Source organism: Frankia sp. ACN1ag (assembly GCF_001414035.1).
GTDB lineage: Bacteria > Actinomycetota > Actinomycetes > Frankiales > Frankiaceae > Frankia > Frankia torreyi.
In genome coordinates, this window is the sequence record NZ_LJPA01000030.1 from 57,672 (window position 1) to 106,639 (window position 48,968).

Genomic DNA, 48,968 nt, shown 5'->3' on the forward strand with positions numbered 1-48,968 from the left:
GGGGGACCGGCACATCTTCGCCGGGCCTGCGGACAGNGGTCTCTACCTCGTCGGGGTCTCCCCGCAGCGGCACGAGCGGGCGATGTTCCGCCGGGATCTGGCCGGTTCCGTCATGGACCACGTCAATAGCTGCGAACCCGTCGCGGACATCCTGCGGGACGCCAGGCGATCCACGAAGATCTACGGGATCATGCGTTTCGAGGGCTACTTCCGGGAGGCGTCCGGGCCCGGCTGGGTGCTCGTCGGCGACTCCGGGCACTTCAAGGACCCTGCGGCCGGTCGTNGCATCGGCGACGCGTTCCACCAGGTGGAGACGCTGACCTCGATGATCATGACTGGGTTGGCGGCGTCGCCGGACGAGCTCGATCGGACCATGGCCGCCTTCGTGCGGTGGCGTGACCGACAGTACAGTTCCTACTACTGGATGGCGGCCGACCTGGGTAGGGTCGGCCGGTTGCCGATCGTGCTGCCCGCGATCACCCGGCGGCTCCACGAGGCCGGCCACATCGACAGCCTGCTCGCGATGTTCGCCCACCGTGTCTCGCCGACAGACCTGCTCACCCCGGGACGGATGCTCGGCGGCGTCGCCGCCGTGCTGGCCGCCTCCGGTAGTCCCCGCGGCCCGGCGGCGCGTCAGATCGCCGAGCTGCTGGTCGCGCAGGCCCGCCGCCGCCGGATGACCAGCCGGCCCGTGTTCGCGGAGTCGGCGGACGGCAGGTTGCCTGCCGGCGCCGCCGACCACCGCCCGGATTCCCCGCGCGTCTCGAACGAAGGCTGATCCCATGACCATCTCTGATCTCGACGCCGGCCGCGCCGCCGCGTCGCGCCTGACCTTCGACCAAACGGTGCCGCGCGCGATCGCACATCGACAGGCGGTCGGCGAGGTGTTCGTCACCGACTCCCGTCAGGTGGCCGACGACTTCCTCTGCGCGATCCAGCTACCTCGCGGCCATTGCCTCTGGTCCGACCGCGAGCGGGGCCTGCATGATCCGTTCGCCGCGGCCGAGGGCGCCCGACAGAGCGCGTTCGTCGTGCTGCACCGCTATCTGGAAATCCCGGTGGGGTTGCCCTTCAGCATGCAGCGCTTCTCGTTCGACGTGGTGGACCTGGCGGCCTTCCGGGACGACGAGCGGTCCCCGCTGGACGCGGTGCTGCACTACCGGGTGGTGAATCCGCGCATGCGCGGGGGCGAGCTCGGCAGCCTCACCCTGGCGGGCGATCTGACGGTCGGCGGCACCCTGGCGATGACCGTGGGCGGGGACGTCGTGTTCATGTCCCGCGATGACTATGAGGCGCTGCGGGCATTTCAGCGGGCCCGCAAGCCGATCGAGCCCGGTCGTTTCCCGGCCCGCTCCGCCCCGCTGGACCCCGAGGAGGTCGGCCGACGCGACGGGCGGAACGTGGTGATCGGTGCGCCGGCGGACCCCGCCGGGCACCCGGTGGTGATCGACCGGAGCCATCCGGCGTTCTTCGACCACGACTACGACCACGTGCCCGGGCCGTTCCTCGTGGAGGGGTTCCGGCAGGCCGCGATCGTGGCAGCGCACCGCGCGGGCCTCGTCGCGTCGCCCTCGACGGCGATGACGGGACTTCAGGTCGACTTCGCCGACTTCGGCGAGTTCGAGGCGCCGCTGTTCGTATCAGCGAGGCCGGGTGCACCCACGGCCGACGGCTCGGTGCCGGTCGAGGTGGCGTTGACGGAGTTCGGGCAGCGGATCGCNCACGGCCGGGTCGATCTGCGGCCTCACCCCGGCGTGGGGGGCCGGTGATCGTGGTCGCGCCCGTAACCGGCGCTGAGGTTCGGGTGGCTCCGGCGTGTCGGTGCCGGGTTGAGCTGGCCGCTTGACCCGCACGAGGGTGGCCGGCATCCTGCATATGTCGTACTGGACATGTTGAACAGGACACCTGGGCTGGCGGTGCGGCGCTGCGCCCGGTTGAAGAGGGGACACCATGGATCTCGGCCTGCGCGGGAAGCGCGCCCTCATCACCGGCGCGTCGAGGGGCATCGGCGCGGCCACCGCGGCGGTGTTGGCGCAGGAGGGCTGCGACTTGCGGTTGGCCGCGCGCGGCGAGGAAGACCTGGCCAAGCTGGCGGCGGCGGTGAGCGCCGACCATGGGGTGGACGTGGCGGTCCACCCGGTCGATCTACGTGACTCCGGGGACGTTGCCCGGCTTGCCGCAGCCGCGGTGGACGTGGACATCCTCGTCAACAACGCCGGCGACATCCCGGGCGGCGCACTCGCGGACGTCGACGAGGCGGTCTGGCGGCATGGCTGGGACCTGAAGGTGTTCGGCTACGTCAACCTGACGCGGCTGGTGTACGACCAGATGAAGGAGCGCGGCGGCGGAGTCATCGTGAACGACATCGGTGCTTCGGGCGAGCGGCATGACCCCGACTTCATCGCTNGCAGCACAGCGAACGCCGCCCTCGTGGCGTTCACTCGTGCGTTGGGCGGCCGCAGCCCACGGGACAACATCCGGGTGGTCGGCATCAACCCTGGACCGGTCGCCACGGAGCGAATTCAGGCGCTCACGAAGGCGATCGCGCGCAGTCGCTTCGGTGACGAGTCCCGCGCCGCTGAGCTTGCGGCCGACTTTCCGTTCGGGCGGGCCGCGACCACCCGCGAGGTCGCCGATGCGATCGCCTTCCTCGCCTCGGTGCGCTCCGGCTACACCAGCGGGACGGTCCTCACCATCGATGGAGGGCTCTGCGCCCGCTGACGCTCGCCTTCCGGTCGACCGCCGGCCGCGCCTGCCATCGATGCGATGCTGTCGGCCAGCCGGTCGAGTATCCCGGCGGTGTGCGTGAGCTGCACGACGACGCTGAGGCGTAGATCGTCGGCGATGTGGAGCCGGACGTATTGAGCGGTGAACAATCCGATCTGCGGGTGTCGCCAGGTGAGCACGCCGGAGCGGAACGTCTCCAGTCGGCGGGTCTCCCACGCGCGGCGAAATTCGGTGCTTGCGGACTCGAGACGAACGATGAGCTGCTGGAATTCGGGGTCGTCGGTGGCCTCTGCACTCTCGGAGCGCAGAATCGCAGCAAGCCGTGCCACCTCGTTCCGCCAGCTCGGTATCATGCGGTGAAAGGCCGGGTCGGTACACATCAGCCAGACGATATTGAGGTTCTCCGGCGGAACGACGTTGAGGTGGGGCAGCAGTGCCGCCAGCCCCCTATTCCACGACAGGAGGTCCAGTCGCCGATTGACGATGTATGACGGACTCGGTTCAAGCTGATGCAGTAGCTGGTTGTGCGCGGGCGGAACCTCCAACGGTGAGGGCGGACTGATGAGCGGCTGCTCGCCGGCGAGCTTGAAAAGGTGAGCGGTCTCGATCGGGGACAGCTCCAGGGCGCGGGCGATCGAGTCGAGTACCTGCCGCGACGGTCGCACCGGACGCCCCTGCTCGAGCCAGGTGTACCAGGTTGTGCTCATCCCGGCCCGGTTGGCGACCTCCTCGCGGCGTAGGCCGGGGGTTCGACGGCGCCCGCGGGTCGCAATACCCACCTGCTGTGGACTCCTGTTTTCGCGGCGATCCCGCAGGAACTCCCCAAGCTCTCGGCTGGCTATACGGCTCATGACCTCACCCTTGGCATCTTCTGGTAGCTCACGGCGCATCCGGTCGAGTGTATATCTCACAACTGTGCCAAGGGTACCCCTGTCGGCTTGAAGACGGCGCATTTCGTCGCGTTGATCCGCAATATCAGGGGCTCGGCAGTGTTGCTCGTGGTCGGCCGCCCGAAGCCGGATGGATCAACCTGCAGGATCCCGGAAAATTACGGGATCCTTACCTGGAGAAAATCATCGCCAAGGATTTCTCCCCCGAATCATGGGTGTCGGTGACGACAGCGCTCGGTGATTAATTTGTCGACGCAATTAACGTGTCGCGCGGGGGACCGGGAGCCGGTTGACCCGCCCCATCCAGACAAGCCGAACGGCGGGCCCGCGGCGACCGTGGCACTCACACGCGGGCCGCCGGGCCCGTCACCCATTCCCGATCGTCGAGGGTCGTGGATCCTCGACCGGAGCGTGGGCCCACCAGCGGACGCGGTCGAGCCCGTCCGACCCGCCGGCCGGCTCCAGGGCCTGGGAGGCGCGGTCGGTCGACTGGCCGCCGAGTGGCCGGATGGCCGAGTAGGACGGGTGGCCGAGTAGGACGGGTGGGGGGTGGGCGCCGCGGCCGGCGGGCGCTGCCGTCGTCAAGGGCGAAGCAGCGCCTCTTCCGTGGCCGAGAAGTAGTTCGCCACGTAGGGACGGACGGACTCGGCGGCGAGACGTTTGTCCTCGACGGCCGGGTCGATCGGGCCGACGAGGGTGTCGCTCGCCTCGTCGTGGCGGAAGGTCCGGTAGCCGTGGCGGTCGAGCGCGTCGAAGACCTCCGACGGAGTGCCGCCCTCCCCGACGAGCGGGTCCTCGCTGATCTCGAAGCACACGACGCCGATGCGCCGCTGCGCCAGCAGCCCGGCCGCGCCGGCGAAGACCTGGCGCTCGAAGCCTTCGACGTCGACCTTGCACAGCGCCACCCGCTCGATCCCCTCCCGCTCGGCGAACCCGTCGAGGGTCACCGCCGGGACCTCGACCACCTCACTCGGCCGGATCGCCCTGCCGTCGTAGGTGAACATCGGGTGGCTGCCGAGCGAGTTCCACCCGGACGCGGGGTCGGGGAACACGTTCATCGTCGCCGTGCCCGGGGTGTCGGTGACGGCGGCGCGCACGACCGTGACGTCCGCGGACCGGTTGAGCGCGAGGGTCTGGACGAGCCGGTCGGCGGTCGCGGGCACCGCCTCGAAGGCGTACACCCGGCCGCTCGCGCCGGTGTGCCGCCGGGCGTGCACGCTGTAGACGCCGATGTTGGCGCCCACGTCGAACACCACGTCGCCAGCGCCGAGCAGCCGGTNCATCAGGGCGAACGCCGGCCGGTCCCCCGGGCGGCGCATGAGCGAGCGCAGGTGGGCCCGTTCGTCGGCGGGGACCAGCAGGGTGATGCCGTACTCGTCCTCGACGACGACCGCCCCGCGCCGCGCCGCCTCCAGGGAGACCCGGGCCTGCCATAACGCGTCCTTCGCCGCGACGACGCCGCCCCGCAGCCGCTTGTTCTGCCGCAGCGTCGCCTTGGCCCTCCCGGCAATGCGGTTCGCCAGCTCCGTGCCCGACACTGTCCACCCCCGTACATCGGCGCCACCCATGCGAATCGCTGCCACCCACGCGAATCGCTGCCACCCACGTGAATCGGCGTCACCCGCGCGAATCGACAAAAGCTCGTCGCGGTCACGTGGACGGGCGACGGAATCAAGGACACGGGCAGACTAGGGCGGACGGGCCGATACGTCCCGCGTTATCGCAACTGTGATTCAGATCACAGGCATTCCGGAGAGCTCATTCCGGTGAATGGTCTGGCTTGCTGTTGTGCAAAATTCGACCGTTGCGAGAGAGAGCAGAAATGCCCCGGCATCGGCGATGGGCCCGGGTCGGGGGAGCGCTGTGGTCAGCGGGGCAACGCCGTGGTCAGCGGGGCAGCGTCGTGGTCAGCGGGGCAGCGTCGTGGTCAGCGGGGGAGTCCGGCGGCGGCGAGGACGTGCTCGGCGTAGCCGTCGACGGCGCGCTCGGCGCCGTCGGTGTCGTCGAGGTGGAAGGTCGCCGTGAAGTGGCTGGCACCGAGGTCGGCGAGCTCGACGAGGTGGTCGAGGTGCGCGCGGTGGTCGAGCTCGTCGCGGCCCGCGGCGGAGCTGTCGCTGGTGGTCGCCCACAGGCCGACCTCGGCCGGGTCCCGCCCGGCGACGACCGTGTCGGCGCGCAGCGTCCGCGCGGCCCGGCGCAGGTCATCGACGGTCGGGATCGACACCGACCGGATCGTGCGGGCGCCGAGATCGTCGATGGACAGTGGGGCCCACCCCTGCCCCCAGGCGGCCGCCCGGCGTCGGGCACGGGCGCTGTTGCCGGCGATCCACAGCGGCGGGTGCGGCAACTGCACGGGGGCGGGTGCGAGAACCTGGTCGAGGCCGTCGAAGTGCCGGCCCCGCGCCGAGACGCTGCCCGCCGTCCACGCCCCGCGCAGCACGGCGAGCGCCTCGTCGAACAGCTCGTTGCGCTCGTCGAAGTCCGCGCCGAGGGCCAGGAACTCCGAGCGCAGGTAGCCGACGGCGACCCCGAGGTCGAGCCGGCCGTCGGACAGGGCGTCGGTGGTCGCCACCGACTTGGCCAGCGCGAACGGGTTGCGGTGCGGGACGACGACGGCGAACGTCATCAGCCGCACCCGTTCGGTGACGGCGGCCAGGTAGGCCATCAGCCCGAACGGCTCGTAGGCGTCGTGGCCGCCGGCCTCGTACCACTTGCGGGAGGGGGCGAGGTGATCATTGACGGCGATGGCGTCGTAGCCCGCCTCCTCGATGCGCCGCGCGATCCGCGCGAGCCGGCGGGCCGAGAAGGCCCCGGGCCGGCATCCCGCGTCGAGCACTAACTCCGCGACGTACTTCATGGCGCTGACCTCCGCTGGCGGTCGCCGGTCCCCCCGCCCGGCGCGGGGGCTCCAGCGCGACCCGTCGCCGGCCCCGCGCCGCCGCGCCGCCGCGCGCCCGTCGGATGCCGAGCCCCGGACGTTTGACGTGTTGACGTGTTGACGTCACGAGCCTTCATGGCTCGTGGAATGTGGTCAAGTACATACCGATCTGCGTGCCGACCTGCGGCGGAGATCCCCTCTCCGCCGCAGGATCTGCGGGGACGTGAGCTGGGTACAGCGTTGTTGTGTATCGGGTCGTGCGCAGAGCGTGGTCGCGGGTGGGGGCCGTGATCGTGGTGCTCGTCGCCCTCATCGCCTTCGTCGGGCACGGCGGGCGGTCCAGCGTGCCGCCGGCCAGGGGCCAGCCGCCGGCCGCCACGGGGGCGCTGTCCGTGGTGCCGGACGTCGTGGCCGACGTCGAGCCCTCCGTCGTCACCGTCCTGGTGGGCGATGGGCTGGGCAGCGGGATCGTCTACCGCTCCGACGGCGTGATCGTCACCAACCAACACGTCGTGGCCTCGGCCGCCGGCGGAGCGGTCGAGGTCGCGTTCGCGGACGGGCGCCGCGTGCCGGGCCGGGTGCAGGCCGCGGACGCCGTCAGCGATCTCGCCGTGGTGAAGGTCGAGCGCACCGGGCTGCCGGCGGCGAAGTTCCGCAAGCAGCAGCCCCGGCTCGGTGAGCTCGCGATCGCCATCGGCAGCCCGCTCGGCCTGGAGAACAGCGTCACCGCCGGGATCATCTCGGGTGTCAACCGCACTCTCCCCGGCGTCGACGGCCAAGGGGGCCAAGGGGGCCAAGGGGGCCAGGGGGGCCAAGGGGGATCCGGCGGCCAGGGCGGGTCCGGCGAGCAGGGCGGGTCCGGCGAGCAGGGCGCGGCGGCCGGCCCGCGGGTCGACCTCATCCAGACCGACGCGGCGATCTCGCCGGGGAACTCCGGCGGCCCGCTGCTGGACGCCGAGGGACGGGTCGTCGGCGTCACCGAGGCGTATGTGCCGCCGCAGAGCGGCGCGGTCTCGCTCGGGTTCGCGATCCCGTCGGCGACCGTCGTCGACGCCGTCGACCAGCTCCTGCGCACCGGTACCGTGCGGCACGCGTTCATCGGGATCCAGTCCGTCACGCTCACCCCGCAGATCGCCGACCAGCTCGGCCTTTCCGTCCGCAGCGGTGCGCTGGTGATCGGGGTGGTCGACGGCGGTCCCGCGGCCCGGGCCGGCATCCAGCCCGGTGACGTCATCCGTTCGTTCGACGGCCGGGCGGTCACCTCCGTCGAGGACTTCTCGGCCGAGCTGCGCAGCGTCGATCCGGGGCAGACGGTCACCCTGACCGTCAATCGCGACGGCAAGAACGTGAAGCTCAGGGCAACCGTCACCGACCGTCCGACGTGATGTGCCCATCGACGACCGCCGGACCGGGAACCGTGTACCCGTGCGTTGCCGGCCTGCGATAACGCCTCGACGTGTTTACGCATATTTCGACCGGCGGCCACCTTGCCGTTGGGGCGCTTCGCAGGTGGCGGGCCTACGTTCAGCGCCATGCCAGTGAGTCCTCCCAACGAAGTGGTCGCTTCCGGCGTTCCGGCGAACATCGCCCAGGACATGACCATCGCGGAGCAGCACGAGTGGCTCCAGACCTTTCTGCGCCGCCGGCCGGTGAGCCGCCGCGGCATGCTGCTCGGCGGATTGGCCGGCGCGGGCGCCGCGACGCTGGGCACCACCCCGTTCGGCCGGGCCGCCTACGCCGCCACCGCGGCGGACAGCCCGCTGCTGATCGGCGGGCGGCACACCGCGTTCGGCGTGGACCCGGCGCGTCAGCTCCGCCTGGCCGCGCAGCTGACGCGCAACCCCGGCCGCGGCCGGATCCTCGTCGACATCGGCCCGACCCCCCACCTCGGCGGCACGGTGGAGGCCGAGGTCCGGCCGCTGCTGTCCCAGGTGCCGCAGGTCGACGGGTCGATCCTGAGCGTCGAGCAGTTCTACGTGCACGCGGCGTTCGACCGCCTCGCCCCGGGCCGGGAGTACTACTACCGGTTCCGCATTCCCGGCGGCGCGACGACCCCCGTGCAGGCGGTGCGCACCGGGCACGCGAAGGGCCGCCACGGCGGGCCGTTCCGGTTCACGATGATGGGCGACCACGGGTCGAACACCACCCCGCCGGGTGACCCGAAGGGCGTCTTCGACGACGACTACTACAAGCCGGACAACGAGCCGACCGTCGCGCACGCCTCCGCCATCACCGCGGCGATCGCCCGCCAGGACCCGGCGTTCCACCTGCTCGCCGGCGACATCTGCTACGCCGACCCGTCCGGCGCGGGCAAGCCGCCGAAGCGGACCACCACCGGCCAGCCGCCGGCGGGCTTCGACAACTACGACCCGACGGTCTGGGACGTCTACCTGGCCGACATCGAGGTCTCCAGCGCCCGCAGCCCGTGGATGTTCGCCACCGGCAACCACGACATGGAGGCGCTGTACTCGCCGCACGGCTACGGCGGCCACGCCGCCCGCCTGGACCTGCCCGGCGACGGGCCCAAGGGCTGCCCGAGCGTGTACTCGTTCGTCTACGGCAACGTCGCGGTGCTCTCGCTGGACGCCAACGACGTCAGCTTCGAGATCAAGACGAACACCGGCTACTCCGGCGGCGCGCAGACGTCCTGGGTGGAGCGGACGCTCCAGGGCTACCGCAACGACCCCGACATCGACTTCATCGTCTGCTTCTTCCACCACTGCGCCTACTCGACGACGTCGCAGCACGCCAGCGACGGCGGGGTCCGCGGCGCGTGGGCGCCCCTGTTCGACAAGTACCAGGTCGACCTGGTGCTCCAGGGGCACAACCACCTCTTCGAGCGTTCCGACCCGATCCGCGGCAACGCCCCGACCCGCGAGGCGCCCGACGGGTCGACCGTCGAGCCGGCCAAGGACGGCACCATCTACATCACCGCGGGCAGCGCCGGCCGTCCGCGTTACCAGTTCCAGACCGGTGAGGTGGAGAACTACCGCGGCAAGCCGGCCCCGGCGGGATCGAACATCGTGCCGAACAGCTACGTCTGGTCGCCCGACGGCACGAAGACCCCCGAGGCCATCTCCTGGTCGCGGACCCGTTTCGACAACTACGCGTTCGTCGCCGTCGACTCGGCGCCGGGGCTGCCCGGCGGCGCGTCCACGCTGACCGTGCGCGGCGTCGACGAGCATGGCACCGAGTTCGACCGCGTCGTCCTGAAGCGCCCCGTCCCCCGTCACCGCTGACGGCGGCGGATGCACGGCGTGCGGCGGGTGGACCTGGCACCCTCCCGCCGCACGCCCGATTCCGGACCGCGAGGCGTCGCGGGTGGACGCCGGTGAGACCCTGTTCGGGTGGCTTCGGGGAGTGACGGGCCGGACGCGGAGGTTCGGACCGTCTTTGTCGGCTATGCGNCGGCCGACGAGGCGTGGGCGGAGTGGATCGCCTGGCAGCTTCGGGCCGCCGGCTGGCAGGTCGATGTGCAGGCCTGGCATTCGGTGCCGGGCACGAACGTCGTGGCGTGGATGGACGACTGCCTGGCCCGCGCCGACCATGTGCTGCTCGTCCTGTCCGCGGCGTTCCTGCGTTCCACCTGGGCGGGCGCCGAGTGGCAGGCCCGTTACGAGCCGGGGGAGCGGGTTGTCGTTCCGGTCCGGGTCGAGGCGTGCGAGCCGCCGGGGCTGCTGCGTCCGCTGGTCCGCGTCGACCTGTTCGACGTCGACGAGCAGGATGCCCGCCGGGCGCTGCTGCGTGGCCTGCGTGGCGCCCGCGACGGCCATCTCGTCCCGGCCGAGCAGCCGCCGTTCCCGCCGGCCGTCGGCGGCACGGGCACCCCGCCGCCCGACTTTCCCGGGCTGGACCCGCCGGCGGCGTTCCTGACCTGGGTGCGCGACGCCTGCGCCGACCGTTACCCGGGGGCGTCGGTGCGGCCGATGGCTGCTGTCACGGCGCGGATCGGGCGGCGTACCGTCCCGCTCGTCCATCTCGAGGTCGAGGGGGAGCGCGACGGCGAACGTGGCGTGTGGCCGGTCGGGCTGTGCCCCGGCCGGCCGGATCGGGACATGGTGGACGCGTTCCACCGGCTCGTCCACCTCCGGTACGAGGCACGCGACACCTACCTCGAGTCGGACCTGGTCTACGGCGCGGGATTCGCCGAACCGGAGCTGCGCCGGTGGGCCAGGCGGACGAGGGGAATCCGGCTGCGGAGCCTGGCGGAGTTCGAGGGCCGTTGGGATCCGCGCGGCTACCTGATGCGCCAGTCGCGGCGGCTGGCGGCGGATCCGAGCTATCCGCCCGAGCTGTACGTGCCGCAACGCTACGTCCTGCTCGACGACGCCCCCGCGGACCGCCCCGCCGCCGACGTGTTCACCGCGATGGTCGACTGGCTGGATGTGGAGTCGGCGCGGCTGCTGCTCGTCCTCGGCGAGTTCGGCCACGGCAAGAGTTTCCTGCTGCGTGAGCTGGCCAGGCGGCTGCCCGCGGAGCTGCCGAAGGTCGTGCCGATGCTCGTCGAGCTGCGCGCGCTGGAGAAGAGCCATCACGTCGACGACCTGCTGGCGCTGCACCTGTCGAAGGTCGGCGAGCCGGACGCGAAGGTCCCCGCGGTGCGGCGCATGCTGGACCGCGGCCGGGTGGTGCTGCTCTTCGACGGCTTCGACGAGCTCGCCCAGCGGGTCACGTTCGACCGCGCCGCCGAGCATCTGCGGATGATCCTCGACGCGGTGTCCGGCCGGGCGAAGGTGGTGCTGACCAGCCGCACCCAGCACTTCGCCTCCGACGACCAGTGGCGCACCGCGTTCGGGGAACGGGTCAGCCAGCTCGCCGGCAGCCGGCTGATCCGCCTCGCCGACTTCGACGAGCCCCAGATCCGCGAGTTCCTCATCCGCCTGTTCACCCTCGCCGACGCCACCGCCGCGGACAACGTCGCTGCCCAGGCCGTCCGCCGCCGGCAGGCCGAGCGGCGAGCCGACGCGCGGCTGCGCCTCATCCACGACATCCGCGACCTGCTTGGGCTCTCGGCGAACCCGCGGATGTTGTCCTTCATCGCCGAACTGCCGGAGGCGGATCTGCTCGCCGCCCGATCGGCGGACGGGACGATCAGCTCCGCCGACCTGTACGCCGCCCTGATCGAACGGTGGCTGCGCTTCGAGGCCGCCCGCCGCCGGCCGACCCCCGGGTCGCACCAGAGCCTGAACGAAACCCAGCTCCGCACCGCCGTCGACGCCCTCGCCGTCGCGCTGTGGGACAGCGGCGGGGACGCCATCGCTCTCGGCGAGCTCACCGAGACGGTGCAGGACGCGCTGACCGATCTGAGTGCGGCCCGGCTCAGCGTCGCCGAGGCGGCGTTCGCCGTCGGCTCCGGCAGCCTGCTGCGCCGCGGCGACGACGACCGCTTCTGTTTCGCGCACCGTTCGGTGATGGAGTACCTGGTCGCCGTGGCCGCCGCCGCCCAGCTCGCCGCCGGCGGCGACGATGCCGGGGCGTTGCTGGAGCGCCGCGAGATGTCCGAGCTGATGGTCGACTTTCTCGCCGGCTCAGCCGACCGCGCCCTCCTGCAGGCCTGGGCCCGCGCCGCGCTGACCAGGTACGACCAATTGCTGGAGGAGGGGGAGCACTTTGGGATCGACTGGGAGAGACCTATCGTGCGCCGCGCCATGCATCCCGTCCAGGCGGGCAGAGACAACGCTCTCGCGCTCAGCCGGCGGCTCGGCTTCCGGCTCGGCACCCTCCAGCTCGTCGACCAGGACCTGCGCCGCCGTGACCTGTCCGGAGAGGATCTCCGCTACGCCGACCTCACCCGGGCGAACCTGTCCGGGCTGCGCCTGCACGACGTCGACCTGACCGGCGCGGACCTCACCGACGCCGACCTGCGCGACGCCTGGCTCGTCCGCCCGCGGCTGACCGCGGCGCGCCTGGCCGGCAGTCGCTGGGATCGCGCGGTCCTGATCGACCCCGTCCTCGACGAGGACGCCCGCGACGCCGACGAGCTGGCGCCAGCCGTTCTGTCCGGCCGCGACCGCCCGCGACCCGTGCTGCGGCCCGTCGGCGCCGTCGGCACGACCGCCGTGTTCTCCCCGGACGAGAGCCTGCTTGCGGTGGCCACCGGACCGGCGGTGCTGATCTTCGACGTGGCCGACCTCGGGGTGCTGTCCGTCCTGCAGCACCCGGCCCGGGTACGGTCGATGGCCTTCACCGCTGCCGACCGGCTGGTCACCGTCGGTGCCGATGGCGAGGTGCGGACCTGGGACGTTCCGACCGGCACGGCGGGCGCTCACTGGACGATGGAATCGGCCGCGCACCGGGCGGTGACGCTCGCTGCCGACGGCTCCCTGCTGGCCGCGGCCGGCGCCGATCACCGGTTGCGGGTCTGGGAGGTGGCCACGGGGCGTCGATGGGCGGAGTGGGCGATCGCGCCAGGCATGGCCGAGGGGCTGGCGTTCGCTCTGTCCGGCGCGCTGCTCGTGTCGCGCGACGCCGACGGTTGGACGCGGATCTGGCAGGTCGCGTCGGGCCGGCTGGCCGCAGAACTGTTCGCCCACGCGGGCAGCGACCACGCCGGTGCCGTCCTCGACGGTGGGAGACGGATGGCCACCGCCTGGCTCGACGGCTGGCTGCGCCTGTGGGACACCGCCGCGGACCGGATGGTCGCCGAACAGCAGGTCGAACCGGCCGGCTGCACCGCGGTGGCCTTCTCGACAGACGGAATGCTGGCCACTGTCGGCTCCGGCACGGTGCGGCTGTGGCCGCCGCCGATGCGTCGTCGCCCGACGGGCGGCACCTCGAAACCGCTCGTCGAAAGAGCGGTGACGGAATGGGAGGCAGCGCCGGACAGCCGGCCGGTGTTCTCGCCGTCCGGCACCCTGCTGGCCGTGGTCAACGACCTCGGGTACCTGGGGGTGCATCACGTCCTGTCCGGACAGCGGCGCGCGGTCTCCCATGACCATGTCGCCACCGCCCACGACTACAGCGCCCACTTCTCCGCCACCGGCACCATGATCGTCACATCGAGGAATCTCGGGGGCACCGGCCGCGAGCTCGCGGCACACCACCTCGGCACGGGCCAGATGATCATTCCCCATCCCCTCGGCACCTTCGGCCGCGACGTGGCCGGTGGCCCGCACAGCGATCCGGCGAAGACGGACGCTCTGGCCTCGTGGCGGCCAGACCTGGGCCCCAGGGCCCCACTCGCCGTCCTGTCCGAAGATGGCCGCACTGTCGCGGTCGCGGACAACAGGTACAAGCACTGGGTGAGGATTCTGCGGATCCTGCCACCGGGCTGGGCACGTCGCCCCCTGCCGCGCGGCCTTCCACTGCCGGACGTGCTTGCCGCTGCGGGCATGGGGCACGTGGTGGCCTTCTTCCCGAACAGGGAGGTCCTCGCCCTCGGCGGTCTGCGGCCCCTCTCCCTGGTCAGATCGACGTCAATCGAGTACGTCCTCGGCTCTGAGGGCGCGGTGCCCACCCTCGGTGGCGGGGCGGTCCGGTCGTTGGCCTTCGCACCGTCGGACGAACAGGTCGCCTGCCTCGAAGACAACCTTCTGCGCCTGTGGCAGATGGAGGAGCAACACTGGCGCTCCGGTCCGATGGTCATCGGCGACCCTGCCGCGGCGAGCTTCTCGCGGACGGGATGGCTGGTGGCCGCGGGCGGTGACGGCGTCGGCGTGTGGGTGGCGGAGACGGCCGAGGCGCTGACGATCGAACCCCTGCCCGAAGGGTCGATGGCGGCACTCGCCTTCTCCCCGGACGGACGGTTGCTTGCCGCCGGGGGGCAGCGCAACGGCCAGGGGCGGCTGTGGATCTGGGACGTCTCGTCGGGCCGGCTCGCCGCCGAACTCGTGTGTGCATGCGGGCCGGTGATCGACGTCGTCTTCGCCGCGGACGGTCGCACGATCGCCGTCGCCGGCGCCGATCGCACGATCCGCTACTGGGATGCGGGATCCTGGGCTCCCGTGGCGACCGCCGTGCTGTTTGACGGCGGCGGTCACGCGATCCTGTTGCCGGACGGCTCCTACCAGGTGGTGGGCCGGCCCGAGGGCGCGCTGTGGTGGACGGCGAAGCGGCGCCGCTTCGGACCGGGCGAACTCGACGGACTCGTCCCGGACGACCTGCGCCTCGATCCGGATCAGCCGCTCGCGGCCCTCGCCGGCTTCGGCACCCCCGCGGTGGAGGACGAGCCCGCCGCCGAACCGCCTCGGCGCCGCCGGTTCGGCCGGCGGCGCCCCTGAGATCGGCGCGTCCGACCGAGATCGGCGCGTCCGACCGAGACCGGCGTCGGTGTGGCGGTGGGAGACGGCGGCCGCGCCGGCCGGACGGTGAGCGGCAGCCGACGGCGTGGTTCATCCAGGGCAACGGATCCGGCACCGACGGGTGTCACCGCGGCCATCCCGGATCCGACTGCGCGCCTGGACGACCTGGTCAGCCACTGTCTGCCGATTTCTGTCGGACCCCCTGCCTAGCCTGCTCGCCAGATGGAGTCGGGAGCTGACGATTTCGGTGGGAGTGGCGGATGGTGGACGAGGAGCAGAGCCTGCGGCGTTCGGCGCCGGGGGCGCAGGCTGAGCCCGACCGGGCGGGTTCCGACCGGGTGGGTCCTGGCCGGGCGGGTCCCGCCTGGCCGGACGGCCCGCTGGGCGGCGTGAGCGGCGAGGTGGCGCAGGCACTCGCCGAGGTCGTGGCCGAGGTGCTGCCGCAGCTCGCCGCCCGGGTGCCGGCCGCGCCCGCGGCGGTGGTCGGCCGCCTCGGCGCGGCTGCGCCTTTCCTTGGAGCGGCCCGTCCCCGGTCGGCCCCACCAGGGCAGATGCAGTCCTTTGCCGCGCGCCGCCAGGGGCACGGCGGTTCCGCGGTGGTGGCGGCCCTGCGCGCGCTGGGCGTGCCGGTCGCCGAGCGGCTGCTCGGCGCGCTGGAGCTCGCGGTGGACGATCTGCGGCTGGCCCCCGTGCCCGGTCTACCCGAGCTTCGGCTGCCGCGGCAGGTCATCTTCGCGGAGCGTGCCGGGACGGGCGATCCCGACGGCGCGGCGGTGCGCGCGGTGCAACGCCTTGACCAGGCGTTGCCGGAGGCCTCGGCCATGGTCTCGACGCTGCTCACCGTCCTCGCGCGACATCCCATGATCGTGCCCCTGCTCGCCGACGCCGATATCGAGCCTGCGGAGACGGAGACGGAGACGGAGGCGGCGATCGCGGCGGGCCACGGCGCGATGCACCTCGCGCTCGGTGTCGCCGTCGCCGCGGCGGTCCTGCCGACGGCCGCCCTGGCGCCGCTCATCGCCGGGCCCCCGGTGATCGTCGGCACCGGGCTCGGCGCCGCCGCGGTCTACCTCGCGAGCGCGCCGATGCCGCCCGGCTACGGCGAGGCCCTGCTGGCCAAGCGTCGGTCGGAGTACCGCCTCCCGCGTTCCTGCGCCGGGTCGGTGCACGTGCGCGGCCACCGGTTCGGCCTGGTCGAGGGCCCCTTCCCGGCGGGCGTCGACACGGACGCGGACGCGGCATTCTCGGCCAACGGCCTGGTCACCGTGGTCCCCGGCGGGGCGGTGATCCGGACCGGCCAGGCCGAGGGCACCGTCCGGATCCGGCTACGCGTCCTGGCCGAGCCGCCGCCGGACCCCGACTCGCCGCGTCCCGGGGGCTGGAACCTGCGGGACTGGGACGAGGTCGTCGAGGTGAGCTGGCACGCGGACGTCGGGTCCGCGTCGGTGGTCAGCTCGGACGGCACCCCTGCCGCGGAGGCCCTGCGGGAGCAGACGCCGCCATGGTCCGGCGACTACCGGCTGCGCGTGGCCGCGCGCGGCCGGGACGACGCCAACCGCGGCGAGTCCTACGAGCTGTGGGTCTGGCCCGCGCCACCCGCGCCAGAACTCGTCCGCCGGCGCACCGACCAGCTCGGTCACCGGTTGCGCCGCGAGCCGGAGCCGCCCGCTCCGCCCGAGGGCCACCTGCGGTGGGTGTACTCCAGCATGCTGGCGGAGGCGGCCACCATCACCGTCGTGTCCGGCGCCGACCGCGACGACGTGGTGCGCGCCTTCGGCGCCGATCCGCGCCACCGACGATCGCTGGTCTCCCTGATCGACCTGCCCGACCGCGCCGGCTGGATAGCGGTCCTCGCCGTGCCCGAGGCCGGCGTGGTCGTGGTCGCCGAGGACAACTGGTTCGCCGGCAGTGACCCGGCGACCATGCGCGCGCTGTCCCGGCTCGGCCCCGCGGCGAGCATGTTCTGGAACATCAACGCGGTCACCCGGCTGACCCTGGCTCGTGACGGCGACATCGTCGCGGCGGGCGAGCTGACCGAGGACTATCCGGCCGGGCCCGAGGCGGCGTCCTACCTGGCCGGCATCGACCTGACGAGCTGGCGGAACCGGATCGCCAAGGGCCTGCTCGTCGTCGAACGGTTCACCGGATATGGGCTGCGGCCCGGCGACCTGGACCGGCTCTGGACCGAAGACCTCGCCCACCGCATCAGCGACAGATGACGGCATCAGCGACAGATGACGGTCGCCTTTAGCGACGACAGTTTGTCGGGAAGATGAAAATCGGCGGATTCGCCGGGCCTTTTCAGGTAAATGTCTGCTCGCGGGTGACCATGGGAGACACTTGTATCGGTCCGCGCTCGCGGGAGGCGCCGGGCCGAGATGCCGACGGGGGAAGCGTGAGGCATGATGCGCGGGTTCGGCGTTTCCGCCGGCTGGTTTTCGGTGACATTTCTTCGCGTCATCGTGCTGGCCGCGGCGTGCGCTGTCGTCCTGATGGCGGCGCCGGACGGTTCGCGGGCGTCCGCTGCCCTCAGCGTCACCGGTGCGGTGGACAGCGGCGCCGGTGCGGCAGCCCATCCGGTGGGTCTCACCGCCGCGGGCCCCGGTGCGTCCACGACGGCGTCGCGCTGTCCGCCCGGGTCGAGCCTCGTCCGCTCGACCGGCAGGTGCAGCGCGGCACCGACCGTGGCCTGCGCGGGCGGCTCGCGGACCGCGGGCGGGTGCACGGCCGCGGCGACGCTGTCCTGCCCGGCCGGCTGGACCTCGACCGCCGGCCGGTGCTCGACCGCCGCCGAGCTCACCTGCCCGTCGGGCGCGACCCGGCGCGCCGGCGGATGCCAGACGCCACCCGAGCGGACCTGTCCGCGGGGCTGGGACCGATCCGGCGAGAGCTGCCTCGTGGCGGCCACGGTGACCTGCCCCGAGGGCTGGAACCGGCGCGGAGACGGCACCGGAGAATGCACGCACGACCCGACGTGGACGTGTCCCACCGGCGCGAGTAGGGACGGCACGACCTGCACCCGCGAGCCGGACTACACCTGCCGCGACGGCGACAGCCGGTCCGGCGCGACCTGCCTTCGCTCCCAGACGACCTGCCCACCCGCACCGCCGCAGGCGAATCCGCGCCTGAGCACCTCTGGGCCGCGCAGCCTCACCGGGATCGCGGAAGACGGCGGGACGCGCGACGGCGTCGGGACGCGCGACGGCGTCGGGACGCGCGACGGTGGCGGGACGTCCGACGGAAGTTGCGTCGTTGCGCCGACCTACGCGGCGACGGCCACCTGTCCGGGGACGGGCAGCCCGCCCACCTCGGCGGGCTGCGTGACCCGGGCGGCGTCGAGCTGCCCGGACGGCGTGCGCCCCGACTCCTCGGACCGCTGCGTGACTCCGCCGACGCTGGGCTGTCCGGCCGGTTACGACCGGGCCGACATCGACGACCTCGACCGGTGCGTCATCCCGGTCCAGATCCGCTGCGCCGGCCGTGACGCACCGGCCGGCACCACGTCCTGCGTCGTCGGCGACGCGACCCCGTCCTGCCCGCGGGGGACCGTCGAGCCGCCGGATCGCTGCGCCGTGTCGCCGTCGTGGTCCTGCCCCGATGGCAGCCCCTCCAGGTCAGGGGGCCGTTGCCCGGCCGGGCGGACGGCACGCTGCCCCGCCGGGACCGCGCTGGACGGCGAGCTGTGCACCGGGTCGGCCTGCCCCGCGCGCACGGCCTGGACGATCGGCGGCGTCTGTGTAGAAACGGTGTCCGCCTGCCCCACCGGCACCAACCGGACCGCGGCGGGGCTCTGCGCGCCGGTCACGGCGCGGTGCCCCGCCGGCCTCGTCCGCACGGTCTCCGGGGCGTGCGCCCGGGTTCCGACACGCTGCCCGGACGGGACGACTCGGGGGCAGGACGGACTGTGCGCCCTGCCCAGCCCGCGACCGGTGAAGAACGTCCCGCCGGCCGTCGTCTCGGTGCAGGATCCGCCCGCCGACGGTGGCCTCCCCGTGACCGGGCCGGCGATCCTGGGCGTGGCCAGCAGCTTGGTCGTACTGGCGATCGTGGCGCCCCGGGTGCGACGGCGGCTGAGCGGGCGCGCGCAACCGGTCCCAGTCGGTCACCCACCGGTCCGTCCAACGCGGGCCGACAGGGTGCCAGTCGACCGGGTGCTGGCCGACAGGGTGCCGGTCGGTAGGGCGCCGGACCCGCCGCGCCCGTCGGCACGCCCCGCGGCACCGTCGTCCCCGCGGCGGCCGCCACCGATCAGGCCGTCGACCCCGCCCAGCCCGCTTCCCCCTTATCCCGCGGTGCGTCTCGTGGTGCGTCGGACCGACGGTCATCCGCCGCCGAGCCGTAGCGGGAACCCGCCGGTACGGGTGCGGACGCGCGCCCTGACGCCGGCCGCGGTCGGCGGCGTGCCGCCACATCTGTGGGTGCGGCCGGCGTCGGCGCCGCCGGTCGCGGTGCGCCGGATCCTCCCCGCGGCACCGCCTGCACCGGTGCGGCTTGTGATCGGCGGCTCCCTCGACTCGGTGCGGGTCCGACCGCCCGCCGCGGCCGACGGCGCGCCGGTGGCATCGCCCCGCCTGCGCTGGTCCGTCGCGGCTGCACCCCGTGTCGTCGTGAGCGCGGACGAGGGCGGCCCGGGTGGGCCGGCCGGCCCCGCCGTCTGCCTGCGAACCCACGACCTTGCCCCCGTTCGCTCCGGGCGATGGACGATCGCCGGCGCGCGGGGCGACGACGGGTCCCCGGAGCGAGACGAGGTTCCGCCGCGCAGCGGGAGATCTGAGCGGGCGCAGGTACAGGCCTCCGCCGGGACTCGGGAAGGAGAGCGGCCGTGAACGCGAACCCCGGGGATCCGGACACGACCCAGCCACTGCCCGTCATCCGCGGCCCCGCGGACCCGGTTCCGGAGCCACCCGCGCCCCGCCGGACGCCGCCCACCGGCGAGAACCCCGGTGCGCGCCCACCCGGCGCCGATGGTCCGGCCGCCCGGCCGGACGGCCGGCGCTCACCGCCGGATCGGAGCGTGCCGCCGGATTGGAGCGTGCCGCCGGATCGGAGCGTGCCGCCGGATCGAAGAGTGCCGGCGGATCGGGGTGAGCCGCCGGAACGAGATGGCGCCGCCGGGTCGGACCAGCCGACCGGGCGCCCGGCCGACCAGGCCGGCGAGCCGGGGCAGGCGGACCAGCGGCCCGACGACCAGGCCGCCCCGCCGGAGCCGCCGGCCACGTCCGACGGGGAGCCCGTGCCATTCGATCTGCTCCAGGCGGGCGGGATGCTGTTCGCGGCCGGGCAAAGCGTCGCGAGGCTGGGTCGCCAGTTGGCGACCGAGCTCAGCGAGGTCAGCAATTCCCTTCGGGCGGCGCAGATCTCGCCGGATGTGATCCTTCGCGTTGCCGGCGAGCTCGCCGCCGAGATTCTCCGGTTCCTGCGCATCGACCTGGTTGGCGTGATCATCGACGCGTGGGCGGAGTGGCCGGTGATCCGGGAGGCGGCGCACCGCTCCGCCGCGTCCCCGCAGGCGACCGAGACGCTCATCCTGGGCTCCCACACCTCGACCGTGGAGTATGGCCGCGAGGCCGACATCCTCGCCGGCGAGCTGTTGTTGTCGAGGACGAGAATCCGGCTGATCGTCGAGTTCGCGCTGGCAGAGGTGAGCATCGCCCTGCGCGCGGGCCGGTTGACGAGAGCGCACCCCGGGTCCGGTCGGGTCAGCCTCACGCTGCTCGTGGCCGAGCGCACGATCCGGCAGGTCGAACGCGATCTGCCGCTGCCCGCGTCGATCCCGCTGGGCAACGGGATACCGATCCCCGGCCTCTCCCGGACCACGGAACCTGACGCCGGTCGCGGTGGCACCGCCGCACGACGCGACGACGCGAACCCGGATCCCTCGGCGCCCGTGAGGCCTCGTCCCGATCCGAACGGCCCACCCGGCGACCTCGCCGACGACGAGCCGGCCGGGCCGGCTGGGCCGGACGAGCCGGACGAGCCGCCGGTGGGCTGACCCCGCCCGACGCCACCCGGCTCGGATCCCAGGCGCCCGCTGCATCGGTGGCATGCATCGGGCGGCGCGCCGCCGACCGTCGGGTCATGCGGGCGGGGGCGGGTCGGGAGGTGCCGCACCGCGGCGGGGGGTCGGCCGCGGTGCGGCACGGCGAACGAACAGGGCCTCGCCGCCGGGTGCGGCGGGGCCCCGCTCCGGCCGTCCGATGGTGCTGTGGACGGCCGCGGCGTGGGTCAGGAGGTGTAGATCAGGATGCTGAGGACCCAGCCGACGGTCGTGGCCGCGATGGCGACGAAGGTCGCGAGCTTGCCTCGGCGGCTGCCCTTGCCCCAGGCCACGGCGCCGCAGGCGATGGCGGCGAAACCGACGAACGGTACGAACAGCGCCACCGCCGAGAAAACGAAGGCGAGAATCCACAGCGCCCGCGTCCCGGACGATTCCGGGCGCGGCCCGACCGGCTGCTGGTAGCCGTACTGCATCTGCGCCTGGTTATTGTCCGGGTATGGAAGATAGCCGGTCTGGTCGCTTTCCCAGGTGCCGTATCCGCCGTACTGCGGCGAGTTCTGGGGCGGGTACGGCTCACGGTAGGGCTGGCCGTAGGGCCGGTCGGCAGGCGGATTGACGGGAAGCTGCTCGGTACCGGCATCGTGCACCGTGTTGGGCCTCGTCACGGGAACTCCTCTTCTCCTTCGGTCGTCGGCCGGTACTGTCGTGACCTTGCTGTACCCCGCAATCCCGTTCCCTCACACGGAGATTCCCGAGAAATATCCACGGTTCGACGGCGTGTTCGGTCGTGCGCTCACCGGTCGGGCAGCAGGCGCAGGGCGAGGCGGGGGCAGGCGTCGACGGCTCGGCGGGCGTGGCCGGCGAGCCGCAGGGGGATCGTGACGTGCCGGGTGGTCCGGGCGCCGGGGGCGCGGGCCAGGGGGTAGCCGTCGGGATCGCGGGTGAGCAGTTCCGGGAGCAGCTCGGCGCACCAGCCGCGGGCGTCGCAGGCCGTCCAGTCGATCCACAGCCGGGCCGGGCCGACCGCGGGTCCGCCGCCGCCCGCCGTGGAGTCCGGGTGGCCGGTCGGGTCGCCGGTCGGGTCGCCGTTCGGGGCGCCGGCCGGGGCGGTCCGTCGCCGTTGCGGTATGCCGGGCATGCTGTCTCCTCCTGTGCCTGCCTGAGTGGCTGCCTGAGTCGTGCCTGCCTGTGCGTGTGCGTCGGGTGGCCGGCGGGGTCGTCCGCGGTCAGGTCAGGTGGGCCGAGCCGAGGCAGTGGCCCTGGGCGTGCGCGCGGATGTCGGCGGCGAACGTGCGCAGCGCGCTGTGCACGAGGCGGGCCACGCCGTCGGGATGGTGGCAGGCGCCGCGGCCCGCGACCAGAGCGGCCAGGCGCAGCGACCGGCTCGCCGCCTGGGCCGGGTTCTCCCCGTCCGGCGCCGTGTCCCGGCCGGCGACCCCGGCCATGCCGGCGACCGACCGGGCGAGCTGCGGCAGCCCGCTGACGCACGGGCCGCACTGGCCGGCGTTCTGCGCGGCCAGGTAGCCGACGATGCGGGCGGTCTCGGCCAGCCCGCAGGCCCGGGCGGGCAGCACGGAGACGATCCCCGGTCCCGGCGTGGCGCCCCAGGACGCCAGTCCCTCCCGCGACATCGGCACCGCGGGCGCCACGCCGCCGGGCAGCCAGGTGCCGGCGAATCCGCCGATCCGCAGGGCGCCGACCGGTTCGACGGCGCCGCCGCGGGACCCGACGAGATCGCCAAGGGGGGTTCCGTACGGCACCTCGACGACTCCCGGCGCGGCGACGGCTCCCGTCACCGTGACCAGGAGCGTGCCGGGCTCGTCGGCGGTCCCGACGGAGCGGAACCAGGCGGCGCCCCAGCGCGCGATCGTCGCCAGGTGGGCGAGGGTCTCGACGTTGTGCACCAGCGTCGGACGCCCGTGCAGGCCGGTGTCGGCCAGCGGTCGCCAGTGCGCGCGGGGTCGGGCCGCGGCCCCGTCGAGCGCCGCGACGACCGCGGACGCCTCCCCGGCGAGGAACGTCGCCGGCGCCTCGCGGACCTCGATCCCGCAGCGGTCCCAGCCGGCGGCCCGCCGTTCGGCCACCGCCTGCCGCACGGCTACCGCGGCGGCGCTGCCGGCCTTGACGTAGACGAACGCCTCCCCGGCGCCGACCGCCTCGGCGGCGAGCTGCACGCCGTCGAGGACGAGGTGCGGCGCGGCGGCGAGCAGGGTCGCGTCCTTCGCGCTCTCGGGCTCACCCTCGGCGGCGTTGGCGACGACGACGGGCGTGCCGCCCGCCCGTGGCCGTCCGGTGCCCCCGCCCGTGCCCCCCCGGCGCCGCCCGGGGCGGTCCGCGCCGGGCGGGCACGCGGCCTGCGCGGCGGCGGCCAGCTTCTGCCAGGTCGGGAAGGCCGCGCCGCCCCGTCCGGTCAGCCCCGCGTCGTGGATCTCGCGCAGCAGCGGCCCGCCGGGGCCGCGCCAGGGCAGCGGCCCGCACCGGCGGTGGTGGCCGAGCAGGTCGGGGGCGGCGAGGGCCAGCAGCCGCTGGGCGGCGTGCCCGCCGACGCCGACCGTATCCGGCAGGTTCATGGCGCGGACGGTGCCCGGCAGGTCCGCGGCGCCGGGCATGCCCGGCGGGTTTGTGGTGCCGGCGGTGCCCGGCGGGTTCGTGGTGCCGGCGGTGCCGGCCACGCTCGGTGCGTCCCCGACGCCGCGGACCGGGTGGACGCCGGCCGGCCAGGGCTCAACAGTGTGCTCGACGGTCATCGCGGGTCCCATCGGTCGGCGGCTGCCGCGGGGCTGTCCCCAGCGGCGCCGCGCATGGTCTGGACGGGCGGGATCGCCGCGGCGGCCGTCGCGGGCCGGTCGAGGTGGCCGCCGACGGCGGAGACGGGGCCGTGCGCGGGGACGGGGCCGTGCGCGGGGACGGTGCGCAGGGCCCGCAGGGGGGAGTCATCGACCCCGCCCGGCCGGGGCTCGGTCGGGGCTAACGGCCGGGATCGGTGGAACGCGGCGAATCCCACCGACAGGCGCCAGCTCAGCGCCCCGGCGACGGCGAGCACGCAGCATACGGCCACCGCCCACAGCCACGGCGTGCCCGTGTCGCTGCCGGCGCCGAGGCCGTGCGCCACGGCCACCGGCCAGGCGCCGTAGGCGGCCCAGTGCACCGCGCGCCAGATCCGGGCGCCGACGCGCCGGCGCAGCAGGCTGGTCAGCGCCACCGCCGCCAGCAGGTCGAGGGCCACCGTCCCCAGGCCGACCCACAGCGGGCGGTACCCCGCGCCGAAGGGGAGGACCACGTCGGGCAGGGCAAGCTGCGCGTACGGGTCGAGCAGCAGGGTCACGACGTGGAGGGCGACGAACACGACGGCGAGCAGGCCCGCGCTGCGGTGCACGGCGGCGACCGCGAAGCCCGGCAGGCCCGCCAGACCCCGGCCCGAACGGGCCACCACGCCGAGGACGACCGTGAGCGTGAGCAGCAGCAGCGCCACGGTGCCGCTGCCCCGGGCGGTGTACCAGAGCGTGTCGGTGGTCATCGGGTGGCCCCGGCGTCCCGCGGGCCGGGCATCCCCGATCGCGCTTCCGTCGAGTCTCGCTCGACGGTCTCCTCCATCCCGGGCGCGACCGCGGATCGCACCGCCTGTTCCGCCTCGGGCGCGACCGCCTCGGGCGCGACCGCCGCCGGCGCCGACCGTTGCGTCGGGGACGGCCAGCCGGCCACGGTGACCACCGTGCCGTCCGCGTCGACCAGTCGGGCGGCGAGCCCCTCGCGGCGCAGCGCATCGGGCGCCGCCGGGCCGCGCACGATCGCCGCCGTGCTCGCCGTGTTCGCCGCCAGGCAGCTCGCGGCGGCCACGGTGACGGTTCGCCACACCGCCGGCGCCGGCTGGCAGGTCCGCGGGTCCAGCACATGGTGCAGCAGCTGGTGCCCGCGCCGCCAGCGGCGCCCGAGCGTGCTCGACGTCGCGAGCGCGGTCCCGGGCGGCAGGCCGACCGTGCACGCCGGCTCGCCCGGCTGGTCCAGCACCCGGACCCGCCAGCCGCCCGGTGGCGGCGGCCCCGCGGTGGCGATGTCCCCGCCCAGGCTGACCAGGACTCCGGTGCCCAGCCGGTCGGCGACCAGCGCGGCGCAGCGGTCGGCGGTGTGCGCCTTCGCCGTTGCGCCGAGGTCGAGCTGGACGTCCGCGGGCAGGGTCAGCAACCGCCCGGTCAGGCGGACCCGCTGCCAGCCCGGCGCCGGTCGGCGCACCACCCGCACGGGCGGGCCGCCGGCGGCAAGCTGGGCGATGTCCCGGTCGTAGCCGAGGTCGGCGAGCGGGCCGCCGAGGGTGGGGTCGACGGCTCCGCCGGTCTGGCGGGCGGCGGCCAGCGCCACGCCGATCAGCTCGGCGAGCAGGGGACTGACCTGCTGGGGCGCCCCGTCGGCGGCGTCGAGCTGGACGATCTCCGCGTCGGCGCGGAAGCGGCTGGCCACGGCGTCGACGGCCGCGAGCTGGTCGGCGACGAGCCGCCGCGCGGCGTCGAGGCGGTCCGGGTCGGTCACCACGACCTGCGCGGTGGTGCTCCAGACCGGCCAGGCGGCCGAGGCCGGCTCGGATCGGTCGGAGTTCGGTACCGCGGCGGGGCGGGGTCTCGTGGTTGCGGCCATCTCAGGAGCCACCCGTGGTGGCGTGCGCCTGGCCGTCGGTGCTCCACGGCGAGGTCCCGCTCGAGGACGAGGTGCCGGAGCTCGTGCTGTCCGAGGCGCTGCCCGAGGAGCTTGTGCTGCCCGAGGAGCTTGTGCTGTCCGAGGAGCTTGTGCTGTCCGAGGAACCGGTGCTGCCCGAGGAACCGGTGCTACCCGAAGAGTCGGTACTGCCCGAGGCGGTGCCGGTACTGCCCGAAGTGCTGCCTGTGTCGGAGGTGGTGCCGCTCGTCGCGGTGGCGGAGGTGTCGTCGTCCGTGGCGGCGGTGTGCTCGTGGGCGAGGACGCCGAAACCGATGACGCCGGCGGCCGCGACGGCGACCAGCCCGGTCGTGACGGGACCTACCCGTCGGATCCCCTGTTCGCGTGTGGCCATCGTCTCCCTCTCACCGGCCGCGCTCCGTGGGAGGAACGCCGATTGGTGATGAGAGTGCGAGCCGAGCCTGTGGGGTTGCTGTGCGCCGCCTGAGCGCAGGCCCAGGGTTCGGTGTCGGGCAGCGGTCAGGTCCAGAAGGCGGGCGGCAGGGCCTCGATCTCGCGGGCGGCCTGCTCGAAGTCGGCGGCGATGGGCCGTAGCGCGTCGATACCCAGCCGGTCGATGACCGCGGCGTTGAGCCGGGCCCGGGCGGCGACGGCGGGGCCGAACGCGGCCCGGTCGCCGTCGTAGTCGTAGGCGTCCAGCAGCAGGCGCAGCCGCCGGGGCCGGTCGTCGAAGGCGGTGAAGCCCTGCGCTTCGACGACGGCGCGGGCGTGCAGGGGCACCCAGGTCAGCGCGGTGAAGGCGAGGTCGAGCTCGCGGGACGACGGCCCGGCGGTGTCCCAGTCGACGAACCCGACAAGCCGGTTGGCAGCGGCGTCCCACACCGCGTTGAACGGCGAGGCGTCGTGGTGGCCGACGACCAGGCCCGGCTGCCACGGCCGCCCGGACAGCCAGACGGCGCCGGTCGGCGGCACGTAGCCGGCGGTGAGGTCGTGCAGCCGGCGCAGCCACGCCCCGACCTGGCCCAGCGCCTCGTCGGAGAACGCCCATGCCGGCCACGGCCGCCGCTCGCCGATCGTGTCGCCGGCAAGCCAGGACAGCACCTCCCGACCCCGCTCATCGAAGCCGAGCACCCGCGGCGCACCGCTGAACCCGACCGCGTCGAGATGGCGCAGCAGCCCGTGCACCGCCGGGGTCCAGGGATTGGCCGGGCGGTGCACGGTGTCGCCGATGCGGACGCCCCCGACATGCCGGCCGCCGGGCAGGCGCTGCTCGGTCAGGGGCTGCTCATCCATGCTTCGGATTTCTAGGGGTGATGGAACCGGCATCGCAACAGGTTTTCGGCCGGGCAGCCATGGGCTCGGCCGCTCACCCAGCCTCGGCAGGCATGGCCGCCGGGGCGGCGACCATGTCGCGGCGCCAGCGGCGGGGGCTCCAGACGTCCTGGTCCTCGCCCCAGCACTCCTGGCCGTCGAGGTCCCAGCGGGTCATGCTGCACCACGCGAGCATGCTCGGGTACGGGGTGAAGACCATCCGGCTGACCACCGTGCCCGTCGCGGACAGCACCCGGCCCAGCTCGTCGCCGCCGGTGATCCGTACGGTCGCCGGCCGGCCCTCGCCGTCGCGTTCCACCCGGCGCTCGCCGGTGACCAGCGGGGACCACACGCCGTCCCGCATGAGGTAACCCGTCCACACCCGGTCCGTGCCGTGGCGGTCCGGGCCGGTGAGGGCGAGGAACGCCTCGGTCGCCGACGCCGTGCCGTAGGCGTAGCCGACGCGCCGCTGCCGCTGGTCGCGCCGCGGCCCCCACGCCCGGTCGCGGATCGCGAGGCAGTCGACGGCGACCCGTTCGCCGTGCAGCACCATCTCCCCGGTGACCCGTCCGGGCTGGTCGAGATGACCGCCCTGGGCGAACAGGTCGGACTCGCCACCGGAGACCAGCGGCCGCATGAGGGCCTCGTAGCGCAGGTCGAGGGTGAGCTCGTCGCTGCGGTAGCCAATGTCGTACGTGTGGCCGGGGCGGACGGCGCGCAGGGTGATGCCGTCGGCGAGCCGGGCGTTGCGCAGGTCCGGCAGCTCCGGCAGCGGGATGTGCTGCTGCCAGTGGCGCACGGGAAGCTCCCAGGGCAGGTGGGCGCTGGCGTCGTAGACGGTCACCCCGCCGAACTGGACGCCGAGATTGGGNCGGAACACCGGGTACACGTAGCCCAGCAGGTGACGTTCGGGCACCATCCAGGTGAACCAGACGGTCTCCGTCCACAACGGCTCGTCGGGCGGGAACGGGTGCAGCCCGTCGTCCGCCTCCGTCAGCCCCCAGCCGGCCGTGTCCGGCAGGTCGGTGCTGGCCGAGTCGGTGCTGGCCGAGTCGGTGTCGGCGGGGCTGGTGCCGGCCGGGTCGGCGGCGGCGGTCATCGCGGTGCCGCCGCGGCCGTGTCGGCGCCGGGGAGGTAACGCTCGCGGAGCTGGGCCTTGGCGACCTTGCCGACCGGGTTGCGGGGCAGCTCGTCGACCAGTTCCACCTGCTCCGGCCACTTCTGCTTCATCAGACCCGCCCGGGCGCACCAGCCGGTGAGGTCCGCGAGGCTGGGCGGGGCGTCCGCGGCCGCGGGGACGATGACGGCGCACACCCGCTCCCCGGTCCGCCCGTCGGGCAGCCCGATGACCGACACGTCGGTGACGCCCGGATGGGTCGCCAGCACCTGCTCCACCTCCACGGCCGAGACGTTCTCCATGTTCCGGATGATCACGTCCTTGATCCGTCCGGTGACGGTCAGGTAGCCGGCCGCGTCGAGGCGGCCGAGGTCGCCGGTGCGCAGCCACCCGTCGGGTGTCATCGCCGCGGCGGTCAGCTCCGGGTCGAGATAGCCGAGCATCAGGTGGTCGCCGCGGAGCTGGATCTCGCCGTCCGAGCCGGCCGGCGCGGCGCCGCCGTCGGCTGCCGTCACCCGCAGCCGCGCCGTGGGCGCGGCGATCCCCTCGGTGGTGGCCCGCTGCGCGGGGGAGTCGCCGAGCCGGCCCATGCACACGATCGGCGCCTCGGTCAGTCCGTAGGTGGGGACGATACCGGCGCCGAACGCGGCCACCATCCGCGCGTCCAGGTCGGGGGGTCGGCCGGTACCGCCGCCGGGGAAGGCACGCACCGATGGGAACAGCCGCCGGCCGGCCGGCAGCGCACGCTGGGCGGCGAGGTAGGCGAGGAAGAACGGCGGGCCGGCCCCGGCGATGGTGACGTCGAAGTCCTGCAGGGCGCTGATCGCCTCGTCGGTGAACCGGGCGACGCACAACGTCTCGAAGCCGACCAGCATCGCCGCGACCTGCCAGGCCGGGCCGCCCACGTGGCAGAGGGGGAAGACCGCGCCGTACCGGTCGTCCGGGCGTAACCCGAGCCGCTCGACCAGGGTGCGTCCGGCCGCCAGCACCGCGCGGTCGGCATGCACCACGCCCTTCGGCACCGACGTCGTCCCCGAGGTGTAGAAGTACCACCGGCCCGCGACCCCCGTCGGCGGGGCCAGCGGACCGCCCCGCGCGGGGCTGTCCTTCCCCCAGGCCAGGACGTCGATCGGCGCGCCGTCGCGGGCCACGGCGGCGGCCACCCGCCGGGCGGCGGCCGTACGCGCCGGGTCGGCGCCGTCGACGATGAGCAGCGCCGGGCGGGCCTGACGCAGGATGAAGTCGAGCTCACGGTCGCCGTAGACGGGCAGCAGGGGATTCTGCGTCGCCCCGAGCCGGCATAGCGCCAGCAGCAGGACGATCGCCTCGACGCTGGTCGGAAGCTGCCAGGACACGACGGTGGCGGGCCGGACGCCGCGGGCGGCGAGGTCCGCGGCGAGGGCCGTCACCCGGTCGCCGAGCTCGCCCCAGGACACCGGCTCGCCACCCACGTCGCGCACCGCCGGCGCCCGCGGGCTGGTCCGGACCCGTCGGTCGAACACGCTCGACAGACTGACTCCGTCGGACCCGCCCACGCCGTCGGAGCCGCCCACGCCGTCGGACCCGCCCACGCCGTCGGACCCGCCCACTCCGTCGGACCCGCCCACTCCGTCGAACTCGTCCATGGCCACCTCGCCGGCTCCGATCTCGTACCGAGAGACGCTTTCACGGAACTGACATAGCGTCAATTATGGTCCGGGCGCCGGGCCAGGCTGAGATGGATGATCTGGGCCTGGGACCGGAGGAGCTCCTCGAGTGGCGCCCCGTCGCGGGCGAACCCCTCGCGGCGGGCCGCCGACATCACCAGCATCATCACCAGCGACCCGGCGAGACCCACGGGATGACCGTCGACGACGGCGACCGACAGCACGTGGGTGAGCCTCTTCATGGCGTCCAGCAGGACCCGGAACACCCGCGGGTCCTCGTCGCGGGAGGCGAGCACGATCGTCTCGAGCAGGCCGCGCCGGTCGCTCCAGAAGTCGTGGAACGCCCGGACGAACCGCTCGCACGGCTCGGGCGCGGCGTCCGCGCGCACCAGCACCGCGGCCAGCGCCGTGACCTGCTCGAACTGCTCCATGTGCCGCTCGGCCACCTCGGCGACGGCGCTGGGGAGGTCGGGGAAGTAGTGGTAGAAGGTCCCCGGCGACGTGTGCACCGCCCGCGCGACGTCCGCGACGGCGATCGTCAGGTACGGCGCGGCCAGGCAGCGCCGCTCCACCTCGTCGAGCAGCCGCAGGCGGGTGCGCCGCCCCTTCGGCCCGGGGCCGGGCCCGGGCCCGCCGCCGCCCGCCGGTCGCCGCGACAGCCGGGCCACGTCGCTCAGGCCGGACGGCTCGCTCGGTTCGGCTGCGGTCATCTCGCCTCCCAAAAAATTGAGCACCTGTCAGTTCTCGCTAGTATCGACTCGTCGCCGAGGCTGAGAGGACCGCCGTGACCCCCATCTCGAGCTGGGCCCAACGGACCGACGAGATCGCCGCCGCCCTCGGCGTCGACGCGGTCCGCCTGGTGCCCGTGCCCGCGGGGGCCTCCCGCGAGGCCTACCGCGTCGAGAGCCCCGCCGGTGCCGGCATCGCCTTCCTGCGCGCCGACCCGGTGGCCGGCGGGGTGATGGACGGCAGCGAGATGACCCTGGCCCGCGAGGCCGAGGTGCTCCGGCGCGTGCGCGCCCACGGGCTGCCCGTGCCCGCCGTGCTCGCGACCCTGACGGACCCCGCCGGCACCCTGCTGGAGCTCGTCCCCGGCACCAGCAGACCCGACCCGGCGGCGGTCGAGCAGGCCGCGCCGCAGTACATGGCGCTGCTCGCCCGGCTGCACCGGATCGATCCGCCCGACCTCGGCGTGCCAGCCTCGTCGATCACCGCGGCGCTGCGCTCGGATCTCGACTGGTGGCGCGACCGAGCCGCCACGACGGGCACTCTGGACCGGCCGCTGATCCGGCTGGCGTTGCGGATCCTCGCCGATGGCCTGCCGGACGACCCGACACCGGCGCGGCCGGTGCACGGCGACGCCGGCCCCGGCAACGTCATGATCCATGAGGGGAGGGTGGTCGCCCTGCTGGACTGGGAGCTGTTCCACGCCGGCGACCCGCACGAGGACCTCGCCTGGATCTGGATGCGCGGCGCGCACACCGACTTCGGCGAGTTCACCACCCGCGTCGCCGAGTACGCCGCCGCCGCCGGCGTCGCGGTCGATCCGGGCCGGCTCGACTGGCAGGCCGCGTTCGTGATGACCAAGTCGGTGATCAGCCTGTGGGCCGGGATCATCGCCGCGCCGCCGGGGGCGGACGTGCTCGGCCCGCTCATCGCCGCGCTCGCCTACGACGCGCTGCTGGGAGCCGTGCTCGTCCGGCTGCGCGGCGGCGCGCTGCGGCTGCTCGCAACGCCGGCGATCCCGGCGATCCCGGCGACTTCGGCGGAGACCGGGCTCGTCGACCAGCTCGCCGCCCGCCTCGGCGAGGCGGACCGCGCCGGCGCCGCCATCCTCGATCATCTGCGCCGCCATCTCGCCCTCGAACAGTGGCGGACCAGCCACCTGGCCGCGGACGTCGCCACCCGACTACCCGCCGACCCCGCCGACCCGGGTGATCCGGGTGATCCGGGTGATCCGGGTGATCCGGGCGGGCCCGCGGGCCTCGCCGCCCGCGTCGACGACGCCGATCCCACGACGCTCACCGCGCTCGCGACGGTCCTCGGCGCGGCGGCGGATCGAGCCGCCCGCAGCCAGCCGCGTGCCGAACGGCTGATCCGGCGCGCGCAGCGCAACGGACTCGGAGCCTGACCCGCCGCGCGCGGTCCCCGGGTGATCCACTTCTGTTACGCTACTCGCGTAGCGAAATGGAGGGGGCGCATGGGCGGGGGCAGGCCTCGGGACACCGGGGTGGAAGAGCGTGTCGTGGCGGTCGCGAGGGAGATGCTGCGCGAGGGCGGATACGCCAGGTTCGCGGTGGACCAGGTCNCTGACCGTGCCGGGGTGGCCAAGACGACCGTCTACCGGCGATGGCCCTCGCGTGACCACCTGGTGGTCGCGGCAGTGGCCACCTTTCTGGACGACGTGGCGATCGAGGAAACCGGGGATCTTCGAGCCGACCTGGTCCGGATCGCCGCCGCGATCGCCGCCGGCCTGGGTCAGCCCGGAATACGACTGCTCGTGTCGGAGCTGATCGCCGCAGGTGCTCGTCAGCCCGACCTGGCCGCGTCGGTGTATCAGCTGTGGGCCCGGCGGCGAGCGGCGAGCCTCGATCTGTTCGCCGCGGCCGTCGGCCAGGGTGAACAGGCTGACGACGTGGATCCGGGGCTGATCCTCGATCAGATCATCGGCGCCGTCTACTATCGAGCCCTGATCACGGGCGACCCGGTTGATGACGACTACCTGAAGCGTCTCGTGTCCGCGGCCCTGGCCGGGGCCGGGGTCTCATCCGGGGGTCTCGCATGAGCCTGCTGAGTGTCCACGTGCGCGCTGAGATCGACATCGCGGCCACCCCGGCGGAGGTGTGGCAGGTCACATCACCGATGGGGACAGCTACCCGCAGTGGCATCCGCTTGTGCTCCACGCGAGTGGGCGGCTTGCGGTCGGTGCTCGACAGCGGGAGGTCGTACGCACGGCCACCGGCCGGCAGATGACCTTCCGGCCCGTGCTGACGACCGTCACTCCCGAACGCGAACTGACCCGGCGGGGACGGCTGCTGGCGCCGGGCGTCTTCACCGGCGAGCACAGCTATCTGATCGAACCGCTCGATTCCACCCGGGTCCGGGTCACCCAGTCCGAGCGTCTGACCGGCGTGCTCGTTCCGCTGCTGCGCCGCCGGCTCGCCACCGAGACGCAACACCAGTTTCGCGTCGCGCTCGAGGGCCTGGCCCGACAGATCAACACCCGCCGCTCGGCCCCACCACGGCCAGCCGACCAGCGACTGGCCGGGACCTCCGGTCGAAGGAGGCCGCACACCAACGACTCCAGCAGTCCACGGTAGGCACCGTCTGGCTGCGACGACGGGCACAGCCGGAGCGCGGCAGAAGGCGGCGGGCGTGTGGATGACGGTCGGACCCGGGTGGCACGGTACGGCAGGTGTCCGGTGGGTTCGTTGTGGAGAGGAACTGATCCGTGCGATCTCTCCTCGGCCTGGGCGGCCGTCTCGTGGCGGCGGCGGGGCTGCTCGTGCTCATCCTCGCCGGCACCGGTGCGCTCCTCGTCCACGGGCCCGGCCAGGTGCGCGGCTGGGACACCGACGCCGAGCGCTGGCTCGCCGACCACCGCACCGGCGGCCTGGTCCGCCTCACCGCGGACGCGACCTACCTCGCCGACACCTGGACGGTCATCGCCGCGACGGCGGTGCTGGCGGCGGCCGTCGGGTGGTGGACGCGGCGCTGGTGGCTGCCGGCGGGGATCATCCTGCTCACCGCAGGGGAGACGGCCGTCTACGAGGCGTCCAACGCCCTCGTGGGCCGGCCGCGCCCCGCGGTGCCCCGGCTCGACCCGGGGGATCCGCTGGCCAGCTTCCCGTCCGGGCACACCGCCGCCGCGGTGTGCCTGTACGGCGGACTGGCCCTCGTGCTGCGGCGGCTCGCCGCGGACGGCCGGTTCGGGCGGCTACCGGCCGGCTCCGGTGCCGGCCAGGGCGGAGGAGTGGGCGGGGGGCAGCCGTCGTCGGCTCGGCCGTGGTGGGTCAGGGCCGTGCTGGTCGCGTCGGTGGTCGTCGCGGTCGCCGTGCCGGTGCTCGTCGGGTTCTGCCGGACCTATCGCGGCATGCACCATCCCAGCGACGTGCTCGGCGGCGCCTTCCTCGGCGCGTGCTGGCTCGCGGCCGTCAATCGGGTGGTGCTGGGGCGGCGCGGCGCGCACGACCCTCGGCGCGGCGGTGGATCGAGCTGCCCGCCGCCGGCCGCGCGCCGAGTGCCTGATCCGGCGCGCACGGCGCAGCCGTCTCGCTGACCGGTGCGTGGCCGGTCAACGGAGGATGTTGACGGCGCGGGCAAGGACGAGGGCGACGACGATGATCGAGATTGTCGACTGGGCCATCATCATGAGCTTGGCCCAGCGGGTCATCGGCATCGTGTCCGTCGGGCTGAAGGCGGTGCTGTTCGTGAACGCGACGAACAGGTAGTCGACGAACGTCGGCTCCCAGCGGGGATCGGCGTTCGCCGGATCGCTCATCTGGGGGAACAGCAGGTCGGGGTACTGCCGTTCGCTCTGCGCCCGGGCGAACGGCCCGCCGCGGTCGAACTCCCAGTACCAGAGGGCGAAGGCGATGATGTTCGTCAGGTAGATCGCCGCGCCGGTGCTCAGCAGGACCGCCGGGTCCTCACCGGCCGTGCCGCGGACCAGGCGGTGGGCGAGCAGGGCCGCGCTCACCCCGTTCGCGGTGGTGACCGACGCGGCCAGCAGCAGGCTCGCCGCCCGCTCCACCGGATGCTTGCGGGTCAGCCGCACCGGGTTGACCGCGGTCAGCCCCGCCAGCAGCGCGATCTCCAGGCCGGGCAGCAGCCAGCGCGGGGTGAGCGTCAGCCGGGACGGCAGCGCCCACTGCAACGCGATCGCCACCACCGTGGCGAGCAGCACCGGCAGCCGCCGCTCGCCGTCGGTAGGCCGCAGCCACGCCGGGACGAGATGCTCCGGCAGCCTGCGGACCTCGCCGACCGCCAGCCCGGTGGCCCGGGCGAACTGCCGCAGATGGATCGGCGAGAGCCGGTCCCACGCACTGGTGTGCGGGTGCGCCGGCTCCTCGGGACCGTCCGGGCCGCCCGTCCCGGTCAACCGGACTTGCCTGCCGTCGTTTCCGCGGCGAGGGCCAGCTCGACGGCGGCCTCGACGTGCAGCCGGGTCGTCGGGAAGACCGGCACCGAACTGTCCTGGCGGCGAACCAGCAGCTCGATTTCGGTGCAGCCGAGAATGACGCCCTCGGCGCCCGCGGCTGCCAGCCGTTCGATGACCGCCACGTACTGCCGGCGCGACTGCTCCCGCACGACGCCACGGCACAACTCGTCGAAGATGACGCGGTGCACGAGCGCGCGGTCGACGGCGGGTGGCACGAGGACGCGCAGCCCGGCGGCGGTGAGCCGGTCGCGGTAGAAGGCCTGTTCCATCGTGAACGCCGTGCCCAGCAGGCCCACGGTGCGCAGCCCCGCGGTGGTCACCGCCGCCGCCGTGGCGTCCGCGAGGTGTAGCAGCGGGACGTCGATGGCCGCCTGGACCTGGTCGGCGACCTTGTGCATCGTGTTGGTGCACAGCAGCACCAGATCGGCGCCGGCCGCGACCAGCGACCGCGCGGCGGCGGCGAGGACGACGCCGGCCTCGTCCCACCGGCCGGCGGTCTGCATGGCCTCGATGTCGGCGAAGTCGACGGAGAACAGCACGCACCGGGCCGAATGCAGATCACCGAGCCGCGCCCGGACCAGCTCGTTGGCGAGCCGGTAGTACTCGGCGCTGCTCTCCCAGCTCATCCCGCCCAGCATTCCGATCGTCAGCATCGCGCCGCCGGGTCTCCCTCCCCGGCCGCGGGCGTCCCGGCAGGGCCGGGGGCGGTGCCGAAGGCGTGCAGGAAGGTGTCGACCGCGGCGCGGGCGACGGCGTGCTGCTCGGCGGCGGAGATGACTCTGGTGCCGTACCGGCAGCGGGCCTCCAGCGAGCCGGTGAGCAGGGCGGCGAGCTGCTCGGCCGCGGCGGCCGGATCGCCCGCGCGCAGGTGGCCGGCCAGGGCGAGGCGGGCCAGGCGGTCGGCGAGTGCCTCGGTGACCGGGTCCGATGCCCGGCCGGTGATGATGTCGAGCAGGTCGGGGAACTGGCTGATCTCCGCGTAGAGCAGGCGCCGCAGCGCCCAGCCGCGCTCGTCGCAGTAGCACGCGACGAGCTGGCTGCCGACGTCCTCCAGCGTCGCGCGCAGGTCGCCGTCGTGGTCGCGTAGCCGGTCGACGGCCGCGAGGTTCTTCGCCATCGCGCGGTCCGCCTCGGCGGCGATCGCCGCGCGCAGCAGTGTCTGCTTGTCCCCGAAGTGGTTGTAGATCGTGTGCTTGGCGACGCGTGCCTCGGCGGCGATCGCGTCCAGCGTGGCCTGCGCGTACCCCTCGCGGGCGAAGACCACGAACGCGGTGGCGAGGATCGCCTCGCGCTTGTCGATCCGGCCGCGCGCACTCGGCCGGGCGGGCGAACCGGTGGTGGTGGTGGTGGCCGATCCGGCAGCCGCGGCGGGCGTCCTCCCACTCATCACCACACCGTATCCCAGCACCCACCATTCTCTGCACCGGCTGGTGCAGTAAAGCCACCCGTCCGGTTCCTTGGAACGTGATGGCCTGTTACAGTGCACCGACCAGTGCAGATTTAGGGACTCGCGAGGTGAGAGATGGCGCAGGTGCTGGACGAGGGCCGATTCGATCCCGCGTTGCGGCGGCTGATCGCCGTCGTGCTCCTCGGCGGGATCATGGGAATCCTCGACGGCTCCATGGTGGCCGTCGGAGTGGACACCCTGGCCGCACGCTTCGACGCCGCGCTCAGCACGATCGGCTGGGTCTCCACCGGCTACCTGCTGGCGCTCACCGTCGCCATCCCCGTCACCACCTGGGCCGTCGACCGGTTCGGCGCCCGCCGGCTGTGGCTGGCCGGCCTCGTCGCCTTCCTGGTCGCCTCGGTCGCCTCGGGGCTGGCCTGGAACGTGAGCAGCCTGATCGTCTTCCGGGTCCTGCAGGGGCTCGCCGCCGGCATCCTCGACCCGCTCGTGCTCACGCTGCTGGCCCGCGCCGCCGGCCCCCACCGGGCGGGTCGGGTGATGGGGCTGATGGGCATGGTCCTCTCGGCCGGCCCGGTTCTCGGTCTCATCGTCGGCGGGGCCGTCCTGGCGCACTTCTCCTGGCGGTGGATGTTCCTGATCAACCTGCCGATCGGGGTCGCCGCGCTGATCGGCGCGCTGCGGGTCATCCCCCGCGACGCGCCGACGGGCGACGCGCCGACGGGCGGCGTATCGACGGGCGGCGTGCCGCGCACACGGCTTGACGTGCTCGGGGTGGCGCTGGTGGGCCCGGGCTTCGCCGCGGCGGTGCTGGCGCTGTCCCAGGCCGCGGACCGCACGACCTTCGTCGCCTGGCAGGTGCTGCTCCCGCTGGCCGCCGCCGTCGCCCTGCTCGCCGGCTACGCCGGGCACGCCCTGCGCCCGGCCGCCGCGCGGCGCACGCCGCCGCTGATCGACGTCCGGCTGTTCACCAGCGGCGGCTTCGCGGCCAGTGTGGCGATCATGATGTTGGTCGGGCTGGCGATGTTCGCGAACCTGTTCGTGCTGCCGCTGTACTACCAGCAGCAGCACGGGCACGGCCCACTCGCCTCCGGGCTGCTCGTCGCGCCGTTCGCGGTCGCCGCCATCATCGCCATGCCGCAGTCCGGTCGGCTGTCCGACCGGCTCGGCGCCCGGCGGCTGGTCCGCGTCGGGGCGCTCGTCGCCGCCGTCGGCGAGTTCGCGTTCACCCGGGTGGGCGCGCACACCGCGGAGGTCTGGCCGGCGCTGGCCGCGTTCGTCGTCGGGTTGGGGCTGAGCTTCGTCGGCGCCCCGACGATGGGCTCGCTGTATCGCACGCTGCCGCCGGCCTCGGTGCCGCAGGGCAGCTCGGTGCTCTACATCCTCAACCAGCTCGGTGCCGCGATCGGCATCGCCGTGGTCACCCTCATCCTGGCCACGGTGGGTGACGGCGGCGGTGTCGACGGGTTCCACGGGGTCTACTGGTTCGCGCTGGGCACCATCGTGATCATTCTGGCTGCCAGCCTGCTCCTGCCGGGCCGCCCGGAGCCGGCGGCGCAGCCGGCCGCCCAGTCGGACCGGACGGCGGAGGTCCCCGTGTCGTGAACGACGGGGTCGGGCCGGAAGGCGGTTGCCCCGGCTCGACCCCGTCGCGTGTCCTGCTCGGTGACCGGTTCCGGTCAGGACTTCTCGGACAGCTCCTTCGAGATTGCGTTCGGGCCGCTGTACTGCCGGTCCGGAATCTTCTCCAGGGTGCGGACGAGGGATTCGTCCGCACCGTTCTCCCTTGCCTTCTTCACGATCGCCGAACGATCGGCCGGGTAGTCGACGCCCTTGAGGAACTTCTGCGCTTCGGTTGCTGTGGTCATGCAGCCATGATGGCCCGCCGCCCGGCCGTTGAAACCTCGCCCGCGTAATGCCAGGGAATGTGACGTCGACGTTTCGGGAGCCGCTGAAGGTAGCTGGCGGAGTCAGCCGTAGAAGAATTCTTCCACCATGTTGTCAGGAAGGCGGGCGAGAGTCTCCAGCAAACTTTTGCTGCCTTTCGCCCCTGGCAGGAACCTCTCGGCGTCCACGTTGATGCACAGCAGTGCGATCAGGCCGAATACTCGGTGGTAAATCGGGATGGTCGCGCTTCTCAGTCTGCGGCCGTCCGGCAGGCGCACCTGGTAGACGGCTGCCTCGGCGCCCGGCGGGTTCACGATCCGGCTCAGTGCCACGTTGCTTACCGGCGAACCCACCTGTCGTCCGGTGAACCCGTTCTGGACGGCGCAGACCGAATGAAGGGGATCCCGCGTGTCGTGCAGGACGAACTCGATCGGTAGGTGGGCGAACATCGCACCGACGAGGTTGGTCAGGTTGATCAGCGGTTCGATGAGGTTTCGTCGCTGGGCCTGGGGACCGTCCATGTACCTCATTTCCGTCCGAAACTCCGCCTTGACCCGCTGCACCAGTGCGTAGGTGTCCGGGGAGAGCTCCACGTCCGGCCGGTTCTGCGCCACCAGGTAGTCGAGTTCCACGGCGGCGCGGACGTTCCGCTCGGCGATGACCCGCTGGCAGGCACGCCGCAGATGTTCGAGATCAAGCTCGACGGCGCGCTTGTCCCGCAACCGCACCGGATACTCCACCATCCTGGCCAGCGGCGTGCCCGTCAACAGGGCTTCGGGGCTGAGTAGCCGGCTGGATGTTTCCCCGGGCTGTTCTGGGTCGGTGCCGGTCGAGCCGGGGAACGGCGGCCTTGCCGTGGGCTTGGTCCGACCCGTCTGCGCGTCCACGATCCATTGCAGCAGCAGACGGCTGGCTTCCGCCTCGTCCGCCACGTCGAACAGGTCGAAGGCCTTGATGTCGCCGAGCAGCCCGGGGAGGCGGCAGTCCTCGACCCTGACCGGCAGCAGCTTGCGGGCGAACCCGTGGTCGTGCTGGTAGGCGAGTTCCCACGCTCGCTGCTCGTAGGCCGACGCGAGGTAGGTCTCCGACACCAGTGCAATCGTGCGCTCCGACGCGGTCATGTCACGTCGCAGTGAAGCCGCCCACTCCGTTCCGGGCGTGAAATTCCACTCCTGCAGCAGCAGCCGGTATTTCTCATCCTCGAGCTGCCAGGCGACCCACTTCGCCCAGTCGTGGTCCTTGGCGTGATAGGAGACGAAGAAGTCGTACTCGGCCTGCCTCCCGGTGCCCTCCGGCTCCGGACCAGCCGGCCCCCGCGGGTTCGTGTCGTCCATAATTGTCAGCATGCCACCCGGTGCCCGGGCCGGATTCTACGGCCCCGGCCCGGCCGCCGCCGAAGGTGGGCGACGCAGCGCGGGTTCGGCCCGGGTGAAGCGAATATCCCGCGAGAAGCCTGCCGACCGGCAATCCATTGCCCGGTCCGCGCTGCCGGCCGGACAGCTCAGCCAGTACCGGTGGCGTCATGCGTTCCACGGCGACCAGCCCGTCCACGGCGGTCAGGACGTCCACGGCGGTCAGGACGTCCGCCGAGGTGAGGGCCAGCAGGCCGGCTCCGGGCGTCGGGGCGGACGGGACCGGCATCTGGTCGAGGGACGAGGGGCGTCNCCCCGGCGTCGCGCACGGCCGCTACGGCCGCGATGACCGACCCGACTTCGGTTTATCCATGGATTCGCCCGGATATGTGGATGCCATGGCAGTCGGGTCGGAACCTCCAGTCGGGATATTTCTCGACCGGTTCGTCCTCCCGCCAGGTCCGGACGCTCCGGGTCGGGCGCGCCAGCGGCTGACGGCGGACCTGACCGGCCGGGGCGTCCCCGTGGAGGTGACCGAGACCGTCGTGCTGCTCGCCAGCGAACTGGTCACCAACGCCGTGCTGCACGGCCACGGTGAACCGGAACTGGAGATCCGGACCACCGATCACCTGGTCTGGGTGGGCGTCCGGGACCCGGACCGCCACCCGCCGCGGGTGCGCCACGTCGACGCCGACTCGCTCGGCGGCCGTGGCCTGCACCTCGTCGACGCGCTGGCCGAGGACTGGGGCGCGGCCGCCGTCCCCGGCGACGGCAAGACCGTGTGGTTCCTTCTCCGCCGCTGACCCCGGCCGCTACGGCGCCACGGTCGGCACCTGCGCAGGGGTCGGCACCCGCGGGGAGGGCGGTGCCTGCGTCGTGGTCGGGCGCGGGATCGTGAGGCACGCGAGCGCGGCGAGGACGACCGCCGAGACGGTGATGATCCAGCCCAGGTCGTAGGCGTCCGTGAGCGAGCCGAGGTCGTCGGCCGCCGCGCCGCCGAGCGCCGCGACGAGCAGGGCGGTCCCGATGACGGTGCCGATCTGACGGGCCATGGTCACCACCGCGGAGCCGGTGGAGACGCTCGCCGGGGGCAGTGCGGTGACGGCCGCGCTGATCAGCGTCGGCAGGATCAGCCCGACGCCGACGCCGGTGAGCAGCATCCCGGGCAGCATCGCGCCGACGTAGTCCGGCTGCGGCGCCATCCGCAGGATCCACCAGCCGATCCCGGCCGCGAACACCAGGCAGCCGGCGGCGGCCACCCGTCCCGACCCGAGGCGGGCCACCAGCGGCCCGGCGGCGAGGGCGAGCCCCGGCACCATCAGCGGTCCGGGGGCGATGGCAAGCCCGGTCCGCAGCGCCGACCAGTGCCAGACGTCCTGGCACCACAGCACGCCCGACAGCAGCATCGCCGCGAACGCGACGCTGAACACGAACGCGGCCACCGCGGCGGCGCTGAAGGTCCGCACGCGCAGCAGCGGCAGCGGCAGGACCGGCGCGGGATGACGCGCCGAGCGGTGCAGGAACCCGGCCAGCAGCAGCACGCTGGCGAGCAGCGATCCGACCACCCGCGCGGAGCCCCAGCCCCAGTCCGGCCCGCGCACCAGCCCCAGCGCCAGCGCCGCGATCCCGACCGTCAGCAGGACCGCCCCCGCCGGATCGGACCGCCCCACGCCGGGGCGCCGCGGCGGGTGGGGCAGCACCCGCGGTCCGGCGACGAGGACGGCGAGCCCGACCGGCAGGTTGACCAGGAACACCCACCGCCAGTCCAGTTCGGTCAGCAACCCGCCGGCGACGGGTCCAAGAGCGGCCGCCAGCCCGCTCACCGCCGTCCAGGCCCGCACCGCCGCCCCCCGCCGCTCGGGCGGCGCCGCCGCGAGCAGCAGGCCGAGGGAGGACGGGGTCATCACGGCGGCGCCCGCCGCCTGCAGCACCCGGGCGGCGACGAGGAACCACACCGTGGGGGCGGCGGCGCACAGTGCGGAGGCGACGACGAAGATCGCGGTGCCCCAGAGGTAGGCGCGGCGCGGGCTGGTCCGGTCCGCGAGGTTCCCGGCCGGCACGAGCAACGCGGCGAAGACGACGGCGTACCCGTTCAGCACCCACGACAGCGACGACAGCGACGATCCGTCGAAGTGCCGGCCCATGTCCGGCAGAGCGACGTTGACGACGAACAGGTCGAGGTTCGACATGGCGACCCCGGCCGCCACCACCGCGAACACCCGCCCGAACCGCCCACCGGGCGCGCCGCCTGGCGCGATGCCGCCTGGCGCGATGCCGCCTGGCGCGATTCCACCCAGCGCGATGCCGCCTGGCGCGATTCCACCCAGCGCGATGCCGCCCGCGTCACTGCTCGTCGGGCTGCTGCCCCTGGATGGGNGGTTCCCGACGGAGGTGATCGTCGGTGGTCGCCCGGATCGCAGCGCCGACTTGGGGCTGTCGTCCATGTTCGCTCATCTCTCGCACCGTGAGTTCGAAAATCCAACTAACGTGGTCGAGGGGGAGCCTAGCCGCAGTGGGTTGGAGAATCCAACGATGACTGCCGGGCTGCCGGGCTGCCGGGCTGCCGGGCGGGGCGGCGGGGCGGGTGCACGCCGCCGGGGCCGGTGGGTGACGTCCCTTGGTGGTGCCTCGGCTCCGGCGGCGCGAACGGCGCCGTCACCAGACGACGGGCAGGGTCTCCGGTCGGCCGATCGGTGCCTTGAGCTCGTAGCGCAGCTCGGTGGGCGCCACCGCGAGCCGCAGCCCGGGGACCTTCTCGATCAGCGCGGTGAGCACCTCGGTCAGCTCGACCCGGGCCAGGTGCGCGCCGATGCAGTGGTGCACCCCGGCGCCGAAGGTCAGGTTCGGCACCGGCTCCCGGGTGAGATCGAGGCGGTCGGGGTCGGTGAACACCGCGGGGTCACGGCTCATCGCCGCCAGCGGGACCACGACCACCTCTCCGGCGCGGACGACGAAGCCGCCCAGATCGATGTCCTCGGTCGCCACCCGGGGGAAGGTCATCGACAGCGGGTGGTAGCGCAGGAGCTCCTCGATGGCGTTCGGCATGCCGCTCGGGTCGGTGACGAGGGCCTCCCAGTGCGACCGCTGGGTGAGCAGCGTCGTGATGACGTTCGAAATGACGCCGCCGGTGGTCTCGAATCCGCCGATGAGCAGTGTCATGGCGAGCGAGTGCAGCTCGGTCTCGGTGAGTGTGCCGTCGTTGTCGGCAGCGGCGATGAGAACATCGAGCAGACCCTCCGGGCTGTCGGCATTGCCGGCGGTGGCCTTACGCGCACGCACCAGCTCACCCATGTACCTGTACAGCGCGGAGAGCCCGACTGCGGCGCCCTTCGGGTCGAGATGGAACCGGAACAGCGACTCGCTCCAGGTCCGGACGTTGTCCCGGTCGAGATCGGGGACGCCGAGAAGCTGGCAGATCACCTCGATCGGCAGATGGAAGGCGAGCGTGCGGATGTCACCCGGCGCCTCCTGGGCCGTCATCGCGTCGATCCGGGCCCGGGCCGTCGCCGCGATCCAGGGCCGCATCCGCTCGATCCGCCGGTGCGCGAAACCGGCGTTGACCATGCGCCGGATCCGGGTGTGCTCCGGCGGGTCGAGCCAGAGCATGGAGTTCGGATCGGGCATCTGGCCCGCGGTCAGGGGCGGGGAGAAGTCCAGCGTCCTGGTGCGGGAGAAACGGGAGTCGGCAAGCATCGCCCGGGCCGGCGCATAGCGGACGATCAGCCAGATGGGGAGCTGGCCCGGACCGAACCGCACACGGATCGCGGGAGCTTCCCGCGCATATTCCGCCAGGCGTCCCGAGGAATGCGGCGAGAACGTGTCGTCAAAGGGAAACGAGGGGATTTCCTGGTCGTTCTGCACGACGTCGGTAACCGACATGGGGAGTGGACTTCCTTTCGCTGCCAGGGCAGGGGGGGAGCAGCGGGCCGATCGTTGCATGTCGATTGGTCGCACGTAGTGAAGACGGTCGAAAAAACGGGTGCGAAGCGACGCCGGGACAGCTTGTCGCCAACATGTTCTGCACACATCCTGCTGCTGGCAGGAGAAGGTCACCCGTCGCGGCGCCGGATTGTCGGGCGTTAGGATCCGCCGCCATCAGGGCCCCGCCGCCGTCGCCGCCGTGCGCCACCACCGTCCGCCACCGCTACCGCGGATGCTGTCGCCACGGCCGCCTCGTGACCGGTTTCCCCGGACGTGTTGTGATCCCCCGGACACGTTGCCGGCACCCCACCGGAGTGCCCATCTGGCCGGTCCAGATCCGGTTCACGTTGACGCCGTGCATGTCCGTGGGCCAGATTGGCCCCGCATACGAATCCGACATTAGACCCAAATGGGCCATTACCGGTCCCTGCCGAGGAGTGTGCCGTGACGCTACTGGTCCGCTGGTGCCAGCGGTACCGATGGCTGGTCGTCGCGGTGTGGCTGACAGCGCTGATCGCCGCGACGAACGTCGCCCAGGAGAAGGGCGCCCGGTTCAGCCAGGATCTCGGCGTCACCGGCGCCGAATCGCAGCAGGCGATGGACCTGGTGGCCGACATCATGCCCGACCGGAAACTGCCGGATCTGGAGATGATCGTCGTGCGGGCCCGGGCGGGTGACGTGCAGGCGCCCGAGGTGCGGGCGCGGGTCGCCACGATGATCGCGCAGCTCGGCAAGCTCCCCGGCGTCACCGGTGTGTTCGACCCCTACAGCCCGCTCGGCGCCGTGCCGCTCGGCGGCAGCCCCCTGAGCGCGGACGGGCATACGGCGATCGTCTCCGTGCTCATGAAGGACGCGCCGACCACGCCCGACCTCCCCGTGATGCGCCGGCTGATCGCCACCGCCCGCGACTACGACGGGCCCGACCTGCAGGTCGAGGTCACCGGGCCCGCCACCACCGTCGTCGTGCAGGGGACGATCTCACCCTGGCCGATCGCGCTCGGCATCGGCGTGGCGCTGCTCATCCTCTGCCTGGCGGTGCGCTCGCCGGCCGCCGTCGCCGTGTGCGCCGTCACCGCGGGGGCGGCGACCGCGGCGGCGCTGGACGGCGTCACCCTGCTGTCCCGCCGGGCCAACGTCATGCAGCTCGCACCGCTGCTGGCGCTGGTGCTCGGCTTCGGGCTGAGCCTCGGCTCCGCCCTCGTCGTCGTCCACCGCTGCCAGACCGACCTGCGGCGGGGACGCGGCCCCGACGACGCGGTGCGCGCGGCGATGCGCCATTCCGGCCGGGCGACCCTCGCGGGCAGCCTCGGGCTCGCCGTGGTCATGCTCGGCACCAGCGCGCTGCGCCTCAGCGTGTTCGACGGCCTCGCCCTGGCCGGGTTCACCGCCGCCGCCGTGAGCATCCTCGTCGTCGCCACGCTGCTGCCCGCGATGCTGTCGATCTCCGGGCGTGGCCTGCTGGTCTGGGCCGAGCGGACCCACCTGAGCGTCACCGGAACCGGCCTGCCGGTGCGGCCGGGCCTGCGGTCCTGGTGGGCGAGGACCGTCGGGCGCCACCCCCAGGTGCTGGCCGGGGCGGCGGTCGTGCTGCTCACCATCCTGGCGCTGCCGGTGGTGGGCTTGCGCCTCGGCGGCACCGACAACGGCGTCGACCCGACGTCGACGACGAGCCGGCGCGCCTACGACCTGGTCAGCGACGAGTACTTCCCCGGCCTCAACGGGCAGCTCATCGTCATGGCCACGGGGGTGTCCGCCGACCAGCCGACCGCCGTGCCCCACCTGCTGACGGCCCTCGAGGGCACCCGCGGGGTGAAGCGGGCCTTCGTCGTCCTGCAGAACGCCCAGGCGGCGAGCGCCCTGATCCAGGTGTTCCCGAACGACCCGCCCCGCTCGGCGGCGGCCAGCGACCTCGTCCACCGGCTGCGCGACTCCACCGTGCCGGCGGCGATCGCGGGCACCTCCCTGGAGGTGTACATCGGCGGCCAGACGGCGATCTTCGAGGACATGTCGGACCGCTTCGCCCGGGTCCTGCCCGCCTTCCTGATCCTGGAGCTGGGCGTGCTCGGGGTCGCGGTCCTGCTCGGCCTGCGTTCGGTNCGCCACAGCCTGGCGATCACGGCGGCCAGCATGCTCGCCCTCGCGGCGACCCTGGGCGTCATCACCTCGGTCTTCTGCAACGGATGGCTGGCCTCCGGGCTCGGCGTGCGCACCGGCCCGATCGAGCCATTCATCCTCGGCCTCATCCTCATCATCGTGTTCGGGCTGTCGATCGGGATGCACCTGACGCTGCTGAGCCGGCTGCGCGGCTCCGCCGATGCCCCGGATCCCCAGGCGGCGATCAGCAGCCGGCACGCGGACGTCGGCGGTGTCGTCATCACGATCAGCATGATCATGGTCGCGGTGTTCGTGGCGCTCACGACGCAGCAGGTGCGGATGATGAAGCTGCTCGGTATCGGACTGTCCGTCGGGGTGATCCTCGACGCGCTCGTGCTGCGGCTGGTGCTGCTGCCCGCGCTCATCCACCTGGTCGGGCTGGACCATCGCCGCGGCGACCCGCCGCGGCCCGCGCCGCCCGCCGCGCCGCGCCGCGGCTCGCGCCGCCGGCTGCTGCCGCTCGGCGCGCCGATGTCGACCAAGCGCACCGGCCTGGTCCGCCTGTACATCGCGGCCGGCGCCGGCCACCCCGATCGGGGCACGGCCGCGGGCGGTGGATCGACCGCCCCGGGCGGCGGCCTACCGCCGTTCCCCCGGCCCCGCACACCCGTGCGCGGTGTCCGGGGTGCGCACCGGCCGGCTCACCCGCCGGCCGCGACGCAGGCGTCGCGCAGCACGGGGGTGGGGGAGCCGAGCAGGAAGCCCTGCCCGTAGCGGATCCCGGTCTCGCGGGTGGTGCGCAGCTCGCCGGTCGTCTCGATGCCCTCGGCGATCACGGCGCCGCCGATCTCCTCGGCGACGTGCACCAGCCCCGTCGCGACCGCGCGGCGCGCCGGATCGACGTCGATGCCCTGGGTCAGGCTGCAGTCCATCTTGATGATCTCCGGGCGGAGCCGGACGAGCTGCTCCAGCCCGGCGTAGCCGGCGCCGACGTCGTCGGCGGCGAGACGGACCCCGAGTCGGCGCAGCCGGTCCAGGGCGCGGGTGACCTCGGGGGCGTCGGCGATCCGCTCGTGCTCGGTGATCTCCACCAGGAGGCGCTCCGCGTCGGTCCCAGTGACCATTTCCACCAGGCCGGCGGACAGGGTGGTCGCGCAGACGTTGACGGCGAGGCCGATGCGCGCGGGGATCTGGGGGAGCGCGCCCAGCGCGCGGCGCACCGCGGCGAGCTCCAGCTCGACGGTCAGCCCGACCGCGCCGGCCGCCGCGAACCACTGCGTCGTGCTGCGGGAGGCGTCCGGAAACCGGGACAATGCCTCCACTCCGATGATCCGGGCCTGTTCCAGGTCGAACACCGGCTGGAACGCGAGCGCCGGGCCGCCCTGGTCGATCAGGCGGCTGACGTCCAGCCACACCTGGCTGCGCGCCTGCCACATCCGCTGCAGGTCGGTCACGGAGTCGCGCAGGATCTCGGCGAGCATCTGCAGGAAGCGGGCGTCCCGCTCGCGCAGCTCGTGGTGGGGCCGGTGGGCGATGCAGCCCAGCAGACCGTAGAGCGCGTCATCGCCGTCCATGACCGGCACGGCGGCATAGGAGCGGATGTCCAGCTCGCGCGCGACGGGCGAGTTGGCGGTGCGGGGGTCGGCGAGGGTGTCGGGGATGAGCGCCGGCAGCCGGCCGCTGAGGACCTCGGCATACAGGCCGGTCTGTCGCCGCACGGTGGACCCCTGGGTGATGTGGAAGGATCCGCCGTCGCCGTTGAGGACCTGGACGACGAGCACGTCGCCCTCGATCCGGCCGAGCCACGCCGCGTCCATGTCGAGATGCCGGCGTAGCACGCCGAGCAGCTCCACCACCGCCGGCGAGGGCGTGGGGACCTCGGCCGTCGGCCCGAGCAGCGTGGCCGCGCGCACCGTCATCCGCATCACCTCCCCGCGAGGTGTCTGTGCCCGCGGACGCGTCCGCGCACACGCGCGCCAACCGCCGCCCTGCCTCCGCGAGCCGGACAAACGTGCAGGTCAGGGGCTTGTCTGTGGTCTGCATCAGATCGGAGCAAATTCGGTGCTTTATGCACGCGGGAGCGGGAAGGGCCCAGAGCGAGGGCAGCAACGCCGCGGAACCAACCAGGTGGAGTGACCACGTGAGCATGTTCGACAGCTTGTTGCACGGACTTGACGACCAGGAGCAGGACCGGACGCGGGAACTGATCGCCGACAGTGTCGCCACCGATCGCGCCGACGCGCTCGCCGGCAAGGCGCCGGACCGGCTCGTCGACTCCGGCAGCCGTCGCCGCCGTTCGCGGGCCGAGACCCAGCGCCGGTAGCGGCCCAGCCGTCGGCAGGTGGCTTGCCGTCGGCGGGTGTGGCCGGCCGTCGGCAGGTGGCTAGCTGTCGGCCCTGGCGCGTACTTCCGGCCGCCGCAGCGGTGGCACCGTCGAAGGCGGTTGACGGCGGGCCGGAAGCGCGTCGAGCAGCCGCTGCACCGAGGCGGCGACCTCGGCGACGGCGGCCTCGAAGGCGGCGTCCGCCGTGGTCGGCGGCCGGCGCAGGCCGCTGATCTTCCGGACGAACTGGCGGGCGGCGGCCTGCACCTCGTCGGCGGTCGCCGGCGGCTCGAGTCCCCGCAGCTCGGTGATGTTGCGACACATACCGCAACGGTAACGACCGGACGCCCACAGCCACCTCCGGGCCATCGGGTCGTGGCTCCGGGCCATCGGGTCGTGGTCTTCCCCGAAAATCACATACCCCGGGCGGCTGGATTGGGGGAAAATAAGGAGGGGTGCAGTGTCGTGCCCATGCAAGATGCGGGGCATGGCGGTACTCACCGTGGAGGGGAGCCGAGCGCTCATGGCGGACGGGTATTACGGCGAGTCGTCGGGTGGCAACCGGGGGGCGGGCCGGCGCGGCGAACGGTTCGCCCAGGCGCGCCGGCTGGCCGGCCAGGCGCGCCAGGACCGCACCACCTCGTGGTATATCCCGCTGGTGATCACGGTGATCGCCGCCGGGGCGTCGTTCGACGCCTTTGGCCGCGCCGTCGGGTTCCTCTACGCCCTCGCGCTGACGCTCGCCTTCGTGGCGCTGACCTGGACGACGATCCGGCTCATGCCGTCGGTGTCCGACGAGCTCAATGTCTCCCGCGTCAGCGGCCCCCGCAAGCTGTACGCGGTCGTGAACACCCCGGTGCGCACCCGCGGCTTCTTCGTGCTCGCCGCCGCCCTGCCCATCGTCATCGCCCTGATCAAGGCGGTCGGCTTCTTCGTGCTCGGCGGCATCCTGCTCGTCGGCGTCGTGGTCGGTGCCGCCGTGGCCGCCGCCTGGGTCTTCGAGCGCCGCTAGCCCTGTCCTTCGCACGTTCGTGCGATGTGACAGTTCCGTGATCTTTTGGTTGTTCCGTGTCGGGTTTGCCGCGGGGTGGAGTGGTGGGCCTGGCACGGTTCCCGCCTGTGACGGTCGTGGCGGGTTATGGACCTCCGAGCGTGGAGAAGATGCTCGGCGCGCTGCCGGTCGTGCGGGACTTCCTGCGCCGGCTTGGGGTGGCCAGCGTCGTCGACCGACTCTGCCCGGTCCGCGAGGACGCCCGGCTGACCCACGGCCAGGTCATCGAGGTCCTCATCGCCAACCGGTTGACCTGCCCGACCGCGATGGTCCGGGTCGCCGACTGGGCGGCGGCCTGGGCGGTCGAGGAGGTCTTCGAC

General features: G+C 73.4%; 40 protein-coding genes and 5 pseudogenes (1 of these 45 only partly in view). 23 read left to right on the forward strand and 22 right to left on the reverse strand.

What is annotated here, in order from left to right; genetic code table 11:
- The 4 genes and pseudogenes from UK82_RS43195 to UK82_RS43205 all read left to right on the forward strand — a co-directional run.
- Positions 1-36: part of an FAD-dependent oxidoreductase coding region (locus UK82_RS43195; RefSeq protein WP_396230627.1), annotated on the forward strand (this coding region is incomplete at its 3' end). 596 nt of the annotated region lie to the left of the window's left edge; the window shows 36 of its 632 annotated nt.
- A 746-nt stretch (positions 37-782) separates the two neighbouring features.
- Positions 783-1,720, forward strand: a 938-nt coding sequence (locus tag UK82_RS43200; protein ID WP_396230624.1) for a ScbA/BarX family gamma-butyrolactone biosynthesis protein, incomplete at its 3' end; no start/stop codon positions are given.
- Between the two features lie 230 nt (positions 1,721-1,950).
- Positions 1,951-2,406 (forward strand): SDR family NAD(P)-dependent oxidoreductase (locus UK82_RS39740; RefSeq protein WP_236706341.1); only part of this gene is annotated, 456 nt, incomplete at its 3' end.
- 1 nt (position 2,407) lies between these two features.
- Positions 2,408-2,721 (forward strand): annotated as a pseudogene (locus UK82_RS43205) (SDR family oxidoreductase); the annotation flags it as partial.
- Here the strand turns inward: UK82_RS43205 and UK82_RS23340 are convergent.
- The 4 genes from UK82_RS23340 to UK82_RS23355 all read right to left on the reverse strand — a co-directional run bounded on the left by UK82_RS23340 (position 2,670) and on the right by UK82_RS23355 (position 6,474).
- Positions 2,670-3,617, reverse strand: coding sequence for a helix-turn-helix transcriptional regulator (locus UK82_RS23340; RefSeq protein ID WP_161849160.1), 948 nt, complete (start codon positions 3,615-3,617; stop codon positions 2,670-2,672). The pseudogene UK82_RS43205 and the gene UK82_RS23340 overlap by 52 nt on opposite strands.
- A 366-nt stretch (positions 3,618-3,983) precedes the next feature.
- A complete protein-coding gene (locus tag UK82_RS23345; protein ID WP_055409332.1) occupies positions 3,984-4,202 on the reverse strand; it encodes a hypothetical protein in 219 nt (72 codons plus the stop codon).
- Positions 4,199-4,891 (reverse strand): FkbM family methyltransferase, encoded by a 693-nt coding sequence (locus tag UK82_RS23350; protein WP_255354342.1) that lies wholly within the window; start codon positions 4,889-4,891, stop codon positions 4,199-4,201. Before UK82_RS23350 ends, UK82_RS23345 begins: the two co-directional genes overlap by 4 nt.
- A 653-nt stretch (positions 4,892-5,544) precedes the next feature.
- Positions 5,545-6,474: an LLM class F420-dependent oxidoreductase gene (locus tag UK82_RS23355; protein ID WP_055409336.1), complete on the reverse strand. Its 930-nt coding sequence runs from the start codon at positions 6,472-6,474 to the stop codon at positions 5,545-5,547.
- 299 nt (positions 6,475-6,773) lie between these two features.
- On the opposite strand from UK82_RS23355, the gene UK82_RS23360 reads away from it, so the two are divergent.
- The 6 genes and pseudogenes from UK82_RS23360 (at position 6,774) to UK82_RS23385 (ending at position 20,727) form a co-directional block, all read left to right on the forward strand.
- On the forward strand, positions 6,774-7,880 hold the full coding sequence (locus tag UK82_RS23360) for a S1C family serine protease (RefSeq protein ID WP_236706342.1): 1,107 nt from the start codon (positions 6,774-6,776) through the stop codon (positions 7,878-7,880).
- A gap of 147 nt (positions 7,881-8,027) precedes the next feature.
- Positions 8,028-9,734, forward strand: a complete 1,707-nt coding sequence (locus tag UK82_RS23365) for a metallophosphoesterase (protein WP_055409338.1) — start codon at positions 8,028-8,030, stop codon at positions 9,732-9,734.
- A gap of 169 nt (positions 9,735-9,903) precedes the next feature.
- Positions 9,904-14,714, forward strand: a pseudogene (locus UK82_RS43210) (TIR domain-containing protein); the annotation flags it as partial.
- A 281-nt stretch (positions 14,715-14,995) separates the two neighbouring features.
- A complete protein-coding gene (locus tag UK82_RS23375; protein WP_055409342.1) occupies positions 14,996-16,954 on the forward strand; it encodes a DUF6461 domain-containing protein in 1,959 nt (652 codons plus the stop codon).
- A gap of 222 nt (positions 16,955-17,176) precedes the next feature.
- Complete coding sequence (locus UK82_RS23380) at positions 17,177-19,561, forward strand: hypothetical protein (RefSeq protein ID WP_152989995.1); 2,385 nt, start codon at positions 17,177-17,179, stop codon at positions 19,559-19,561.
- A 242-nt stretch (positions 19,562-19,803) separates the two neighbouring features.
- The gene (locus UK82_RS23385; RefSeq protein WP_055409346.1) at positions 19,804-20,727 is read left to right on the forward strand and encodes a hypothetical protein; all 924 of its coding nucleotides are present in this window, start codon (positions 19,804-19,806) and stop codon (positions 20,725-20,727) included.
- Positions 20,728-20,960: 233 nt separating this feature from the next.
- Here UK82_RS23385 and UK82_RS23390 read toward each other — a convergent pair whose 3' ends face one another.
- From UK82_RS23390 to UK82_RS23410, 5 genes are all read right to left on the reverse strand, one after another.
- The gene (locus UK82_RS23390; RefSeq protein WP_055409348.1) at positions 20,961-21,398 is read right to left on the reverse strand and encodes a DUF4190 domain-containing protein; all 438 of its coding nucleotides are present in this window, start codon (positions 21,396-21,398) and stop codon (positions 20,961-20,963) included.
- Between the two features lie 128 nt (positions 21,399-21,526).
- Complete coding sequence (locus UK82_RS23395) at positions 21,527-21,871, reverse strand: ferredoxin (RefSeq protein ID WP_055409350.1); 345 nt, start codon at positions 21,869-21,871, stop codon at positions 21,527-21,529.
- A gap of 88 nt (positions 21,872-21,959) precedes the next feature.
- Positions 21,960-23,480 (reverse strand): NADH-ubiquinone oxidoreductase-F iron-sulfur binding region domain-containing protein, encoded by a 1,521-nt coding sequence (locus tag UK82_RS23400; protein WP_236706343.1) that lies wholly within the window; start codon positions 23,478-23,480, stop codon positions 21,960-21,962.
- Entirely contained in the window at positions 23,477-24,250 is a 774-nt protein-coding gene (locus tag UK82_RS23405) for a ferric reductase-like transmembrane domain-containing protein (protein ID WP_055409352.1), read from the reverse strand. The genes UK82_RS23400 and UK82_RS23405 overlap by 4 nt, the downstream gene beginning before the upstream one ends.
- The gene (locus UK82_RS23410) at positions 24,247-25,362 is read right to left on the reverse strand and encodes an FAD:protein FMN transferase (protein ID WP_055409354.1); all 1,116 of its coding nucleotides are present in this window, start codon (positions 25,360-25,362) and stop codon (positions 24,247-24,249) included. The genes UK82_RS23405 and UK82_RS23410 overlap by 4 nt, the downstream gene beginning before the upstream one ends.
- A 14-nt stretch (positions 25,363-25,376) precedes the next feature.
- On the opposite strand from UK82_RS23410, the gene UK82_RS33755 reads away from it, so the two are divergent.
- Positions 25,377-25,823, forward strand: a complete 447-nt coding sequence (locus tag UK82_RS33755; RefSeq protein ID WP_055409356.1) for a hypothetical protein — start codon at positions 25,377-25,379, stop codon at positions 25,821-25,823.
- Between the two features lie 76 nt (positions 25,824-25,899).
- Here the strand turns inward: UK82_RS33755 and UK82_RS23420 are convergent, their stop codons facing one another.
- The 4 genes from UK82_RS23420 to UK82_RS23435 all read right to left on the reverse strand — a co-directional run bounded on the left by UK82_RS23420 (position 25,900) and on the right by UK82_RS23435 (position 30,164).
- Complete coding sequence (locus UK82_RS23420; protein WP_055409388.1) at positions 25,900-26,658, reverse strand: phosphotransferase; 759 nt, start codon at positions 26,656-26,658, stop codon at positions 25,900-25,902.
- Positions 26,659-26,746: 88 nt separating this feature from the next.
- The coding region (locus UK82_RS23425; RefSeq protein ID WP_236706345.1) for a hypothetical protein at positions 26,747-27,562 on the reverse strand (816 nt) is incomplete at its 5' end.
- Between the two features lie 224 nt (positions 27,563-27,786).
- Positions 27,787-29,433, reverse strand: a complete 1,647-nt coding sequence (locus UK82_RS23430; RefSeq protein ID WP_055409360.1) for a class I adenylate-forming enzyme family protein — start codon at positions 29,431-29,433, stop codon at positions 27,787-27,789.
- A gap of 59 nt (positions 29,434-29,492) precedes the next feature.
- Complete coding sequence (locus UK82_RS23435) at positions 29,493-30,164, reverse strand: TetR/AcrR family transcriptional regulator (protein ID WP_044885545.1); 672 nt, start codon at positions 30,162-30,164, stop codon at positions 29,493-29,495.
- Between the two features lie 74 nt (positions 30,165-30,238).
- Between UK82_RS23435 and UK82_RS23440 the strand changes: the two genes are divergently transcribed.
- The 5 genes and pseudogenes from UK82_RS23440 (at position 30,239) to UK82_RS23455 (ending at position 33,733) form a co-directional block, all read left to right on the forward strand.
- On the forward strand, positions 30,239-31,585 hold the full coding sequence (locus tag UK82_RS23440) for a phosphotransferase family protein (RefSeq protein WP_055409362.1): 1,347 nt from the start codon (positions 30,239-30,241) through the stop codon (positions 31,583-31,585).
- Positions 31,586-31,654: 69 nt separating this feature from the next.
- Positions 31,655-31,762: pseudogene (locus UK82_RS43215) on the forward strand (TetR family transcriptional regulator); the annotation flags it as partial.
- Between the two features lies 1 nt (position 31,763).
- Positions 31,764-32,239, forward strand: a pseudogene (locus tag UK82_RS43220) (TetR-like C-terminal domain-containing protein); the annotation flags it as partial.
- A 58-nt stretch (positions 32,240-32,297) separates the two neighbouring features.
- Positions 32,298-32,774 (forward strand): SRPBCC domain-containing protein, encoded by a 477-nt coding sequence (locus tag UK82_RS23450; protein WP_055409366.1) that lies wholly within the window; start codon positions 32,298-32,300, stop codon positions 32,772-32,774.
- Positions 32,775-32,905: 131 nt separating this feature from the next.
- Entirely contained in the window at positions 32,906-33,733 is an 828-nt protein-coding gene (locus UK82_RS23455; RefSeq protein WP_055409368.1) for a phosphatase PAP2 family protein, read from the forward strand.
- Between the two features lie 15 nt (positions 33,734-33,748).
- On the opposite strand, the gene UK82_RS23460 is transcribed toward UK82_RS23455, so the two are convergent.
- Genes UK82_RS23460 through UK82_RS23470 form a run of 3 tightly spaced genes read right to left on the reverse strand, consistent with a single transcriptional unit; the run spans position 33,749 to position 36,002 of the window.
- Complete coding sequence (locus tag UK82_RS23460) at positions 33,749-34,555, reverse strand: hypothetical protein (protein ID WP_199865393.1); 807 nt, start codon at positions 34,553-34,555, stop codon at positions 33,749-33,751.
- Positions 34,552-35,268, reverse strand: coding sequence for an aspartate/glutamate racemase family protein (locus UK82_RS23465; RefSeq protein ID WP_055409370.1), 717 nt, complete (start codon positions 35,266-35,268; stop codon positions 34,552-34,554). Before UK82_RS23465 ends, UK82_RS23460 begins: the two co-directional genes overlap by 4 nt.
- Positions 35,262-36,002, reverse strand: a complete 741-nt coding sequence (locus tag UK82_RS23470) for a TetR/AcrR family transcriptional regulator (protein WP_044885585.1) — start codon at positions 36,000-36,002, stop codon at positions 35,262-35,264. The genes UK82_RS23465 and UK82_RS23470 overlap by 7 nt, the downstream gene beginning before the upstream one ends.
- A gap of 135 nt (positions 36,003-36,137) precedes the next feature.
- Here UK82_RS23470 and UK82_RS23475 point away from each other — a divergent pair, with 135 nt between their 5' ends.
- Entirely contained in the window at positions 36,138-37,625 is a 1,488-nt protein-coding gene (locus tag UK82_RS23475) for a DHA2 family efflux MFS transporter permease subunit (protein WP_055409372.1), read from the forward strand.
- Between the two features lie 74 nt (positions 37,626-37,699).
- Here the strand turns inward: UK82_RS23475 and UK82_RS23480 are convergent, their stop codons facing one another.
- The gene (locus UK82_RS23480; RefSeq protein ID WP_044885539.1) at positions 37,700-37,888 is read right to left on the reverse strand and encodes a DUF2795 domain-containing protein; all 189 of its coding nucleotides are present in this window, start codon (positions 37,886-37,888) and stop codon (positions 37,700-37,702) included.
- Between the two features lie 102 nt (positions 37,889-37,990).
- Positions 37,991-39,241, reverse strand: coding sequence for a TIR domain-containing protein (locus UK82_RS23485; RefSeq protein WP_055409374.1), 1,251 nt, complete (start codon positions 39,239-39,241; stop codon positions 37,991-37,993).
- Between the two features lie 416 nt (positions 39,242-39,657).
- On the opposite strand from UK82_RS23485, the gene UK82_RS23490 reads away from it, so the two are divergent.
- Positions 39,658-40,062: an ATP-binding protein gene (locus tag UK82_RS23490; RefSeq protein WP_044885537.1), complete on the forward strand. Its 405-nt coding sequence runs from the start codon at positions 39,658-39,660 to the stop codon at positions 40,060-40,062.
- 9 nt (positions 40,063-40,071) lie between these two features.
- Here UK82_RS23490 and UK82_RS23495 read toward each other — a convergent pair whose 3' ends face one another.
- The gene (locus UK82_RS23495) at positions 40,072-41,478 is read right to left on the reverse strand and encodes an MFS transporter (RefSeq protein ID WP_313949831.1); all 1,407 of its coding nucleotides are present in this window, start codon (positions 41,476-41,478) and stop codon (positions 40,072-40,074) included.
- Positions 41,479-41,914: 436 nt separating this feature from the next.
- A complete protein-coding gene (locus UK82_RS23500; protein ID WP_044885536.1) occupies positions 41,915-43,138 on the reverse strand; it encodes a cytochrome P450 in 1,224 nt (407 codons plus the stop codon).
- Positions 43,139-43,675: 537 nt separating this feature from the next.
- Between UK82_RS23500 and UK82_RS39745 the strand changes: the two genes are divergently transcribed.
- Together UK82_RS39745 and UK82_RS39750 are read left to right on the forward strand one after the other, a co-directional pair.
- A partial coding sequence (locus UK82_RS39745; protein WP_255354344.1) for an MMPL family transporter occupies positions 43,676-45,276 on the forward strand: 1,601 nt, incomplete at its 3' end.
- Position 45,277: 1 nt separating this feature from the next.
- Positions 45,278-46,048 (forward strand): annotated as a pseudogene (locus UK82_RS39750) (MMPL family transporter); the annotation flags it as partial.
- On the opposite strand, the gene UK82_RS23510 reads toward UK82_RS39750, so the two are convergent.
- Positions 45,976-47,193, reverse strand: coding sequence for an EAL domain-containing protein (locus UK82_RS23510; protein ID WP_044885583.1), 1,218 nt, complete (start codon positions 47,191-47,193; stop codon positions 45,976-45,978). The pseudogene UK82_RS39750 and the gene UK82_RS23510 overlap by 73 nt on opposite strands.
- A 221-nt stretch (positions 47,194-47,414) precedes the next feature.
- Between UK82_RS23510 and UK82_RS23515 the strand changes: the two genes are divergently transcribed.
- On the forward strand, positions 47,415-47,597 hold the full coding sequence (locus tag UK82_RS23515; RefSeq protein WP_041939414.1) for a hypothetical protein: 183 nt from the start codon (positions 47,415-47,417) through the stop codon (positions 47,595-47,597).
- A gap of 60 nt (positions 47,598-47,657) precedes the next feature.
- Here UK82_RS23515 and UK82_RS23520 read toward each other — a convergent pair whose 3' ends face one another.
- Positions 47,658-47,921 (reverse strand): DUF2277 domain-containing protein, encoded by a 264-nt coding sequence (locus UK82_RS23520; protein ID WP_044885533.1) that lies wholly within the window; start codon positions 47,919-47,921, stop codon positions 47,658-47,660.
- A gap of 163 nt (positions 47,922-48,084) precedes the next feature.
- Here UK82_RS23520 and UK82_RS23525 point away from each other — a divergent pair, with 163 nt between their 5' ends.
- Together UK82_RS23525 and UK82_RS23530 are read left to right on the forward strand one after the other, a co-directional pair.
- A complete protein-coding gene (locus UK82_RS23525) occupies positions 48,085-48,609 on the forward strand; it encodes a hypothetical protein (protein ID WP_396230625.1) in 525 nt (174 codons plus the stop codon).
- A 107-nt stretch (positions 48,610-48,716) separates the two neighbouring features.
- On the forward strand, positions 48,717-48,968 hold a 252-nt coding region (locus UK82_RS23530; RefSeq protein ID WP_152989899.1), incomplete at its 3' end, for a DUF4277 domain-containing protein.

Excerpts from the sequence above, each read along its gene's own strand:
- UK82_RS23400 (WP_236706343.1), bottom strand. The coding sequence starts at position 23,480 with ATGACCGTCGAGCACACTGTTGAGCCCTGGCCGGCCGGCGTCCACCCG.
- UK82_RS23525 (WP_396230625.1), top strand. The coding sequence starts at position 48,085 with ATGGCGGTACTCACCGTGGAGGGGAGCCGAGCGCTCATGGCGGACGGG.
- UK82_RS23485 (WP_055409374.1), bottom strand. The coding sequence starts at position 39,241 with ATGGACGACACGAACCCGCGGGGGCCGGCTGGTCCGGAGCCGGAGGGC.
- UK82_RS23470 (WP_044885585.1), bottom strand. The coding sequence starts at position 36,002 with ATGAGTGGGAGGACGCCCGCCGCGGCTGCCGGATCGGCCACCACCACC.
- UK82_RS23475 (WP_055409372.1), top strand. The coding sequence starts at position 36,138 with ATGGCGCAGGTGCTGGACGAGGGCCGATTCGATCCCGCGTTGCGGCGG.
- UK82_RS23510 (WP_044885583.1), bottom strand. The coding sequence starts at position 47,193 with ATGACGGTGCGCGCGGCCACGCTGCTCGGGCCGACGGCCGAGGTCCCC.
- UK82_RS23340 (WP_161849160.1), bottom strand. The coding sequence starts at position 3,617 with ATGCGCCGTGAGCTACCAGAAGATGCCAAGGGTGAGGTCATGAGCCGT.
- UK82_RS23395 (WP_055409350.1), bottom strand. The coding sequence starts at position 21,871 with ATGCCCGGCATACCGCAACGGCGACGGACCGCCCCGGCCGGCGCCCCG.
- UK82_RS23465 (WP_055409370.1), bottom strand. The coding sequence starts at position 35,268 with ATGCTGACGATCGGAATGCTGGGCGGGATGAGCTGGGAGAGCAGCGCC.
- UK82_RS23435 (WP_044885545.1), bottom strand. The coding sequence starts at position 30,164 with ATGACCGCAGCCGAACCGAGCGAGCCGTCCGGCCTGAGCGACGTGGCC.
- UK82_RS23430 (WP_055409360.1), bottom strand. The coding sequence starts at position 29,433 with ATGGACGAGTTCGACGGAGTGGGCGGGTCCGACGGAGTGGGCGGGTCC.
- UK82_RS23480 (WP_044885539.1), bottom strand. The coding sequence starts at position 37,888 with ATGACCACAGCAACCGAAGCGCAGAAGTTCCTCAAGGGCGTCGACTAC.
- UK82_RS23520 (WP_044885533.1), bottom strand. The coding sequence starts at position 47,921 with ATGTGTCGCAACATCACCGAGCTGCGGGGACTCGAGCCGCCGGCGACC.
- UK82_RS23375 (WP_055409342.1), top strand. The coding sequence starts at position 14,996 with ATGGTGGACGAGGAGCAGAGCCTGCGGCGTTCGGCGCCGGGGGCGCAG.
- UK82_RS23490 (WP_044885537.1), top strand. The coding sequence starts at position 39,658 with ATGGCAGTCGGGTCGGAACCTCCAGTCGGGATATTTCTCGACCGGTTC.
- UK82_RS23405 (WP_055409352.1), bottom strand. The coding sequence starts at position 24,250 with ATGACCACCGACACGCTCTGGTACACCGCCCGGGGCAGCGGCACCGTG.
- UK82_RS23365 (WP_055409338.1), top strand. The coding sequence starts at position 8,028 with ATGCCAGTGAGTCCTCCCAACGAAGTGGTCGCTTCCGGCGTTCCGGCG.
- UK82_RS23500 (WP_044885536.1), bottom strand. The coding sequence starts at position 43,138 with ATGTCGGTTACCGACGTCGTGCAGAACGACCAGGAAATCCCCTCGTTT.
- UK82_RS23355 (WP_055409336.1), bottom strand. The coding sequence starts at position 6,474 with ATGAAGTACGTCGCGGAGTTAGTGCTCGACGCGGGATGCCGGCCCGGG.
- UK82_RS23410 (WP_055409354.1), bottom strand. The coding sequence starts at position 25,362 with ATGGCCGCAACCACGAGACCCCGCCCCGCCGCGGTACCGAACTCCGAC.